Below are 57671 nucleotides of genomic sequence, written 5' to 3' on the forward strand. Positions count from 1 at the left end.
ATTCCCAACTACGTCTTAATAACAAGCGTATAGGAGAAGCTAGAATACCATAGCGACTGAATGGGCAAGGAGAGTATAGGATGCAAATTAGAATGCTGGCTTACCGAGAGCCTCCGCCGATGGAACTGCTGCTGATGGCCGATCCTTCGGAGAAGCTGGTGAACGAATATTTGAACCGGGGTCAATGTATGGTTGCCGAAGACGGCGGTTTGATTATAGGGGTGTATGTGTTGCTGCCTACTCGGCCGGAGACCATCGAGATCGTGAATGTGGCAGTCGCCGAGAGCGAGCAGGGGCAGGGAATCGGCAAGCAGCTGGTCAAACATGCGATTGACACCGCGAAGCAGCTTGGCTACAAGACAATCGAGATTGGAACGGGCAATTCGGGAGTCGGTCAACTGGCGCTTTATCAGAAATGCGGCTTCAGAATGGTCGGCATCGATAGAGACTTTTTCATCCGCCACTATCATGAGCCGATCTACGAGAACGGTATCCAAGTTATCGATATGGTTCGGCTGTCTCAGGATTTGTAATAATATTAAAGTAAGAAGCTGACTCCAGTGCAGGAGTCAGCTTCTTTTGTATGTGTAATCGTTATTAGAAGTCTAGCTTCATTCGCGAGAAGTAGCCGTTGCTTGAGCCGATATACAGCTCATCGCCATTACGATTGATTAAGCCATTCAAAATGTCCTTTAAGCGCAAGTCGGGATACCCTAATATGACGTCTTGTAATCGGTTCAATTGCTTGCCGGTTTGCTTGTCAAGGAGCAATAGATCTTCGCCGTAAGAAAGCAGTAGCTTGTTATCCAGCACGATGAACTTGTTTGCTCCGTAGTAGGATACCGAACCTGTGAAAGAGGACTCTTTTGTTTTCCAGAGAATCTTGCCATCTGATTGGCTAACAGCCGTTGGAATGCCATCCACGGTCATATAGACATTATCGCCATCGAAGACCGCTCCTGCTGCTTTGCCTGGAATCGACCATAACGTCTTGGCGTTTACCGCGTCGTATAACGCTGTCTTATACGGTGTCGGCTCGACCTCCGTCTTGTCATCTGCAGGCTGTTGAATGAGCAGGTATTGACCCTCGAGCGCAAACACGAATTCATGGTCGCCTATCGTATACCTCGCTTTTACCTGCTTTGTTTTCGTGCTCGTATTTACTAATAGGATCTCATTGCCAAGCATAATCCATTGATCGGTTTTCTCCGGCTCGAAGGGGTTAATTGGCGACTCGATGAACGGGCGCGAATAATAGCTTGCCGACTCGGCTTGTGTGCCCTGCGATGCTTCTTCCCACATGAGTTCGCCCGTAAGCGGATCGAATGCCTGCAATGTATTATATTGAACAATCATTATGGCAGCATAACGATCACTATCGTTTATAATCTCATAGCTGTCATTTGTTGACTTGGTCCATCTTTCTTTACCGGTTGCAGCATCAAGGGCGATAATCTTGCCTTCCGCATTCGGCACGGATGATCCTTGATGGATAACAACGGTGTTTTTCGCCCTTGCCACTCTGAAGTCTTCGAGCTTACTCCCGTCGAACGTCCATACAGGCTTGCCGTCGGACAGCCTCACGCGGCTTATCCGCTGTACATATTGTTGCGAAGCGGGGTCATAGTCAATGAATACGGTAGCATACTCGTTGTTGTTGTCTAAGTAAGCTGAGAAACCGCCAAACCCCGCATCGATCCTCCACAACGTCTCGCCGGTTTCCCGATCGACCGCGTATAGACCTCCGTTATTATGCATGCCGCTATAACCGCCGTCATCCCCTTTGAGCAGCAGGATGCGATCCGTAACAGCTTGCAAGTACGTATAACCTAGATTGTATTCGTTGCGCCATGTCCAATTCACAGCTTTGGTAGAGCTTGGCGGAAGTTCCCGATATTCGTGCATGTATTCCGCAGGATACGTATAACTGCTTAATTTCTTATGTTCAGCTAAGGTTGCTGTCTGAATCAGACGCCATTCCTCAACCTTCTTCTCCTTATTAAACGTAATCGTAAAATGGACTTCTCCCAGCTCATAGCGCCATGTAACGCCAAGGCGCATCGCTTCATCCGTCGTGCTCATATTGCGCGACGTCTCGATTATATTCGATTCGCCCAGCAACTGTCTCACCGCTTCTGCATCCGTTCCTTTGGATATAACAGCCTCGATAATGGAGATCGCTTCGGTGATCGGGAGCGAACTATTCGCATCAAGGATGCCGCCTTGCACGCCTTCGCTCGATTCAATCTGTGCAGAAGGGATCCAGAGCAGCACAGGCCGATTGGGCTGATATTCACCATAGGGGATAACCGGCGATTTAAGAATGCCGTACCAGTCGTTCCAGCGGATAGCGCTGTAGATCGACTCGCCAAGATGGCTGGCGTCCGTTGTCAGCGTGCTGCCGGGGAATAAAGAATACTTTGCACCAGGCTTTACATTCAGCTTTACCGGTTGACTCACCCGAATCTCCTTAGCGGCGTCTGTACCGTACCAGATCGGTAGCCGGATGAGCCCAACTTCATCGGTAGTGAAGGCAATCCATTCGCCTCGCTGCTCGGACACTTTGAATGTATCGCCAGCTTTGCCGTAATGACTGGCTTCAAGCGGGATTGACGCAGTGTCTGCTTTTCCTGCGAAGAACGGTGCTAGGGAGCTGAGTGTCACTTGGCCATCTACCGTAAGCAATTGAAGCGGCGTAACCGTCGGCGCAAGAGTAGGCTTGGGTGTCGCGGCAGTGGACGGGGAAGCAACAGGCAGATCTTCTGATTTGCACCCGATCGTCAGAAGAAGAGCGGAGATAAGCGTGACTACGAGAATGATACGTAACCGTTGTGGCTGGCGTTGAGGACTATCCATATGAACTCTCCCTTGAAATTGGATATTTTTCCATTTAGACGTGAAGTTGCGGAAAAAAGTTTCTGTGCGCGGCTGTTTTAGTTAGATTCATAGATTCAAGTAGTAGCGGGCAGGATGATATGGTATATTAATTCCAAAATATACCTTGGTACTAATGGAGATGAGCGATCCTATGAGCTTTGAGGTTATCGAAGCGACGATTACGTCTATGCAGGCTGCACTGACATCAGGTGAGACTACCTCTAGAGAACTTACGCTTATCTATCTAGACCGAATAGCAGCTCATGACAAAAATGGGCTAACGATCAATTCGGTTCTGTGTGTTAATCCGGAGGCGTTATTTATTGCTTCGGCGCTTGATGCCGAGCGAGCTTCCCGAGGAGTTCGAGGGCCGTTGCACGGTATTCCTATTCTACTTAAGGACAACATCAATACAATGGATCAGATGAGCACAAGCGCAGGTTCGCTGGCGCTGGCGGGCTCCTATGCGGGAGAAGACGCAACGGTTGTGAAGAAATTGCGGGAAGCGGGCGCCATTATACTCGGCAAAGCTAATATGACGGAGTTCGCGAACTTTATGACAGATGGCATGCCTTCGGGATACAGCTCGCGCGGCGGTCAGACGCTCAATCCGTATAACATCTCCAAGCCGACTGGCGGCTCGAGCGCAGGCTCCGGCGTTGCCGTTGCGTGCAACTTCTGTATGGTCTCTATTGGAACGGAGACGTCGGGCTCGATACTTAATCCTGCGAATCTGAGCTCGACGGTCGGGATCAAGCCTACTGTGGGGCTCGTTAGCCGTTCCGGCGTTCTCCCGTTATCGACGAGCCAAGATACGGTTGGACCAATCGCTCGGACGGTGACGGATGCGGCTATCGTGTTGAGCGCCATAACCGGCTATGATGAATCGGATGCGGCGACAGGGGCGATGCAGTGGAAGGGGCATGGCGATTACACGCAGTATTTGGCGCGAGGCGGTTTGAGAGGTGCTAGAATCGGTATTCCAAGAGATTATTATTTCGAGGAGCTGACGGAGGAGCAGCTTGCGATATTCGATGCTGCCGTCCAAGTGATGAGGGGGCAGGGGGCAATTATCATTGATGCCGCCAATATTAAGACAGCTCGTCAAATCGTTTATTCCTCGGTCGTGCTTAATGAATTCAAGTCGGCGCTTAATGCTTACTTAAGCAAGCTGCCGGCAGGTGCGAAGCTGCGATCGCTCAAGGATATTATCGCCTTCAATAATGAGCATCCCATTGAAGCGCTGCGTTACGGTCAGACGACGCTGCTTGCGGCAGAGACGACGACAACGGGTATGTTGACCGAAACGCCGTACTTGCGGGATCGCGCCGCCGATCTGCGGCTCTGCAAGGACGAGGGCATCGATGCGACGTTTGCTGAGCATCAGCTCGACGCCTTGCTCTTCCCGGCCGACTTCGGCGCTAGAATTACGTCTCGCGCCGGATATCCGAGTATCATCGTACCTGCAGGCTACACATCCGAAGGCGTACCGTTCGGCGTGACGTTCGCCGGAGCGGCATACAGCGAGCCGATGCTTATTAAGCTAGCTTACGATTACGAGCAAAACTCGCTCGTCCGCAAGCCGCCGTCGCTTAAGAGTTACGTCTAAGGCCCGCTGCAATGCAGGCTAACGCTTAACTTTAAAGTGTACGACGGCGCTGTATACCATTTTCTCCATCTTCGGATGGAACGTCACCTGATGGCTAATGGAATGGACATCAAGCATAAGCGCCTTGTTCATATCGATCTGACTATTGACCATACGCTCCAGCGACTTCAAATCCGTCGCTTCAAAAAACTCGATTTTCGTATCCAATAAATCCAAACGGAAATCCATTTTGTAATCCCCAATCTTTAAGTTTCTATTAATCGTCGTTAATACACATTATACCTATTCATAAGGAAGAGAGCGAGGGAGCACCCGAATTGATGGATCGTATTTGGAAGTACAAGTTTCATTACCTTATCGTATTGCCGGCATTACTGCTTATTGTTATCTTCAAGCTAATTCCGCTCATTCAAACGATGTATTACTCCTTTATTGACTATAGTCCGTTTCGAGGAATGTTTGGCAGTCCTTGGGTGGGTTTCGACAACTACTCGGCTTTGTTCGAGGATGAACTTTTTATGAAGGCTTTGGGCAACACGATTGTGATGAATATTGGTTTCGTACTCATAAGCGGTACAATCGCTTTGGGGCTGGCGCTTTCATTAGGTTCAATCCGTTCCAAATGGATCAGAGGTTCGTTCCAAACGTTATTTCTGATTCCTTATGTTGTGCCGTCGGTGTTTATTGCTGGGGTAGTGATCAATTTATTGTCACCTGGCCATCTAGCGCTATTCCATACAAATAAGTACTTTCTTGCAGATCCTTCTTTGACGAAACTAATCATTATAGCAGTCGAAGCATTCCGCAGCTTGGGCATTCCGGTTATGCTTGGTCTGGCAGCAATCTTGGCCAATCAGTCAGCTCAAGCTGCCGGTGGGCAGTTCAGATCAATTATGGCGGCTGCAGCAAGAGCGATTGCGGCGTATATGATTGTGCATCTCTCCTTTTTACTCTCAAGTAATATGGAATTATCATCAAATATGATTAATTCATTGACAAGAGATAGCGGAATCACAATCGATAATTACAGATACATGATAGGCTTAATGCAAGCTCAATATAGTTTATCGTCTGCCGCAGGCACATTAGTATTCATCATTCAGCTTGTTCTTGTGCTGCTTTCATACTTGCTTGTGAGAGGCAAACTCCTACGCGATTTGTTTAGCGGAATCCAACATCGGAATGCAACTCAAGAAACTAGAAAAACTAATACGTGGTGGGGAACAGCTGTGTCTGGGATTTATGCGGCTGTCGTATTGCTTTTCTTATATTTACTTTTAATAGATCCGTTTACAAAACAAAACGTTTCGGGAGCAAACGTGTGGGATCATATCTCATTGTGGAATACTACCGGGTTTTCGATAGTTTATTTTGTTGCAGTAGTCATTTTCATGTTCATTACCGTTACGCTTGCGTATCCATTAACCGTAAAGAAGCTGCCAGGCCGGAACCTCTATAAACTACTTCTGCTATTTGTACTGGCTGTTGGTTCGAATGTGATTAACGAGGTTCTCCTGTTCTTGAAGCTGTCCATGTTGAATACAGTGTTTTCTCAACTGATTTTAGGATTTTTCTCACTTGCTTCTATATTTGTGCTGAAGTCGATATTCAATAGCCGGTACAGCGATCTGAAGGAACAGGCAGAGGCAAGCGGCCGTGGTGAGATGCATACATTCTTCACGCTATATATTCCGAAGGTATGGAAGCCGCTGCTGGCGCTTGGCGTGCTGCAATTCATAGCTCTGTGGAATGCCTATCTGCCATCCATCATTTACAATGCTCGAGAGAATGGGTATTCTCCCGTAGCAAATGGATATCGGTTAATCTCGAGCGATCCTGCGAATTTCGGCGATCCGAGCGTCTGGCAGTATTATGCGATCATGAGTTTGCCGTCGATCATCCTGCTGCTCGTATTCCGTAAATGGATTACTTCCGAGGTGCTGACTAGTCAAATTACAAAATGATTATGAAGTACTATAGGTGTGAGCTATTAGCGTCTAACGAATGGTGATAGCGTTAGATGTGGATATATTGGATCAAAGGGCCGGTAACGAATCCTGTAAACGCTATTTGGTCATGAGCCGCATATTTCAAGCTTCTTTTTTAAAAATAACGTTACTGTAGTTCGTTATAACTCTATTTTGAGGTCCATTTCCGGGATAGCGACTTCACGATTCGTTAAAAACCAAGAGTAAAAATCATACATGAGTTTAATGATAGGAAGAGAGCTAGCTTCGCAAGAAGCAAGCTCTCTTTCTTGTTATTGGCTATACCCCAAATCTACCAGTTCATGTATACTGTTGACTGTTGGTATTGTTTATAGAAGGGGTTGCTTAAAGGAATGTATGTAGATCCGTCGTTGGTGCACAAGAAAGAAAAAACGTATTATGTAATAGCGCTCGTATTTAGTATTATAGCTTCGCTCGTATTGTTGATTTCGATTATAGGCATTTATATTTTATTGTTTATTGTCGTCGTGCCGCTCATTGCTCAAGCGATACTGAACGCGAGCATTCGAATAAATGGCGTGCGAATTACGCAAAAGCAATTTCCCGAGATATACGAAATCGTATATCAACAGAGCTTGCGGATGGGGCTTCCATCGTTGCCGGATGTATATATCATGGAATCAAGCGGGGTATTGAACGCCTTCGCAACCCGGTTCTTTGGCCGAAATATGGTCGTGCTTTATTCGGATTTATTCGAGCTGATGAACAGAGGCGGGAGCAAGGAGCTGACGTTCGTCATCAGTCACGAGCTTGCGCACTTGCAGCGGAGGCATCTAACGAAGCACCTGTTCATCATTCCAGCCATGTGGCTGCCGTTCCTTGGCGACGCCTACTCGCGGGCATGTGAGTACACATGCGACCGAATGGCTACTCATTTCACAGAGGACGCTGAAGCGGCAATGAACGGACTAACGGTACTGGCAGTGGGCAAGAGCTTATACAAACAGGTGGACCGTGAAGATTATTTGCTTCAGAGCAGCAGTGAGCGCGGACTTTTCGTATGGCTCGCGGAGAAGTTGTCAACTCATCCTCCGCTTCCTAAGCGGATCGATGCGATTCAGCGGTATGTCGACCCGCATCTGTCTCCGCGCTACCGGTCGTCGAGGATGACTTATATTATAATTGGCTCCGTCTGTGTTGCGATCTTAGTAATGTTTATTACCGGAATTGTTTTATCCGCTTCGCTTTTCAAAGTGGCAACTGGCGCGTTTGAGGACAGTACGCAAAACGAGGAACTGCTGGATGCTGCATTGAACGGGGAAACTCTTCGCGTTACGGAGCTGCTGCAGGCAGGCGCTGATCCTAATACTACCGATTATGATGGATGGACCGTGCTGATGAGTGCCGCTGATCAGAATAACTTAGAAATGGCAAAAGCGCTGCTTGAGTCAGGTGCATCGATTGATTTGATCGAGGAAGAATATGAGAATACAGCATTGACGGTAGCAATAACAGGCGGCTATGTTGAAATGGCTAGATTGCTGCTTGACCATCAGGCAGACCCGAATCTGCAGGACAGCTATGGATGGACGCCTCTGATGACTGCCGCATCACACGGTGATGAGAGTGCGGTTATGCTGCTGCTCGAATATGGTGCTGAACCGTCTACGATAGACGATTCGGGCTGGAGTGCTTCTGACTATGCGTTAGAATCAGGTTACGAGGAGCTGGCTGAGAAGTTGAAGCCGGGAATAGGGGAAGCAGCTTAGCTGCTTCTCCCGCTTCATCATAACAAAGAAAGAGAAGCTTGATTGCTCAAGCTTCTCTTTCTTTGTTAAAGCTATGTATGATTGCTGTACCTTCATAGTTTCACTATGGTCGGGACGACACGATTTGAACATGCGACCCCCTGGTCCCAAACCAGGTGCTCTACCAAGCTGAGCTACGTCCCGTGAAAGAGATGGTGCCGTCGAGAGGACTTGAACCCCCAACCTACTGATTACAAGTCAGTTGCTCTACCAATTGAGCTACAACGGCGCGTTATTCTCTTTGACACAAGATGTATTATTACACACAACTCGTCCTTTATGCAAGCTTTTTTTAAAAAAAATTTGATCTACTTCTCAAGCTAGCTTTTTCCGCCGAACCATGCCTCGCTTAAGAGCCGAATACCTTCTGTAAGCTGGGCTTCCTCCATGCCTCCAAATCCAATCATCATATAGCCCCCCGGACAATCTGCAGCATGATTCCAATGACGGGAAGGGGAATAGGCACGGCAGCCCGCAAGTTCTCCAAGCCGAAGCAGATCCTCGCTTTGCCGGCCCTTCACATGCAGCAATAGATGAAGACCGGAACGGTCGCCGATTACTTCGACGTGTTCTCCCATCCAGCGCTGAATAGCGGCCGTAACTGCTTTATGTTTCCCTTGATAGATGCGCCTCATCTTACGGATATGTCTGGCGAAATGTCCCCGACTCATGAATAGCGTAACCGCCTTCTGAATAATAGGGGAGACGGGGTGACTGTAATTTGCAAGCTTGTCCTGAACGGTTGCCATTAAGGTTGGGGGAAGGACAAGATAGCTTAAACGTGCAGCAGGCAGGAAGGATTTGGAGAACGTACCCATATAAATAACCTTGTCCGCTGTATCAAGCGCTTTGAGCGCAGGAACAGGTTGACCGTAATAGCGGAATTCGCTATCGTAATCGTCTTCCAATATAAGCCCGTCACAATCAATCGCCCATTGCAGCAGCCTTGTTCGCTTATGAATAGGAAGTACCATACCGATCGGGAATTGATGGGAAGGAGTCACATAAGCGACCTGCACGCCAGCCGTATAAAGACGCTCAATCTGAATACCGTCATGCTCCAAAGGAATAGGGCTTAAGGAGCAGCCGTGATTGCGCAGCACCGTCTTAACACCCGCATAGCCGGGTTCTTCCATGCCAATACGCTGCTCTCGCAGCGACAGGAGCTGGCACAGCATGCTCACAGAATGTTGTGTACCCGCGCATACGATAATTTGGTTGGGATGACAATGGACTCCGCGTGATTCGAAAGCGTAGCGGGCAATCTCTGCACGTAACTCAGCATCCCCTTGATAGTGTCCGTACCCAAGAACCTCGCTTGACCTGCTCGAGACGGCTTCGACGAGACAGCTTTTCCATACTTCATGAGGAAACCGTTCGATCTCCATATCTCCATACTGGAAGTCGTAATCGACTTTGCGCGGCAAAATAGGCTCGTCAGCCATGTTCACAATCTCCGATTCCATCTCCGTCTTATCTGTCTTTAAAGGCCATACGAGCTCCTCCAGCGGTAATACGCGGTAACCACCTCGTTCCTTGCTGTCCACATAGCCTTCCGACAGAAGCTGCTGGTAAGCCGCTTCTATCGTATTTTTGCTGAGGCCAAGATGAAGCGCAAGCTGCCGGATAGCCGGTAATTGGACCCCTTCGGCAAGCGACCCCGCTTCAACCTGGGATCTAATATATTTGTACAGCTGCATGTAGACCGGCTGGCTGCTTTGTTTATCGAGTATGGGAGAGATGGCGATCATCGTCATGATTTATCTGACCCCTTTAGAATTATAGTTTTTGTCACTTTTCGTAGTGACAACGATTGTATAACATGACAGTAACACATATCTATTCCATTTGGGAAGGTGAAGAACATGTTTACCGTACGTTTGGATGTAAGAGCATGCAGCGATCAAACAAAGATCGATTTTTTTCTGAATCAGGCACAGACCGGATTTCTTGGTCTATCGGACGGCAAGCTGCCGTATGTTGTACCTCTTAATTTCGTTTGGTGGAATGGAGCGATCTATTTTCACGGGGCTGAAGAGGGTAGGAAGGTAAGGATCATTGCGGACAATAACGAAGCATGCTTTACGGTTAGTGAAAATTATGGGACGATTACGCATCCAGTACCTGCGCATACCGACACCGCATATATGAGCGTTATGATCTTCGGTAAAGCGGAGCAGGTTACGGAGCGGGAGGAGGCGCACGCGGCGATGCGGGCGCTCCTTGACAAGTATGTGCCCGGCTTTTATAAGGACCCGCTGGCGAGAACGCATCTGGAGCGCTATCGCTCCTCCAAAGGCAGCGCAACGCATGTGTACAAAGTAAGCTGTGAGACGTTGACCGCGAAGGAAAATGCGACCGCCGAGAGTAGGATGTACAAGCCGGGATTAACAGTCGACCAGGCTTAGAGCTAGCCGGAAGCAATAGCAAACCCAGCCTGTCAAAAAAAAGAGGATGCTGCTCTGCGAATCCATTGGATTCACGGAGAAAGCATCCTCTTGCTGATTAGGATAAGATTAGGCCAGCTCGCCCTCGACAACGGGCTCGTTTTGTTGAATAAGCATCTCTACTTTACGAATGCGGTTTTTGCTCGTCTCGCGGATAATGAACATCAGGTTCTCGTAATGATGCTCCTTGCCCGGCTTCGGATCTTGCACTTGACTGTACAGCCAGCCGCCCACCGTATCGACATCCTCGTCCTCGAAGATCGTTCCTGTAAGGTCCGCTAGTTCATCAAGCGATACTTTTCCGTCCAGCAAGTAGCAATTATCTGCTAGCTGTTCTACGTCCTTGCGTTCATCAGCATCGAATTCATCGCGAATCTCGCCGACGATCTCTTCTAATATATCTTCAATCGTAATGAGTCCCGATGTTCCGCCGTATTCATCAACCAAGATAGCGATATGGACGCGTTCCTGTTGCATTCTCTTCAGCAGCGACTTAACTGGCGTTACCTCAGATACGCTAAGTACCGGATGAACAAGCTTCTTGAATTCAAAGTTGCTGTTCGATTCATATTCTAGGAAAAGCTGCTTCGTGTTGATCATACCTACAATATTATCTTTGCTCTCCAGTGCGACCGGGAAGCGGGTATATTGTTCTTTGCGAATGATTTCCATATTTTCTTGCAACGATTTGTTCGTAAATAAGCAGATCATATCTGTGCGGGGAACCATAATTTCCTTGGCTAGCAGCTCGTCGAATGCGAAGATTCGGCTCACATAGCCGTATTCGGTATTGTTGATCTTCCCGCTCTGATAACTCTCATTAAGAATAATCTGAATTTCTTCCTCGGAATGAGCTTCTTCATGCTCCTTGGCCGGCTTAAGGCCGAACAATCGTACGATTCCGTTAGCTGAGCCGTTAAGCAACCAGATGAACGGGTACATAATTGTATGGAAGAAAATGATTGGTTTAGCCGTTAGGAAGCTGATAAACTCGGCTTTCTGGATGGCCCAAGTTTTCGGTGCAAGTTCACCGACAACGACGTGTAGAAACGTTACTGAAACGAAAGCGATAATAAAGGATAAGATATGGCTAATATCACTATTGAGTTCAAATCGTTCAAATAAGGGTAAAAGCATTTTTTCAACGGTCGGTTCTCCCAACCAGCCCAGCCCGAGCGCAGTAATTGTTATACCTAGTTGGCAGGCTGACAAGTAGGCATCCAGATTGCTCGTAACCCGTTGAACGGCAAGAGCGTTCTTCCGGCCCTCAAGCACTAACTGATCGATTCTACTGGAGCGAAGCCGGATAATCGCGAACTCCGTTGCCACGAAAAAAGCAGTTAATAAAATAAGAAGAGCAACCATGAATAAATTGAATCCTATACCCATTTTCGTTTCTCACTACCCTTTGTTTTTTGAATTTTTTAGTTAACCAACCTGTACATCTCCTAACGTTAGGAGTGTGGTAATTAAACTATACCGAATGATTACAACATATGACAACCGTCGTATGCAACGTTAAGCGCCGTTTTTGCACGATAAACGGTATTTTGGAAAGCACGATGGCTTGTTTTCATTGAATATCGTCCCTTTACAACCCTCTAATGCGAGCATATGATAAGTTCATAAGAACTTGTAAGCAAATTTGACGAAGTCGTGAATGCGAGGAGGAAGGAATATGGAGTCCTTTACGCTTACTCGAAAAGAGATGGCGGAGCTGTTACTCTCCTTACGCGGCAGCAGCAGTCAGAAGCCGATTCAAGTGCTGCAGAGCGCTTGGGCGAAGTCGCATCGGTACGATCTGGAGAAGGGGACGACATTGCCTGCCTTTCTCGCCACGCTTCTGCCGCCTATAATAGAGAAGTTAATTAAGGGCAGTGAGGTGAAAGGCTTCTCGCTGCAGGAAATATCGGCGCTGGGTCAGCTTATTGAATATTCGAACCTTTCCATTACTTCTATGCAAAATTGGGTCAAAAGAGACTTTAAGTCGTATTTTGACTGTCCGAAGGCCGGGAAGAAATATTCCCTTAATCAAGCTGCGCTGTTGTTCATTATCGATGATCTGAAGTCGAATCTCGACTTCGAGTCGATACGTAAGCTGTTCGAGATTGTGCTCGGTAAGCCGGAAGACGAGTCCGATGATCTTGTCGGTCCGATCGAACTGTACGCCACTTATACGAAGATGTTCGAGGAGCTCGACGCGAATAACGACCAATTACTCGATATTACCGGCCATCTGAAGGGGCAGCCACACCAGGACCTGCTTACAGAGGAGGTCATTCGAGGAGCGGCCAATCGGTTTGCGGACAGGCTGTCGGGATTGACGGACAAGCAGCGGGAAGCGATACGCAATATTTTGCTGGTAGCCGTCATATCGATTCAAACGTCCTATTTTCATACTCTCGCAAGAAGGTATTGCAATGCGACCCTGTTCCTGAATTCGCCATGAAAAAATAGGAAAAAAGGATGTACATGAGAGGAAATCTGTCCTATAATGTAAGCTGATGTAAAAAACAGACAAACTGAAAAAGGCAAACTTGTCGAAAGGCAAGGACGCAAAGTTATGGGCCTAAGGGGCAAGACGCTATGGCTGCCAGACCGCCAGTTGGTTAGATTAGCTTTATTTAGCTATCCGCCGACTGGGGCCTGGATAGCTTTTTTGCTATTTTTCGAGTAGACAGAGGGAGCGGGAGAATCAGCATGAAGGCAGCATCGTGGGCAACAACAGGAAAAGCATGGCTTGGCAAAGCACTGCAAACAGTAAGGCAAGTAAGCTTGAAAAAGTTGAACGGGAAGAAGATTACGACGAAGTTGTTTATTATCTCCGCCATTATTACCCTATTTAACTTAGGTGCTGGGGCATTCATCTATACCCAGAACTTATCGGTAGCAAACGCGGTAGATGAGTCCGAGAAGCTGTCCGAAGCTGAACGTAATTACCAAGCGGTGTCGGGCAAGCTGCTGAAGACGATGCTGAAAATGATCGATGCGATCGAGAACGGTACCGAGGAAGAGAACGCTGTTGCGATTAAGACGGAGTTAGCGACAATCCCGACTAGCTTAGAGCAATTAAGTAAACAATTCGAGGCTATGGATATTAAATATCCGGCCGAAGAGAATGCTCAAAAATATGTGAATCAGATCAAGGTGCTGGATCTTGCCTATACGAATTTGAGCACGACTTCTATTGATGTCAATGCATTAACGGCTGAAGAAAAGTCGCTGCGCGTGTCGGATCTGATCAGTGTCTACACGATCATAATTGATTTTTCCAAAGAAGCGATGGAGAAAAAGTTGTCTGAAGATACGCAGTCTATGCAGAAGTCGCTTAACAAAAGCGTTGATAGCGCGAATATAATCATTCTCGTGAATGTCATCCTATTGGCGGTATTGCCTGCCTTTATGATATTTGGCATTACACGTTCGATTAAGACCGGCTTGTCCGGCATTATGAAACGGATCGAAGCGTACCGGAACAATCAATTCACGGAGCAGTCGAAGCTGCAGCGCGCCGATGAATTCGGAGATATCGACGCATCGCTCGCCGACATGGGCAGCAACCTGCGCGAGACGATCAAAGCGACGATTGATGTGAGCGGTACGGTGTTAGGCGTATCGAACCAGATGACGGAGAAGATCGGCAGCAACCGTGACGCTTCCGAGCAGGTCAAAGGCCAGATCGAATATGGCAAGACGTCATTGCAAGCCCAGTATGACGACGCATCATCGATTTCGGCGGTAACCGAACAAATCTCGGCAAGCTCGGAAGAGATCGCGGCGTCCAGTGAGTACATAAATGGCGATATGCAGAAGATGAAGCAAGCATCGCTTAACGGCTCGCAACAGATGGCGGGCGTTGTGCTGAAAGTGAATGAGACGGCGGAGCAGTTCGATAAACTGACGGCCGCATTCGAATCGATGAATGAACGCTACGGTAATGTTGCGAAGTTCCTGGCAGGCATTCAAGATATTAATACGCAGACGAATCTATTATCGCTTAACGCATCGATCGAATCGGCACGCGCAGGCGAGCACGGTCGCGGCTTCGCGGTCGTTGCAGAAGAAATTCGCAAGATGTCGGGTCAGACCGACGCAATCTCGAAGCAGATTACGAAGGAGCTGGCGCTTATTCAAGCGGATGTCGCAGCCAGCGGCCGTACGATAAGCCAATTCTCGGATGTCATCAAGTCTACTCGCGAGACGTCGGAAACGGCTAGCGAGACGTTCCAGGCAATTGAAGCGCAGAGCGGAGTGTTATCTGATCAAGTGAGTGAAATATCGACTGCGATTAACGAGATTACGCAAGGCATGACGCATATCGTTACGGCCGTCGATAAGCTGCTGGAGAAATCGACGGAAGTGAACGGCCAGATGGAAGGAATAAGCGGTCTGTCCGACATGCAGAACGGCATTTCCGACGAGCTGGGCGAATTGTCGAAGCGGTTGACGGAATCATCGGAGGCGCTCAAGGAACGCGCTTCGGTATTCAAAATATAGGACAGGGCAATCAGGACAGGGAGTGCAGAGCGATAGCCGCTCTGCACTCTTTTTATTTATAAACGGCAAAGAGTGTCGGACATCGATCAATATGTCGATAAAGAAGGATAACGTTCAAGAACAGCGAATGATGAACGTATACAGACGGCATTGCCTTTGAACTAAGTTTAACTTACATATTGGAGACAGGTGATACGATGAGCGAAATGAACTTTCAAGTAAATTTACAGGGCATGATTGAACTGCTCTCCAAGCATCTATATTCGAATCCGGGCGTGTTCGTAAGAGAGCTGCTGCAAAATGGCGTCGACGCTATCACAGCTCGCAGGAAGCTTGGGCATCAATTTGAGCCGAAAATATTATTTGAGCTATACGCATCGAAAACAATTGCGATTCATGACAACGGCATCGGCCTTACGGAGCCCGAAATTCACCGCTTCCTCTCGCAGATCGGAAGCACGTCTAAACGCGAGGAGTTGGATGGGGATGACGACTATATCGGCCAGTTCGGGGTCGGCATGCTGTCCTGCTTCGTCGTAAGCGCTGAGATCGTGCTGATCACGCGTTCTGCGCTGGAGGGCGACACGCTGGAATGGCGCGGCCGACAAGACGGCACGTATACGATCCGCAAGCTGAAGCGCGAAGCGCCGATCGGGACAACGATTTATTTGACGTGCAAGGAAGACTATGAGGAATATTATGAATGGTTTAAATTAGAGCAGCTTATGTCGCATTACGGCGAGTTTCTGCCGGTGCCGATTCGTTTGTCCGAGGATCGCTTTGAGCGAAATATTAACGGTGCGCTGCCGCCTTGGCAATTGGACCCTCAGCATGCGCTGGAATATGGCGAGGCTCAGCTCGGCCACCGGTTTCTAGAGGCCGTTCCGATCAAGTCGCTGATTGGTGAAGCGGAAGGCACGGCCTATATTTTGCCCTATGCGGTAAGTCTGCAAGCAGAGAAGAAGCATAAAGTATATGTGAAACGGATGCTGCTCTCCGATCAGATGAGTCAAATATTGCCCGAATGGGCTTTTTTCGTCACATGCATCGTGAATGTGGGAGGGCTGAAGCCTACCGCATCGCGGGAGTCGTTTATTGAGAACGAGCTGTTCTATACCGTCCGAGATGAGCTGGGACAATGTCTGAAGCGCCATCTGATGATGCTGGCTCTGACTGATCCCGATTTGTTCGAGAAAATCGTGAAGATTCATTACGTTTCGCTGAAGGCTTTGGCTGTAGAGGATAACGAGTTGTACCAGCTGTTCATTCGCCATCTCTCGTTCGAGACGCCTTACGGCATGATGCGCATGGGAGATATTTTGCAACACAGCTCCAATATCGTTGTTTCGTCGACTTTAGACGAGTTCCGTCAAGTGGTTCGCGTGGCGAAGGCGCAGAACGTAATGGTCATTAATGGCGGCTACGTGCATGACTTTGAACTTGTGCGCAAGCTGGAGGAGTATGACGAGAAGATCCAGGTAGGGGTCCTTGATCCGATTAACTTCTCTAATCTGTTCCAAGATTTAACGGCGCTTGAGCTTCGCTTAGCTTCGCCCTTCCTAGCGCTTGCGGACAAGCTTCTAGAGCGATTCCAATGCCGCAGCGCGGTGAAGCGGTTCGAGCCCAAAGAGCTTGCCGTTCTATATAATACGAATGAAGAATTCAACTTCTTGCGCATGGCGGAGCAGACGAGAGCCGAGTCGAATGAGCTGTTCGACAGTGTTCTAGATGTTGTCATTCATCAAATCCACGATGTGCCTTATGCAAGGCTTTGCTTTAATTACAATAATCCGATCGTGCAGCAGGCCATTACATGCGGCAACCCGGAGATGCAGAAGCTAAGTATCGAGACGTTGTATACCCAGTCGCTGCTGCTAGGGCATTATCCAATGAGCTCGGAGGAGATGCAGCTGATGAACGAGTCATTCATGCGTTCTCTCTCGATCGGACTTGGTCAGGCAGGTGGCCATCAGGGATGAAGCAACGATACGATGAGCTGCGCAATGAGGCTTGGAGCCTGCCGGACGGCAAGCAGAAGGTGACGGTGCTGGAAGAGGCTGTTCGCATCGCCGATCTGTACATGTCGAAGGAAGAAGCTTATCACGCTAGAATGACGTATTCGGAGGCGGCGTTAGTGTCTGGCTTCGAGGAACGCTTCATCGTCTCCTTCGCCTGGTGCTTATCGCAATTCGAGAAACAGCCGGATCTATACGACAGCCACCAAATCATTTGGCATTACAAGTGGCTGGTCGGCATCATATGGCGGTTTCCGCAATTTGGAGCTGCTCAGATCGAAGACATCTTTGATGATTTTAAACGAAAATGCCTACAATACGGACACAGTCTGCGGCCTTATTATTCGAAAGTTCATCTTTATGCGCTAGCGGGCGGGCATGCCGAGCTTGCCCAAACGTATTATGAGCAGTGGAAAAAAGCGCCATATGATCAAATGTCCGATTGCCGGGCTTGCGAGCAAAATTTATTCGGCTACTTCCACTTAACATCTGGTCGTTATAAGCGGGGGCTTCAGACATTGAAGCCGATATTAAGCGGCAAGATGTCCTGCCGTTCGATCCCGCAAAATACGTACAGCCATGTCCTCATGCCGCTGCTTGAGACCGATCAGCAGGAAGAGGCGGCCAAGCTTGCACGCAAAGGCGCGGGGATGCTGAAAGGCCCCGGCTACTTAGAAGAATACGGCAGACTGATCGGTTATTATTCTGCAACGGACTTGAACAAAGCGGCTAAACTGTTGGAGAGCACAGCCGAATATGTATTGAGCAACAAAACAGACTGGAATCGATTCCAATATTTGATCGGGGCCAGTGCGTTCTTTACGCTGTGGAATGAGAAGAAGCGGAGAAGGAAGCTGGTTGTTCACAATTCTTTCACAAGCGAATGGGTAGAAGCCGAAAGTGAAAGGCTGGCAAGGGCTTTCGATGCTCGCAACGGCAATGATTATTGTCAGGGCCAGCTTGCACAAAAGATAAATCAAGTTTGGAAGCGTCGTACTCATTGATCGGACTGTTGACGACAATCGAATGGTAGTGGTTCAATTGTAATAACGACAGCAGAGAGGGTAATGATTCGATATGTTGAAACAATTTTTGAAAGCTTCACGAATTCGCGTAATTCCGGTCATGCTCATACCAATCGTTATGGGATCGTTGGCTGCTTATGTATGGGATGGCGTGTTCGATGTATGGCTCTTCTTATTGACCTTGATTGGCGCGGCATGCGCGCATCTGTTCTCCAATATGATCAATGATCTATGGGATTACTACAATGGGACGGATGAGGCTGCTCATGCTAACAAGGATGCCATCTCGACGAACTCGGGTTATTTGACCAACGGTACATGGAGCGTCAAAAAGTTCGCTTTCGTCACTTGGCTGCTGTTCTTTATTGCAGCGGTGTGCGGTATCGTTCTTAGTATTTACAGCGGCTGGGAAGTTATGGTGTTCGCCGTTCTTGGCGCGCTGCTGGCCTACTTCTATGTAGCGCCGCCGATTCGCTTCGGTTATCGCGGCAAAGGCTACAGCGAACTTGCTATTCTTTTTTCATTCGGTATTTTGCCGGTAGTCGGCTCGTACTATGTACAGACGCTGCTGCTCGATACGCGGGCGTTGCTGCTGTCGCTGCCGATCGGCTTCTTGACGACGCTCATCTTGTTCAACCATCACTTCCTGCATTGGCAGGCTGATCGCGAAGCCGGCAAACGGACGCTAGTTGTCGTTTGGGGCGAGCGCAAAGCGCTGCTTTTCTCGCAGGTGCTTATGTATTTGGCTTATTGTGCACTCGCAATATGCGTCATTCAAGAAGCGCTTCCTGTTTATGCTCTGCTGGGCATTCTAACGGCTATTCCGCTTTATTTCGTATACGGTAAGCTGGGAACTCGCAATGAATCGAAGGCGTATTTGCCATTAATGGGCGGCTCTTTGAAGGCAACTATGCAATGCGGCGTTATTATGATCGTTTCGTTATTCATTCAAGGCATCATCCAATAATATCATTACACAACGAAGAAAGAGGTACACATCATGGACAAGCAATGGGTATTAGGCGACTTTCATACGATTCTAAACGAAGGCGAAGTTTGGAAAATGGGCGGTTTTCCATTGCCTGACGGCAGCTTTTGGCAATATCGCGAGCCTGACGCGGTAGTTATCGTCCGCAATGGACTGCTCTATGTACGGGCACCGCTCAGCCGAAGCCATGACCGTATCCAAATTCTGGACAACGCCAAGCATATGTATTACTCGGCAGAACCGGTTATCGTGCCGGAGGGCGGAGAGATCAGCTTCGAGCTTCAAATACGAGCACGCGCGCAAAATACGGCTAAGGACGATCTGTACGACGGCTTCGTATCCTTGAACCTGCTCGATTTCACAACAGGCGGGGCGCTTGATTTCTTCGCATCGCCGGACAAGTATGCAAGCGTGTATGCCGTATTGCCGTTTCCAGGTGTGAAGGTGCCCGAGACCGATCAGACGCGGTATTTCTGCGTATTTAAAGAAGATACCGACTTCGATGCCGGACAGTTCAATACGTATAAGATCGTATACAACCAAGCCAAGGACGAAGTCGTGTTTTATGTAAACGGCAGAGAAGTGCGCCGCGAGCAGAACGTTCCGGTTAAGTTCAATCAATTCGTAGTCGCGCTCGGGATTATGACCGAGAAAGATCTCACGCCTGAAGGCAGTGTCTCCGTGCACGGCCAGACGGTTATCGGAGAATGGTCGCCGGTAACGATCGAGATCAGTTCATAGTATCAGATACGCAAAGGAGCTAACGCATGCTGTTCGTTCTAATCGCATTATGGGCCATAGCGGCCATCTTATGGTTATCCGATCGCCGCTCGGACATTAATCGTCGATTAGGCGCCGTTGCATTCAGCGGCGGCGCAGGTGCGCTGGCGGCCGTTCTTGATTTAAGCTGGATTCCGGCAGCGACAGAGGCTGGAATGAGCATCAGCGGCCAGCAGATGCTCTATTACGTGCAGGCCGTATCGTCCTTGACGTCTTATTACGGTCTGCCGTATTTTTTCCTATTATTCGCACTAGCCTATCATCACATTCGTATGCCTCTCGCTTTATATAAGCTGGTGCAATGGCTCCTTGCACTCCCCATTTTGTGCTGTATCCTATTCACGCCATTTTACAACGAAATGTATCCGATTACGTTCAAGCTAGTTGTATGGTGGGCCGTTCCGTATATCTTGTTCGGAACAGTGCTCATATTGCTGAAGCGTCAGCCTTACGCGGCTTTGTCCAGAAAGCACTGGATCGTATGTTCGGCTGTATTGCCGCCCGTCTTGTTCAGCATGGTGATGAATTATGTGCTTCCAAGTATGGGGATGCTTCGAATGTGGGTATATAATACATGGTTCGTAGGATTAGGCGCGACCGTATTTGTCGTAGGTTTGTTCACTTACGGCTTTATGGGAGTGAGAGTGCTGATTGACCGGCGAAGATTCGATACGACGTATCGTGCAGTCACTTCAGGCACGGCGATCTTGAACCATGCAATCAAGAACGATGCTGCAAAGATGCGATTGTTCTCCGAGAAAATGAAGGCGTATGCAATCGAGACGAATCAAGCGGAGCTGCTGGCAGATATTGAGACGGTGCTGTCAGCATCGAAGCATATGCAGGATATGGTAGGAAGAGTGCATCGGCGTACGGAGGACTTGACGTTAAAGCCTCAGCGGGAGCTGATCGCGGATGTTGTGATCCGAACGGTGAAGCCCATTGAGGCGCTCTATCCCCGTGCGAGCTTCCAGCTTGCGCTTGCGGAAGGTTGGAACGCAATGATCGATTCGGCTCAGATTGGCGAAGCGCTTGGCAACCTTGTTGTAAATGGGGTGGAGGCAATGAAGGGCGAGGGTGAACTGCGCATTACATTAAGCGAGCAGAAGCGCGAGCTTGTCATTGAAGTCCGTGATTCAGGTGCGGGAATGGACAAAAGCCAAATAGCCAAAGCGTTTGAACCTTTCTATACAACGAAAGCCGGCAGCGGTTCGAACTTCGGATTAGGTTTGCCATATGCGTTCCAAGTGATGCGAAAGCATAGGGGAGCGCTTCATGTGATGAGCAGACCGGGGCAAGGCACATCGGTGCTTATGGCGTTTCCTAAGAAAGCGATTCAGGCAGCGAAGACAGAATCGCTCATGAAGAAGGGGGCGGAAGCTCATGCCGTCGATTAAAGTATGGATAATAGAAGATGATCTGGATTGGCTTCGAGGTTTGACGGCCTTCTTGAACAAAGAGCAGGATATCGAGGTCGTATGGACCGAATCCGATCCGCAGCAAGCTCGTCAAATGATTCAGTCACAGACGATGGATGCCGCAGATGTGATCTTGATGGATATTATGATGGAAGGGCGGCCTGAAGGAATTGAGCTTGCCGACGAGGCTAGCAGGCGAACAGGGGCCCGCGTCATCATGCTGACATCCATGGAAGAGAAGGAGCTCATCTTTCGATCATTCCAAGCTGGCGCGATCGATTATCAGATCAAATCGGACTTTGAGACGTTGCCGGCAGCTGTTAGGGCAGCTTACGCGAAGCAGTCGACGATTAGCGCAGCGGCAGCCGAGCAGATGCGGGAGGAATTCCGAAGGCTGAAGCTTGTCGAGCGTGAGTTCGAGGTGAAGAAGGTCGAAGATTTGATTACTCCTTCGGAGCTGCAGCTCCTGAATTTGATCGACCAAGGTTATTCGCAGACACAGATTGCCGATAAGCTCTTCGTGTCGCTGCGAACAGTAAAAAATCACGTCAACCATATATTAAAGAAGCTGCACCTGCCCGGATCGAAGGAAGCGGCCAAGAAAGTAAAGGATTTAGGGCTGTTAAATAAGGAGGATGGTACCAAATAAACTTGGTACTATTTTTTTTGTCCTAATATTGCAAAAATAAGGAAAGAAGTACAAAGTTGAGATCCGTAAAGGGAAGGATCGTGTGCCATGTCGTTCGAAATGTTTACCACCGCGCACTACGCTGCGTTGCTGTCGGCGATTATTGTCTTCGCAAGCATCTTCTTGATGCGCAAGAAGCTTCGCGTGCCTGCTGTTAACCGATATTTCCGCATCGCGTTGGCAGCGGTGCTTATAAGCTGTGAAGTCGCGCTCCAGGTTTCTTACATCATCGAAGACGAGTGGTCATTCGGATCGCTTCCGCTTCAGCTGTGCAGTATTACGCTTCTTATTTCGGCCGTGCTGCTCTTGACCGGCAGCAAACGGTTGTATGACATTGTCATTTTCCTTGGGATCCTGGGAGCGATGCAAGCGTTAATAACGCCGAATCTCGATTGGGGTTTCCCGCACTTTAGATACTTCCATTTCTTCATTGCGCATATTGGCATCATTGCCGCTGGATTGTTTATCCTTGTCATTGAACGATACAAGCCGACATATAAGTCCGTCTTGCGCGCATGGTTCTGGCTGCACGTATTGGCGATTCCGGCGGCGTTAACGAATTATTTGACGGGCTATACGAACTTTATGTTTTTGGCGCGTAAGCCTGGAACGGCATCATTGCTGGATATGCTTGCGCCATGGCCTTGGTATATTTTGCAGCTGGAGGTCGTTGTTGCAATGCTGTGTGTATTGCTCTTATGGAGTGTGGCACTGGTTCGCAGGATTTATAGATTGAAAGGCATTAAAGACCGGATCTAATCCTGTGAGGAATGCCTATCCTTTCTAGACTAATGGCGAAGAGGCTGGGGAAAATAAATTGTCGCCCTAAACCATTCAACCGAAAGGCAGGAGAGGCAATGACAGCTAACACCGCAATGAATGAGACGGGGACATCGGCTGCTTTCATGGAAGCCGTAAAGCACCGTCGCAGTATTTACGGCATAAGCAAGCAATCCGATATTTCAGACGAGAAGATCGCTCAGATCGTGCATGATGCCATTAAGCATACGCCATCTGCCTTCAACTCGCAGAGTGCGCGAATTGTTCTGCTGCTCGGGGCAAACCATGATAAGCTCTGGGATCTTACGACGAGTACGCTGCAAGGCGTCGTTCCTGCCGATAATTTCGAGCCAACCCAGCAGAAGATGGATAGCTTCAAGAACGGTTATGGCACCGTATTGTTTTTTGAGGATCAGACAGTCATTGACGGTCTTATGAACAGCTTTCCCGCTTATGCGGAGAACTTTCCGCTATGGTCTCAGCAATCATCCGGCATGCATCAATTTGTCGTGTGGACAGCGCTCGAGAATGAAGGATTCGGAGCATCTCTCCAGCATTATAATCCGCTCATTGACGATCAGGTAAAGGCGGCATGGTCCATTGCAGATTCTTGGAAGCTGGTTGCACAGCTGCCATTCGGCAAACCAACCTCACCTGCAGGAGAGAAGGAATACAAGCCGATCGAAGAGCGTGTCAAAATCTTCAAGTAATCTAGTCGCCGTTCGAAGCGTGATCGCTTTGAGCGGCGATTTTTATTTGCAACTGGCGGTCCGCTCTAAAAAGCGATACAATAAAAACCGATATAACAGACATACGTAAATATCCTTTAACATATGAAGGTACATAGCTAGGGAGGTAATTATGAGCATTGACCCACGACAGATGAAAGCTTTACTGCAGCTTCAGCTTGCTCCGAGCGTTGACTTTAAAGCGAATTCCAATCCGCTTACGAAGACGGAGACGGACGGCACACCTTCCTTATTCGATACGTTATTATCGCAATATATGAGCGGCGCGACGGAGACAGGCACAGATGTTGCTTCGACGCTTCCGACCGATCTGTTATCGCAGCTATCGTCGCTTGGCAGCCTTAGCGGTCTAAGCAGCTTATCCGAGCTTGGCCTTTCCGACAGCTTTCCGGATGCAGAATGGACGGGCTCTGGACAATATGATTCGCTAATCCAGCAAGCCTCGGCTAGATTCGGCGTCGATCCATCCTTGATCGAAGCGGTAATTAAGACCGAGTCCGGCTTCCAAAGCGATGCGGTATCTTCCTCAGGAGCGAAAGGGCTTATGCAGCTGATGGATGGAACAGCTAGAGGACTTGGCGTCGGCGACGTGTTCGACCCGGAGCAGAACATTAACGGGGGAACGAAGTATTTGTCGCTGCTTTTGGGCAAGTATAACGGCAATGAGCAAGTCGCGCTTGCCGCGTATAATGCCGGACCGGGCAGAATCGACCGTTTGGGCATCGGAACGAACGAAGAGCTTCAATTAGCTATCGACAGCTTGCCGGAAGAAACCCAACGTTATGTTGTAAAAGTGCTTCAAGCTATGCAATAATTTAATTAATTTATCCGTGGAACGATTGTGCATGCCGCAGCTTGGAGGCGGAGTCGCTCCTGCTTGAGATCACGATAGTTGCCGCATCGCTAGCTGCGAGCGGCTGTCGCTGATCTTTTTGTTTTTATTGTAGGAAGAGCGTGAGAAGGAGGGAATAACGATGCTGTATTTTGACCATTGCGCGTCTACACCGCCCTATGATGAGGTCATTCAGACGATGATGGAAGTAATGAAGGCGCATTATGCGAACCCGTCATCATTGCATCAGAGAGGCACGGCAGCGGGCAAGCTGATCGAGCGGGCACGCTCGCTTGTGTCGGAGCAATTCGGCACGCGCGGCGGCGAGTGGATATTTACTTCAGGCGGTACCGAATCGAATAATATGGCGATCAAAGGCATCTCCAAACAATATAGCGGGCGAGGCAAACATCTGATCACGACCGCAATCGAGCATGCTTCTGTGTCCGAAACCTTTGCGCAGCTTGAGCAAGAGGGCTTTAACGTTACGTACTTGCCGGTCAGCGCCAGCGGTCATGTGAGCGTGGAACAGGTCGCAGAGGCATTGACAGATGAAACGGTTCTGGTCAGTGTTATGCATGTGAATAATGAAATCGGTACAATTCAGCCAATCGAGCAGATCGGACAATGGCTGAAGCAATATCCGAAAGTATTCTTCCATGTTGATGCGGTGCAAAGCATAGGCAAGCTGCCAATTGATATTGAACAGTGGGGTATCGATCTTGTCAGCGGATCGGCGCATAAGTTCCGCGGGCCGAGAGGCGTCGGCTTGCTCTATGTAAGAAACGGAATAACGCTGTACCCGCTGCTGACAGGCGGCTCTCAGGAGGAGGGCATGCGTTCAGGAACGCAAAATGTACCGGCGATTGTCGCTGCAGCGAAAGCTCTTCGGATGACTCGTGAGACCGAATCCGTAAGACGAGCAAGCATGTCGGAATTAAGAGAGCAGCTTGTATCTATCGTGGCTTCCATTCCAGAACTGAAGCTGAATGGCGGCGCGCCGCTTGCGCCGAACATCGTCCATTTCTCTTATCCCGGCATGAAGCCGGAGGTCGTCATCCATAAGCTGGAGCAGCATGGTATAATGGCTTCAACGAAGTCGGCTTGTTCGTCGAAGGACAATAAGCCAAGCCAGGTATTGCTTGCGCTTGGAGCGAGCACGGAGCATGCTTCTAGCGGCATTCGGCTCAGCTTCGGCGATGAACACCGTACCCAGGACATCGATAGTGTAGGCAAGGCGCTGCGGCAGATTGTCGCGGAGCTTAAGCCGCTCGAGAGGAGATTGACTTAAGTTTGTTATACGATCAAATTATTGTGCGCTACGGCGACTTGACGATGAAGGGGCGCAACCGCAATCAGTTCGAGAAGCGGATGCTTCAGCAGGTGAAGCAGGCATTGACGCCGTTCGAGCGCGTCTCGTACTTCAAGTCGTTCGGACGCTTGTACGTCTTGTTGAACGGCCAGCCCTATGAGCCCGTTGCAGATCGCTTGAAGGATCTGTTCGGCATTACGACGATCAGCCCGGTCGTCAGTGTACAGTCGGAGCTGGAAGCGATTCGGGCTGCTGCCTTGACGCTTATGCAATCTATAGAAAAGCCGCCAGCAACCTTCAAAGTAAGCGTGAAGCGTGCGTGGAAAGGGTTTCCCCATAGCTCCCAAGAGATGAATCATCTCGTAGGGGGCCATGTGCTGCGGGCCATTGAAGATCTGAAAGTCGACGTCCGCAAGCCTGAGGTCGAATTGAAGGTGGATATTCAGGAGGAAGGCACCTACGTCTTCTGGGAAGTGATTCAAGCAGGCGGAGGCTTCCCGTTCGCAACGAACGGAAAGGCCATGCTGCTGCTGTCAGGCGGCATCGATAGTCCCGTTGCAGGGTGGATGGCGCTGCGCAAAGGGCTGGAGATCGAAGCGGTTCACTTCCACAGCTATCCGTTCACAAGCGAGAAGGCGAAGGATAAGGTCGTTGATTTAGCAACGCGGTTGTCTTATTACAGCGGCGCGCCGCTCAAGCTTCATCTCGTTCCGTTTACCGACATTCAGACGAGGATGGCACAGCAGAAGAGCGATAATATCATTATTACCCTTATGCGCCGCGCAATGCTTCGGATTACGGATAAGTTGGCTGAGCGGAATGGGGCCGGCGGTATCGTAACGGGTGAAAGCCTCGGTCAAGTCGCCAGCCAGACGCTTGCTAGCATGAACGTCATTGGGCGGGCAACGGAGCTGCCGCTTCTCAAGCCGCTCGTGATGATGGACAAGCAAGAAATTATTCGCGAGGCGGAGAAGATCGGCACCTTCGAGACATCGATCTTGCCTTATGAGGATTGCTGTACGCTGTTCCTGCCGAAGTCGCCAAGCACGAATCCGAATTTGCGCATCGTAGAAAAAGTCGAATCGCTCATTCCGGAGCTTGGGGACATGATTGATGCTGCCGTTGAAGGGACAGAGGTGCTCGTTCTTACCCCGAGCGGCGTACAGACGGTCCATACCGAAGGCGAGGACGACTGGTTCTAACTAGCATGGCTTCTTGCACTCGGTATCTATAAGAGCGTATTGCACTTACAGATACCGAAACAAACTTCATTACGCGCTGTAAGATCAAATACGCCGTTACACACAAGCGCAGGCGTAACGATAAAGTCAAAGAGCCCCGCCTAATGGCGGGGCTCTTTGACTTTATTCGGGATTATTTATCGCTTTGTAGGTTTTGGATCTTTTTCCTCTGACTGCGATTCGTAAGCCAGCCTGCTCCTATAACGATTACGATAATAGCGATGATGAAAGCCCAATTAACAAGCGGATATCGCTCGAAATATTCGGCGAATGATTTCTCGTGCGTAATCATTTTGGCTGCCGTATAGGCGAGGACGCCTGAGCCAATATACACGATCCACTCGAAGCGATTAATAAGCTTAATGAACAACGTACTGCCCCATACGACGACTGGCACGCTAATGAGCAGGCCGATTACGACGAGCAGCGTATCGCCATGCGCCGCGCCGGCAACGGCGATAACATTATCGATGCCCATTGCCGCATCGGCAATAATAATTGTGCGAATCGACTGCCACAGCGTATTGCCTGCCTGAATATTCTCGTGCGCATCCTCCTGAACAAGCAGCTTGTAAGCAATCCATATAAGCAGAAGCCCGCCAAGTAAATTCAACCATGGAACAGCCAGTAATTGTACGACAAGCAATGTCGCAATAACTCGAATGCCGACTGCGCCAACTGTCCCCCAAATGACCGCCCTTCGCTGCTGCTCCTTAGGCAAATTTCTTGCTGCAAGTCCGATGACGATCGCATTATCGCCAGCGAGGATCAGGTCAATGAAAATGATCGTGGCGAGCGCCGACCAGAAATCGACCGAGAACAGATCCATTTGACCGCCCCCTCCAACTTGATATCTTACTGCGGCGTCTGCCGCCTGAATTCAGCCCTGTGGAAAGTATATTCATCAATCATGGACATATTCGCCATAGCTTGTTCATACCACTGATAAGAGGGGGAATGAGCATTGGACAGCGTACTTATTTTTTTGCAGATCGTCTTGATAAATGTGTTGTTGAGCGGAGATAACGCGATTGTAATTGCGATGGCGAGCGGACAGCTGCCGCCTCATCAGCGGAAGCGGGCGATATGGTGGGGAACGCTTGCAGCCGTTGGACTGCGGATTATAATTACGCTCGTGGCCATCAAGCTGTTGCAAATTCCGTATTTGCAAGCTGCCGGAGCGATATTGCTTCTATATATTGCCGTGAAGCTGCTTGCGGACGCGGGGAGCGGGCATGACGGACATGCTGTCAAAAAGGCGGGGAATCTCGGACAAGCCGTCTGGACCATTGTCACTGCTGACTTCATTATGAGCCTTGATAATGTGCTCGCGATCGCAGCGATTGCGAATGGCGATCTCATTCTCATTCTGCTTGGCATTGCAATCAGCATCCCGATGATCATATGGGGCAGCCAAATGCTGGGCGTGCTGCTGCAGAAGTTTCCGGCACTTTCATACATTGGCGCAGCGCTGCTCGGATATGCGGCAGGCGACATGCTTATGCATGATCCGGGACTGAATAACCTGCTATTCCACGGCTCGAAGGTGCTTGCTGAGGCGATTCCGCTGCTGTGTATCCCGCTCGTAATTGCACTCGCAACCGTCAGCAGAAAGCAGTGGTAACAGGCTTTGTTGTCATTACCGTTCGGAGCCAAAGACGGCTTGAACGGTTTTTTTTGTGAACAGGTATTGTTCACACTGGTATTTTCGTCGCCGTTCCATTAAACTAGTATAGATAAAAACTGTCGTCTTTCGTCAACATCTGCGAATGACTCGTAAGGAGCGGAACGAGAATGCCTAATAACAAATATTCCGCTGGAATTATTTTGCTGTTAGCCGGGGTCGTTATTTTGTTGGGCAAATTAGGAGTATTCAGCTTTATGGGGGCTATCTTTTGGCCGCTGCTCGTCTTAATTCCGGGAGTTCTGCTGCATGTGCTTTATTTCGGCAGACTTCTACCAGCAGCTGCTCTTGTCCCAGGCGGGATGCTTGTCGTCTATGCCCTGTTGTTCGTCGTTTGCAATTTATTTGGATGGGATAATCTGAAATATTTGTGGCCGCTGTTCATTTTCGGCGTAGCAGCAGGCCTTTACGAATATTATTTGTTCGGTTCATCCAGGCAACAGGTTGTGTTCAGGGCGGCTATTGCGCTTGCAGCCGCTTCGGCCGTATTTATGGTTCTTGTATTGATGTGGAGCTGGGGAATCTATGCAATTGCTGTCGTATTGATCGGGGCAGGCGCATGGATGACGATCGGCAGAGGAAGTCGCAGGCGTTGGTAAGGTAATAAATAAAAACAAAATGGAGTGGATTACAAGTTATGCAAGCAAGAGAGAATTTACGGAATATCGCCATTATTGCCCACGTTGACCATGGTAAAACAACATTGGTCGACAAACTGCTTCAACAATCGGGTACTTTCCGCGAGCATGAAGCGGTACAAGAAAGAGCAATGGATTCCAACGATCTGGAACGTGAACGCGGTATTACGATTCTAGCGAAGAACACGGCAATCAATTACAAAGACTACCTGATCAACATCGTGGATACACCTGGACATGCCGACTTTGGCGGCGAGGTTGAGCGGATTATGAAAATGGTTGACGGCGTATTGCTCGTAGTCGACGCTTTCGAAGGCTGCATGCCGCAAACGAAGTTCGTATTGCGCAAAGCGCTTGAATCGAAGCTGACTCCGATCGTTGTCGTGAACAAGATCGACCGTCCGAATGCAAGACCTTCTGAAGTGGTTGATGAAGTGCTTGACCTGTTCATCGAGCTTGGCGCGAATGACGAGCAGCTTGAATTCCCTGTCGTATACGCATCGGCGTTGATGGGTACGTCCAGTCTTGATCCTGAGAAACAAGATGAGAACATGGAAGCGATGTACGAAACGATCGTCAGCCATATCCCATCGCCTACGGAAGACGTAGAACAACCGCTTCAATTTCTGGTAACTCTGCTCGACTACAACGAATACTTGGGACGTATTGCGATTGGCCGCGTAAACCGCGGTATTATTCGTCAAGGTCAACCGGTTGCCGTTATGACGCGCGAAGGCGGCACGAAGCAAGCAAGAATCGAGAAGCTGTTCGGCTTCCAAGGCTTGAAGCGTGTTGAGATTGCTGAAGCAGGCGCTGGCGACATCGTCGCTATCGCAGGTATCCGTGAGATCAATATCGGCGAGACGATCGCTGATCCAACGAACCCTGAGGCGCTTCCTGTTCTGAAGATCGATGAGCCAACACTCCAAATGACGTTCCTTGTTAACAACAGCCCGTTCGCGGGACGTGAAGGCAAATGGGTTACATCCCGTAAGCTTCGCGAGCGTCTGTTCAAGGAGCTTGAGACGGACGTAGCGCTTCGCGTTGAAGAAACAGACAGCCCGGACGCGTTCATCGTATCCGGTCGCGGCGAGCTTCACCTCGGCATCTTGATCGAGAATATGCGTCGTGAAGGTTATGAGCTTCAAGTATCCAAGCCGGAAGTTATTATTAAGGAAATTGACGGTCAGAAGAGAGAGCCTTACGAGCGCTTGCTAATTGACGTGCCTGAGGAAAGCATGGGCGCGGTTATGGAGAGCCTTGGAACCCGCAAAGCCGAGATGGTCAACATGATCAACAACGGCAATGGCCAAGTTCGTCTGGAGTTCATTATTCCAGCACGCGGCTTGATCGGCTACCGTACACAATTCCTAACAATGACTCGCGGTTACGGCATTATGAACAGCGCATTCGACAGCTATGGTCCGCTTGCGGGCTCTAATGTCGGCGGACGTCACCAAGGCGTGCTCGTGGCAAGCGAGAACGGCGTATCGACATTCTACGGCATGATGGGCGTAGAGGATCGCGGTATCCAGTTCTTGGAGCCGGGTGCAGAAATCTACGAAGGTATGATCGTAGGCGAACACACGCGCGAGAACGACATTATCGTCAACATCTGTAAAGTGAAGCAGCTTAACAACATTCGTTCCGCAGGTAAGGACGATACCGTTACGCTGAAAACTCCGCGCCTATTCTCTCTAGAGCAAGCGCTTGAGTATTTGAACGATGACGAGTATTGCGAAATTACGCCGAAGTCGATTCGTCTTCGTAAGAAGATCTTGAATAAGAGCGAGCGCGAGCGTGCGGAGAAACACCGCAAAACAGCTCAAGCAGGCGTTTAATAATGAAGATGGAGCTAAGGTTTTGCATCATGCAAAACCTTAGCTGTACTTAAGGAGGAAGTTCGAATTATGCAGGAATGGCTAAGCGACCATAAACTCGTTTCTTATCTGCTTATACTCGGATTTACAATTTATATTTTCAACAAGGTGTTCCGGGCACAGCAGAAGCTGCCGTTGTTTAAGGAAATACTCGTTTATGCGCTCATTGCATTTGGTTCTTTCGTCTTGATGATCTTGCAGGTGGATAAGCTGCCGATTATTCAATGCATGGGTATTGCCGTTCTTATGATGCTTATGCTTCGGGGCCGCCAACTCTACGACAAATGGAAAGGCAATAGGCCGGATGATGCATCCTCGCAGAAGGCGGAGCCTGGCAAATGAAGCTTGAGGACGCTCTATTCAATTGGCTGCAAATTCAGATCGTATCAGCGGCTAGACCCGAAGATGGAGCGGCCGCCGATACGCTTGCCTTTTTTGCGCAAATATTGGTAGAGGATCATCAGCTCGACCGTTTCGAGATCATGAAGACGGACGATACGATGATTCATCTGAGGTACGAGAAGGATGGACGCTCGAAGCTGCAGCTCTTTCCGCGTGAAGCGGCTGAGCAACTGCTGTCGGACATCGAATCCAATCCCAAATACAACTAAGCTTGAAGGTGGATACTATGAGTCAAGGATCGACTTCATTGCCTCCAAGATCGAGCTCGCGTCAAACGCCGTCCAATCAACCTAAAAAGCAGAAACCGAAGAAGAAACGTTCGATTCTAAAAACGTTTTTCGTTCTGCTGTTCGGGCTGCTGCTTCTCGTTGCGGCGGCTCTTGTTTATTTAGTGTTCAAGACGGATGACGCGATCAAACAGATTGGGGCAGACAACAACACTGTAGTCATACCTAAAGGTGAATCGGTTAAGGTGAAGCCTGTCGGCCTCGTGATCATGGGGCTTGATTCGCGCTCTCACGGCGGAGGTTTGAACACGGATGTCATGATGGTTGCGGCATTCAATCCAACGTCCAAGACGGCGACAGTTGTGTCGATCCCGCGCGATTCGAGAATCGATGTGGACGGCTACAAGACGCGCAAGGCTAACGGCTATTATGCGGCATTTTATAATACGGCAATTAAGGAAGGCATGGAGAAGGAAGCTGCTCACGCGGAGGCGAAACGCCATTCGCGCGAGATGATGAGCGAATTCTTCGGCATTGACGTCAAATATTCGGCAGTCATCAACTTCCAAGGTTTCGTCGATGTCGTCGATGCGCTTGGCGGCGTAGAGGTAGATGTTGATATGCGAATGAAATACAAGAGCAACGCGGACGGCACGGACATTGACCTACAGAAAGGTCTGCAGGAGCTGAATGGCGATAATGCGCTTGATTTCGTAAGGTATCGTCAATCGAATGACGGCAAGAACATGTCGAGCGACTTTGACCGCAATAGACGACAATCGGAAGTGTTAGGGGCACTTGCCGACAAGATGAAGTCGTTAAGCGGGATTTCGAAGATCGACAAAGTCATTGAGGCGGTTGGCGACAACATGACGATGGATATGCCTTCCAAAGAGATTAAAGCAATGATTGCAAGTTATTTCGGCATGGGTGGCGGGGATATTACGTTCATTCCGCTTGAGGGTAATTGGAAAAGTCCTTACGTATATTTGGATGAGCAAAAGCTGGATGAAGCGCGTACCGCTCTGCAAGCAAAAATGGCTGAATAACCGTAGACTCGGCTTAATAAACTGGGTATAATAATGCTACGCAAACCAATTTCCTATCTAAGGGAGGCTATGCGATGGTGATACCTATTCCAGTACGATTCGGACGAGAGAACGAGGTTAGAAGCAGCCTTTCCTTCTTAGCGAACGCTGATCCTTCTTGGTATTTAGCGAATGAGAAGGACCGTGATGCTATGCGTTGCGGCTTGCGCTTGTCCGCAGGCAAAGAGTTCCATATCATTGCAGACGATAAATTTGCAGCGGATAGAATGGAAGTACAAGTATCCGCCGCCATAGAGAAAGCCTAGTGAGCATTCACTAGGCTTTTTGCGTCTTTTGGACCGTATTTGCAAAATCTTCATAAGTTGTTTCAAAGAACTTTATTGCTTTTTATTATTTTTCAACTTCGGCTCTTGCTGACCATCGCCAGAATCTGGCATGAGATCTCTTGGCATCTGCGGGACGATACGTCCGATAATATCGGCCATCTCTTCAGCAAAGCCGGCAATTGGCCTTCCTCTTCGAATGTCGTCGCCGATCTCATTAATGCGTTGGTTAAGATCAATGTCTGCCGTCACGAGCGCATCGATTCCGTAAGGGTCCTTGCGGAAAGCTTCGGCAACCGAATATTTTAAGGTGCCTACCCGAGAGCGTTCGAGATTGGCGTCCACGTCAATGCCGACGATTGCCGTATTTCCGAATACGACGCAACGGGCATTTTTGACACCGTCGACGCCCTCAGCAAGCTGCTCCAAATGCTTCGCAACCTGTTCGGAGCTTTTTATTTCTTTTTTGCGCGGATCGGTTTGCTGGGCCTCCACGCGGCCATTATTTTGTGGAGAGGGTGATGTTTCATTACGTGCGACGGTGCTGCAGCCTGTCGCTACAATCGCAATAATGAACGCAGAAGCGAGCCATTTGAACATGAATTCCACCTCTTTTTAAGCGTGCTTAGTGTAATGACACTTGTCTGCCCTAGTGTAACCGATCGCTGCTCACACTATGTACAACGCAAACCATTAGCAAGGCTCGCTAAGCTTCTAATGAATTTCCTACGCCGGGAGGGTTCTCATGAAAAAAATATTCGTGCTTGATACTAATGTGTTGCTTCATGATCCGCAAGCGATCTTCGCTTTCGATGATAATGAAGTCATTATTCCCGCGGTTGTACTAGAGGAAATTGATTCGAAGAAGAGGCTGGCCGACGAGCTTGGCCGCAACGCCCGGACGATATCCCGCTTGCTCGACAAGATGCGCGAGAACGGTCATTTGCATGAAGGCATCGTGCTTCCTGGAGGAGGCTTGCTGAAGGTAGAGCTGAACCATCGCAGCTTCATTCGCGTACAGGAAATGTTCGGAGAAATGTCCAATGACAACCGAATATTGGCCGTAGCGCTTAATTATCATAATGAACAAGACAATGAAACGGAGAAGCGCAGTATTGTACTCGTCAGCAAAGACGTGCTTGTCCGTATTAAAGCGGATGTGCTTGGCCTGCAGGCGCAAGATTATTTGTCCGACAGAGTGGTCGTCTCGTCAGACTTCTATGCAGGCTATATGACATTGTACGTTCATCCCGCGGTCATTGACGAATTCTACTCCTACCGTTTCTTGACGATTAACAATATGCATCTGAATATTAGATTGAATCCGAATGAATTCGTTATTTTGCGGGACGAGATGGGCACATCCAAATCCGCACTTCTCAAGGTGAGCCAGGATGGGGTGAAGCTTGAACCGCTCTTCCTTAGCAACGATCCCGTATGGGGCATTACGGCGCGCAATGCTCAGCAAAGAATGGCGCTTGAGCTGCTCCTTAATGACGATATTCCGCTCGTCACGTTAACGGGTAAGGCAGGGACGGGCAAGACGTTGCTCGCGCTTGCAGCCGGGCTGCTCAAGGTAGAGGATGAGCATAAGTATAAGAAGCTGCTCATTGCGCGTCCCGTCGTTCCGATGGGCAAAGATATCGGTTATTTGCCAGGGGAGAAGGAGGAGAAGCTTCGTCCTTGGATGCAGCCGATCTACGATAACCTCGAATATCTATTCGATACGAAGAAGTCCGGAGACATCGACAAAATTTTAATGGGACTCGGAAGTATTCAAGTCGAAGCGTTAACGTATATTCGCGGAAGATCGATACCAGGGCAGTTCATTATTATTGACGAAGCGCAAAACTTAACGAAACACGAGGTGAAGACGATCGTCTCGCGTGTCGGTGAGGGCAGCAAGATCGTCCTTATGGGCGATCCGGAGCAGATTGACCATCCTTATCTCGATTCTATAAGCAACGGCCTTACACACATCGTTGAGCGCTTTAGAAGCGAAGGCATTAGCGGCCATATGACGCTGGAGAAAGGCGAACGTTCGAAGCTTGCGCAGCTCGCTGCCGACTTGCTGTAGACGACTGCAGATGGAGCTGGTGTTTGTGAAGTGGAGGAGTGCAGGGTTTGCCCTGCTCCTCCACTTTTCTCATTTTATAGCAGAAAGAGGCAATGGCATCTTCTCCTAGTGGCAAAAAAGGGCTTTGGACAAATTATGGATTTATTGCTATCCTATGTGTGGAGATCAAATAGCCGGAGAGGAAGAAAGCTGTGTCCCTGAGAAGATGGATGCCCCTTGTGATCGGAGCTATCCTCATCATTGCTTTGCTAGACATTCCGTTATCCCCTGGCGTCGATCCGACAAGCACGGGCAAACCGGACGGCAAGTCAGTCGATCAGCCCCCGGGCGGAGAACAGACGATTGATACTTCTATTGAACTAATTGTAAACGTTTCCGTTAACGCTGAGCAATTCATGACGCTTAGTCAATTGAATCGAACTTTTATGATGAAATATCCACATATTAAGGTTAAATTGTTGAATCAAGCGAATGAGAGTGAAGCTTATTCATCATGGTTAGAGCAGAGCCGACAAGGAACACCGGCGGATGTGATGCTGCTTCCGAGCCCTTGGATTAGGCCGTTCGCGATGCAAGGGTATCTAAAGCCTGTCGACAGCCTGCTGACCGGGGACGCGCTCTCTGACCAAATGTCCGGCCTGCTGGAGCCTCTTAAGTGGAATGGCTATGTCTGGGGCGTGCCGAAGGACTATAATCCGTATCTCGTCTTCTGGAACTCTCAGCTGCTAGCGGAAGCGGGCTTATCCGTCCCTCCTAGCACTTGGCAAAGCTTCGAGGAAACAGCGCTTAAGCTGAACGAGCTGAAGCCGGAGGCGAAGCTTGTTAACCTCGTGCCGGGCAATCTGCAGCAGCTGCTCGTCTGGCTGCATACCTTCGATCCGAAGGGCAGGGCAAATAGCGAGTTCCTGTTGAAGTCGGATGCGTCGCTCGTCGGGCAATTGAACTGGCTTCAGCTTGCAGAATCGCGAATTAGTAAGATTGGCGCGCAAGGGAGCAGTTATTTGATCGGCGATGCGGTTAATAAAAATGAGCTGCTTGCCGCGATCCTCCCGTGGTCCGACTACTTGGAGTTAACCGAGTCCGTTCAGAGCCGCTTGAAGATTGACCGTGATGCGATCGTCAGTCCTTGGCTTAATGCGCGCAGCTTCGCAGTCTCTTCTCGGACTGAGGCGGAAGACGAGGCGCTGTTATGGATAGAGGAGATGACGGATTCATACGCGCAACAACAGTTCTATGAGGATTCGGGTGTATTGCCGTCCCGGTCATCGCTATTCGGTCTAAGCAACACCTACCAATCGGAGCAAGCTATCGTTCCGCCTTCTTGGTGGGTTGGGATTATGAATGATTTGACTAATGCGGAAAGCTCCGCAGCCATCGATACGAACTGGCCTGATCAATGGCTGGATTGGCAATCGCAATGGGAAGCTCATATCGACGGTTCGCCGCAGTTTTTCTCATTCGGCGACTATATCGCCAAGTATAAATAAAACAGCGGCTGTTCCGTACATACGGAGAGCCGCTGTTTTTTTTGTTAAAGGTAAGGGTCAGAGATTGATGCTCAGCTTGACGATGAGTTCGCCGTCTTTAATTTCGACGGATTTGGCTTTTAGGAACGAAATAATAAGTCCGGGGTAGAAGCCAAGATCGAATTCTTCTTCTAGAGACGACCGTGTCGTATCGGGCAACGCGAATCCGTTGAAGAGCAGTTCCTCAACATGAAAGATAATGCCGTTCTTAGGTTTGTCCTGTACGGTATAAGTGCCGGTAATACTTAATTCCATGTTGTCGCGCTTGCCGGTAGCCGTCACCTTGTTATCTGCGAAAGTGAAAGCGAATCGTTCGAACATTTCATTCTGTTCGCGCAGGAAGGCGTTTAGATCGTCCTGCGGCACGCGGAGCGTATAGTTGAAACCTTCGATTTCCAAATACGATTTGTTTTCCTGTACCCAGGAAGGCAGCTTCTGCATCGCTTTCGACAGCTCGCGGAAATATTGTCTTACTTCCTTAAGCCCGGCCGTCTCCCAAAACGAGGTCAGCTCGTTCATCATCAGACGAAGCCGTTCGGCGTCGGACCTTCCTGCAAGCTGCTCGTCTAACTGCGCCTCAAGCGCAAGCACTCGGCTTCGCTGCGTCTGAAGCCGATCCTCCAGATCGCTGAGTGCGGCCTGCCGATCCTTAAGCTGCTCATACCCTGCCTTTACCTTCTCGTATTGCTCCGCGTAGCTGTTCAAGGTATGCTTGTCATGTGTAAGCAGGATGTCTACATAATCGATAATTTGAAAGAGATCAGGCAGCGAATTAGCCGACAGTAAAGCCGTAAATAGAAAATCCCGTTCTCCCATATAGTAGGCACGCAGAACACTTCCTGCCTGCTCGCGCTTGCTCTCAATCTTCTCCTGCTGAGCAGCCAATTGCTGCTCGGTGTCGGTTATCGTCGCCAGCAATGTCTGTTTCTCCTCTTGAATGCGGCCGATATCTTTATCAATCTCGACAACGGATAAGCTTTTCTCAAGAACAGAGTGGACGTCGTCATCCAGCTCTAGCTGAGGCTCGGCCGAAACGGGGAGTCGGATTAACAGCAGCGCCGCGATCAGCGCGGCAACGCCTGTCAAGGCGATACGTCTTCGAATGGCGGGTTGTCTCACCGGCATCCTCCTTCCTCAGCATTCATTTTATGCGGCAATCAATTCTATTATATCTTACATCTGGAAAAGGATGAAACATACAATGAGCGATAACGAACTGAAACGGCGAATTGAGCAGAACATATACCAATCAGCCTTACAAGGCTGGATTACGGATGAAGGCGGTATACGACGAACGATGCCTTGCATAAGCTTCCGCGAGTATATGAATAGCTGCCTCTATGACGAGATGTATGGCTACTATCGAAGCGGGGCTGTTCGGATCGGCAAGGAAGGGGACTTTTATACAAGCTCAGCAGTTGGAAGCGTTATGGCAAGGTCACTGGCGGCCTATGCGGTGAACTACAGGCGCGAGCTTGGAGACCCGCCGTTTCAGCTTGTGGAATGGGGAGCTGGGACCGGGCGGTTGTCAACTCAACTAGTGAGCGCATGCAGATCCTTCGATGCGGAATGGGCTCATCAGGTGAGTCACGTACTCGTGGATGATAATCCAGTACACCGGGAAGCGGCGGCAGCTGCAGCAGAGCTGCAATTGGTGGAAGCTGGCGCACGGCAAATAAGCATTCTCTCCTCTCCTCAGGCATGGGCTGTGGATGAATGGAGCGGATGGAGCATGGTTCTGGCTAATGAGCTGCTGGACGCGTTTCCCGTTCATCGCGTGCAGCTATATGGAGGAGAGCTCGTTGAGCTTGGTGTTGCTTGTAACGAGGTGAATGGCTTTCGTTATGTTCGAATGTCGCTTACGGACCAACGTATTGAGCAGTCGCTCGCTGGGTGCGGCATAAAGCTTCGCGAGGGACAGATAACAGAGGTAAATTTGAACGCCGAGGCTTGGCTGGGCAAGCTGGGAAGACAACTTAAGCGAGGAAGGCTTGTCGTGATCGATTATGGTCATGAGGCGCAGGAGTATGCGTCAGAGCACCGCATGAACGGAACGCTGCTCTGTTACCGGAAACATCAAGCCAGCGATAATCCGCTTCTCTTTCCCGGCGAGCAGGACATCACTTCGCATGTTAATTACACGCAAATACGGGATGCTGCTGAACGTCAAGGGTGGCGGACGGTCTATTATGCGACTCAAAAACAATTTCTGATCGATAACGGAATTATGGAGGTTCTGCAGCAGCATGACGGACGCGATCCGTTCAGCGCCGAGGCTCGAATGAATAGAGCGGTGAGGCAATTGCTGCTTAGCGATCAGATGAGTGAAGCGTTCAAGGTGCTGGTGCTTGAAAAATAATAAAAGAACGACGCCTGTCCATATGGAAGGCGTCGTTCTTCGTTCAAATATAAGAAAGTATAAGATTGTACTCTTATACTAAGCTTATATTTCATCCGCGAAACGGCAGCTTACGCTGCCAGAGGGCAGCGTAAGCTGCCGTTTACGCTTGTGTTCTCTTTTGTTGGTTAGAAAGGTAGATCCATCTTGAATACGGACCAATACGTGAAGCCTACAAAAGCAATGACCATATATCCCCAGAACATCACTATGTAAGTTTTCTCGGAGAAATTCAAGTACCCCAAAAAGACAAAAGCGACGGCTTGAGCGAAAAACAGTAACGCAAACTCCGTCATGTGGCCTGCGAAAGCCATTAGTCCGATTACCAAGGTCCAAAAACCAAGTACTCGATACATGCGCGCCATGATAACATCCCCCTTCCGCTAAGACCCGATTTTCTAGAATCATTATAACGTTTGCCCAAAGGAGTGTAAACCTTCAAGCGTGACGAAATCGCAAACTTTTTATCCGAAGCCTTCGGTCTGTCTTTAGTTTGCACCAATATGGCGGCAAACATGTATGATTGTTTGAAAAAATGGTTATACAAATTAGTATCCAATAGATTCTATGAACTCTACCAAGGGCATAGAGATAAGTAAGCGCCTTTACGTTAGGAGGTTATGGTTGCATGACAGCAGTCAGACAAGATGCGTGGAGTCCGGACGATGATTTAATTCTCGCCGAGGTTACACTACGCCATATTCGAGAGGGTAGTACCCAGCTCGCAGCATTTGAAGAAGTAGGCGAGCGTATCGGGCGCACTTCCGCAGCATGCGGATTCCGCTGGAACAGCTGTGTTCGCAAGAAATACGAGGAAGCGATTCAAATTGCGAAACAGCAGCGCCAGAAGCGCAATTATTTGAAGAAACAAACGATAGTGGCAACGCCGCATGTATCATCGCTAGCGGTATATGAGACGGAGGAGCGCAGTCTAGGTCTTGGACGCGATACCGTTTCTATGGAAGAAGGTTTGTCGGTAGACGCAGTTATTCGTTTTTTGCGCGGCTGGAAGACGACCTATCAGGATTTATCGCGTCAAATCAAGCTGTTTGAGAAAGAACTGAAAGACAGGGACGAAGAGTTATATCGACTACGGGACGAGAATGAGAGATTGTCTCGCGAGGTTAATAACGTCCAACATGATTACCGTGCGGTCAATGACGATTACAAGACATTGATTCAAATTATGGACCGCGCTAGGCGATTGACTGTATTGACGAATGAAGAAGAAGCTAAACCGCGTTTCAAGATGGACGCGAACGGCAATTTGGAACGTATTGAATAAGTTTATAGGATGGACCTGGGAAAGAGGCTTGCCGAGCGAATAGCGGCAAGCCTCTTGCTCGTTGCCGGGACGTTTGTTACCATGTAACGGAAGCGGTAGAGGGGAATTTTGGAATTTCGGAAGGGGCATTAACGTGCATATACATGTCGTCGGAGCAGGCTCCATTGGACTATTAATAAGCGCGATGCTCGCCGCAGCGGGCGCCAAAGTGACGATATGGACAAGGTCGGGGGAACAAGCAGATCGGATAGCAAAGCAGGGTCTGCTGCTACATCGGCTAGATGGTGCGGAGCAGGTCGTAAATATAGAGAGCAACTGGATTGAGAATACCGATGCAGACACTTCCACGGACGACGGGCACGCTTCGAGATGGATCATTGTCACAGTGAAGCAAACGCATCTGAACGATGTGCTGCTCTCACATATTGCATCACTTGCCGGAGCGGCTCGCGAACGACAAGGTTTCACAGCCGTACTTGCTCTGCAGAACGGAATTGGGCATATGCAGAAGCTTTATCAGACGCTCCCTGAGGTGCCGCTCTATGCCGCAGTCATATCGGCAGGCGCCAGACGATTGGACTTGCGTGCCGTAAGCCATACGGGCGAAGGAGAGCTCTGGTTCGGGGCCGTAGATGAGAACAGGAGCAAATGGGATAATAGTCGCGTAAATGAGCAAAAAATGTTGCTGAATGCGCTTCAAACGGCAGGATTTACCGCTTTTCTGTCGAATGATTCCGAAGAGATGCTGGATCGGATCTATAATAAACTGCTGGTAAATGCCGTCATTAATCCGCTCACATCCATATTCGACGTTAAGAATGGCGACTTGCCGCTCCAGCCGCAGCGTGAATTGCTCATGCGGGCACTTTATGAGGAATCGGAGCAGGTTCTGATGAAAGCGGGAATGAAGCCAATAAAAGAAGGCTGGCAACGTGTGCTTGATGTGTGCAGCCGGACTAGCGGGAATGTATCTTCCATGTTAAGCGACGTGAGAGCAGGGCGGGCGACGGAGATCGATGCCATTAACGGCGGCATCGTGGAGCTTGCAAAGCGGCAAGGAGTAGATGCGCCGCTGAACCTAGCCGTCATTGCGATGATTGGAGCGATGCAGGCAAGGACGATTCCGAAAGGAGAGAGCTAGGATGGATACGATATGGAATAGTATTGTACATATATACGGTTATTTAGCGATACTCCCGGTCATTCCTTTCATCATCGTCTTTTTCGCGTATAAGATTTATGCGAAGGATACAAAGAAGGCGGTACGGCTCGCTATGGACGTAACGACGGTTTTTCTAATCGGCATCGTTGCCGTATTGTTCGACAAGCAGTTCGGGAGCAGCTTCGGGCTTTACGGAATTCTTCTCGTCATGGTTCTTGGAGCGGGTTTGCTTGGAAATGCGCAATTCCGCAAGCGCGGAGTTGTTGACGCGAAAAAAATTTTTCGCACCATCTGGAGGCTTGGCTTCTTCTCTATGGCACTAGTGTATATCCTGCTCATGTTCATTGGACTGGGGCAAGCTTTTTTCAAAATATAAATGCGTAAGTTGCCTCGCTGGCGCGCGAGGCGTTTTTGTTTTGACGGGCGGCTTATCCTTTGTGTACAATTGGAGCACGGACGACAAGCAATTAGGAGGGTTTTGGCTGCGCTATGAATAACGAAACGTATAAGCTGACGAGTGCTCAGCCTTTGACAGAAGCATTCATATATCGGACAGATGAACGTGTTCATGATTTGTACGGCTATCATCCCGGAAATGAGCAGGACTGGGCCTCGAGGCTCGATAGACTTGCTGCAAGCGCCAATGTAAGAGCGAATGCGACGGATGTTGCCAACGTATTAACGGCTTATCAGGCGGGGTTGAAGCCGTCTTCAGAGACCGCTTCGAATATTGCCGCTATTGCGGAAGGGGCGCCGGTCGTCATAGGCGGCCAACAGGCTGGACTTTGGACAGGGCCGCTTCTCGTTATACATAAAGCTGTATCTATTATCGGCGCCGCCAAGTCGGCGAGCGCGCAGCTGGGAAGAAAGATTGTGCCCGTGTTCTGGATTGCCGGCGAAGATCATGATTGGGATGAAGCGAATCATGCTTATGTGCTGACTGCGGAGCAGGAGCTGCGCAAGCTGAGCTTGGCAAGACCGGAAGGGGCTCGCACCTGTGTAAGCCGGACGACAATCACGGAAGAGGTATGGGAGCAGCTGCTGCAAGAGCTTGAGGCAGCGTTGCCGTATTCCGAGTTCAAGGGACCGATCGTTGAAGAGCTGCGCGAAATGGCGCAACATTCGGGGTCGTTGTCGGATATGTTCGCTGCAATTCTTAGCCGTCTGTTCGGCAACGAGGGACTTGTGCTACTGGATGCCGACGACCCGGCGCTGCGCCAGGTTGAAGCTCCTCTATTCAAGCAAATAATCGAGAGAAACGATGAGCTGGAGCAGGCGTATGCGGCTGCTGCTAATCAAGTAACGGCGCTGGGTTATTCGCTGCAGGCCGATGTTGTAGCGGGCAGTGCGAACCTGTTCCTTTTCCAAGCGGATAAGGGGGATGAGCGTACGCTGCTGCATAAGCATGGCGGCTCGTTCCAAGATCGCAAGCAATCGATATCGCTGACGAAGGATGAGCTGCTGCAGCTTGCAGAGAGCCGTCCAGAGCAATTCAGCAATAACGTATTGACGCGTCCGATTATGCAGGATTTTCTGTTCCCGGTGCTTGCGACGGTACTTGGCCCAGGCGAGATCGCCTATTGGGCGTTGACCGGCGGTGCATTCCGTACGCTCGGCATGGAGATGCCGATTATCGTTCCGCGCATGTCGTTTACTTTAATTGAGGGAACGGTCGCGAAGCATATGCAGAAGTATGAGTTGAGCTTCGCCGATGTGATGGAGCAGTTCGAGGATCGGAAAGCGGAGTGGCTGAAGCAGCAGGACGGTCTCTCGATTGAAGGGCAGTTCGATAGCGCGAAGCAAGCGTTCATTGAACTATATAAGCCGCTGCTTGATCTGGCGACATCAGTAGCTCCATCGCTTGCGAAGCTAGGTGACACGAATATGCAGAAAATCGTAGAGCAGATTGAATATATGGGCTCGAAGACGGTGGATACGTTCAATAAACAGTTCGAAGCGTCTATTAGGCAATTAGACCGGATCGGCTTGTCCATTAAGCCGGCGGGCAAGCCGCAAGAACGCGTGCTTAACATGGTAATCTATTGGAATAGATACGGTCTTAATTGGTTGGATAAATTGCTTGAAGCGCCTTATAGCCGTTCAGGCGGTCATGAAATCGTATATCTATAATACTGGAGGCTGACGAAACGAAATGAGCACTGTAGACAAAAGCATTATTACGGATATATCTTTAGCGCCGGAAGGCCATCTCAAAATCGATTGGGTCAGCGCCCATATGCCGGTGCTAAACCGCATTCGCGAGCAGTTCGAGAAGGACCAACCTTTCAAAGGGCTGAAAGTAACGATCGCGCTTCATCTTGAAGCGAAGACGGCTTACTTGGCCAAAGTCGTTCAAGCCGGCGGTGCGGAAGTTACGATTACGGGCAGCAACCCGCTCTCGACACAGGACGATGTGTGCGCAGCGCTTGTGGAGGACGGAATTACGGTATTCGCTAAATACAATCCGTCTGCTGAGGAGTTCAAGGCGCTCAACATTAAGGCGCTGGAATCAAAACCGGATCTCATTATTGACGACGGCGGCGACTTGGCAACGATTCTTCATTCCGAGCGCAAGGATCTCGCTGTTAATCTGCGCGGCGGCGCGGAAGAAACGACGACAGGCATCATTCGTTTGAAGGCCATGGAGAAGGACGGCTCGCTCGCATTCCCGATGGTGGCGGTTAATGACGCGTATTGCAAGCATTTGTTCGACAATCGTTACGGCACAGGCCAATCGGTGTTTGATGGCATCAATCGTACGACGAACCTCGTTGTTGCTGGCAAGACGGTTGTTGTTGTCGGCTACGGCTGGTGCGGCAAAGGCGTTGCAATGCGTGCAAAGGGACTTGGCGCGAACGTCGTTGTAACGGAAATCGATGCCATTAAGGCGGTCGAGGCTTACATGGACGGTTTCGCTGTTATGCCAATGAGTGAAGCGGCTAAAGTCGGCGAAATATTCGTTACCGTAACAGGCAACCGTGATGTTATTCGCGGCGAGCATTACGAAGTAATGAAGAACGGCGCAATTTTGTCCAATGCCGGACATTTCGACGTAGAAGTGAACAAACCGGAACTTGCGGCGCTATCGAGCAGCATTCGTACCGTTCGTAAAAATATCGAAGAATATAAGTTGAAGGACGGACGCAGCATCTATCTGCTTGCCGAAGGACGACTCGTGAATCTTGCGGCTGGCGACGGCCACCCTGCGGAAATTATGGATATGACATTTGCGCTTCAAGCATTGTCGCTTCGTTATGTGAACGAGCAATACAAGGATCTTGGCAATCATGTGGAAAAGGTTCCTTACGTGCTGGATGAGCAAGTTGCGCGTTTGAAGCTGGAATCGCTAGGCTTCAGCATTGATACGCTGAGCGAACAGCAGAAGGCGTATCTGGACAGCTGGAAAGAAGAATAGATGATAGGGAAAGACGGCCGTCGGGGCAACCCGGCGGCTTTTTTGCGTTTCAAGCGGTTAACGTGCCAGCGTGGAAACCTTTTGCCGCCATTACACGTCAGTATGGAAAAATAAGCAAGGGGGAGTTTCAATGGTACTGAGAATAAGAAAGGGTTGGCGCTGGTTCACACCTTTGGCGGTCATTATGCTAATGCTGCTCACGGCTTGCGCTTCTGCCGATATGAACAGCAGCAGTCAGAAGTCTGATGGCAACGGAGCATCCGAAGAAGGGACCGCCGCCAGTGGGGATATGATCTTCTCAGATGAAGTTGCAAAAGCTCCTATGGAAGATGGTGGAGATAGCGATGGTGAAGTTTCACAGTCCGGAACAGGCTTTGCTAGTGGGGCGGCATCTCAAGAGGAGGGGTACAGCCAGAAAATTATATATTCGGCGGCGCTGACGATGGAGGTAGAAGAGATAGAGACGGCGAAAACTGCGCTCAAGAACGCCATTCATCAGAGCGGTTCGTATATCTTGCAGTTCCAGGACACGAAGCAAAGCGGAGAGGTTGGTTCGACGTATACGATTAAAGTGCCCGCGGACGGCTTCATGCCGTTCATTGATCGGATCGGTGAGATTAAGCATAGCCACTTCGAAACGAATGTGAACGGCAAGGATGTCTCGGAGCAGTATGTCGATACGGAATCAAGACTGAAGGCGAAGCAATTGGTGGAGTCTAGGCTGCTTGTCATGATGGAGCAGGCAACGAAAGCCGATGATCTGCTTAAGTTCTCGGATCAGCTGTCCGCCGTGCAGGAAGAAATCGAAGTATTGAAAGGCCGGCTTCGTTATCTGGATCATAATGTGGCATATTCCACTATAGAGCTCCGTCTCTACCAAACGGATCAAAGCTTATACACAGCCAGCGGGGAGAAAAAGGGGCTTGGCGCCAAAATGTCGGATGCGCTGACGGGCAGTGCCGAAACGGTAATTGACGGATTGAAGCTGCTGCTTGTATTCATCGCAGGAGCGATCCCCGTACTTCTTCTTCTCGCCATTATTGCCGCTCCGATCATATGGTTCATGAAGAAGAAACGGGGACGGGCGAGCGGCGGCAGCAACAATCCGCCGGCAGATGACGACCATTTGCCTCCTGCCTTGTAGACGATCAAGGGAGTAAGGGCGCGAATTTATCGGGATGTCGAAAATATTCCTTTCTTGACGAATATGGGATATAGGTACTAGTTCCTAAGTTAATTTAGTCCTATTCGTGACTCTATAACTAAAACTGAACAATTTAGCAAAAATCCTGCTCACAGAGCAGGATTTTTATTTTAGGTGGCGAACTAGTTTATCTTAGTGGGGAAAAGTGGGGGAAAGTGGAGAGTTTGTGGGGAGGGGTGGAGCGGACTTATGTTTATGGGGGAGTTTCAACATAGCATCGATGAAAAAGGCCGCATTATTATCCCAGCAAAGTTCCGCGATTCACTCGGTTCCACCTTTATCGCTACCCGCGGTCTCGATAACTGCTTGTTCGTCTACCCGATGAGCGAGTGGGCCGTACTGGAAGAGAAACTTAAATCATTGCCGCTAATGAAAGCGGATGCTCGTGCGTTCACCCGGTTTTTCTTCTCCGGTGCAACGGAATGCGAGCTGGACAAACAGGGAAGGGTAAACCTACCCAGTCATCTGCGCGATTACGCGAAGCTGGACAAGGAATGTATGGTATTGGGCGTGTCCGGCCGCGTGGAAATATGGAGCAAACAAACATGGGACGGCTACTATGAGCAATCAGAGCAAGCGTTCAACGAAATTGCGGAGAAGCTCGTCGATTTCGATTTCAACTTCTAGAGATGACAACAAGATGAGGAGGGCGGATACGTGTTTCAGCATATTACCGTGTTATTGGAAGAAGCAGTTGATGGCCTCGATATTAAGCCGGACGGCATTTATGTCGATTGTACGCTTGGAGGAGCGGGCCATAGCGAGTTAATTGCGTCACGGCTAGGTGACGGAGGACGTTTGATCGCATTCGATCAAGACGATCTGGCGTTGGATAACGCTCGCGTAAGGCTTGCGCCATATATGGATAAAGTAACGCTCGTCAGAAGCAACTTTCGGGAGCTTGAGCAGCAGCTGCTTGGCTGCGGAGTGCCAGTGAAGGACGGGATACCTCAGGTCGACGGCATCCTATTCGATCTTGGCGTCTCAAGTCCACAGCTTGACGAAGCGGAGAGAGGTTTCAGCTACAATCACGATGCGCCGCTTGATATGCGGATGGATCGCGAAGAAGATTTGACTGCTCATGAGATTGTGAATACGTGGGAGGAGCGGGACATATCCCGTATACTCGATCGTTACGGCGAAGAGAAGTTCGCGCGCAATATTGCCAGATCGATCGTGAAGGCAAGAGAAAAGGCTCCGATCGAGAAGACCGGAGAGTTAGCCGAGCTGATTAAGATGGCAATTCCGGCAGCGACCAGAAGGACCGGCGGTCATCCGGCGAAACGTTCCTTCCAAGCGCTGAGGATAGCGGTTAACGATGAGCTGGGCGCAGAGGAAGAAGCGCTTGAGCAGGCGGTCAGATGCTTAAGTCCGGGCGGCCGGGCATCGGTCATTACGTTCCATTCGCTGGAGGATCGTATCTGCAAGCAGATTTTCGCGAAATATGTTGAGAAATGCACATGTCCGCCAGACTTTCCTTTATGTGTATGCGGGAATGAAGGCGTTCTGAAATTAGTGAATCGCAAGCCGATTGTACCAAGCGATAGAGAGCTTGAGATGAATCCGCGGGCAAGGTCGGCGAAGCTTAGAGTCGCTCAAAAATTGTAAGCTAGAGGGGGAATTGAGATGGCGTACGTGAATGGCAATTTGGCACTACAACCGAAGCGCAAGTCGGAGCAGCAGCAACAGGCTATCCGAGAAACGAAACGTGTAGTGGTTAAGAAAAAAACGATACCGATGCAAGAAAAACTGCTCTATTTGTTCACTGTCCTGATGTGCGTTGTTGTGGCCTTTGTCATTATTTCCAGATACGCGCAAATCTACGATATGAACCTTCAAATCAAGCAACTGAACAACGAATACAAAACGCTGAATATCGAGATGGAAGAACTGAAGAAGCAAGTCGAGATATTAAGCGCTCCTGAGCGCATTCGCAAGATGGCCGAGACGCAAGGCATGGTAAGCATAACCGACAGCGGTATTACGGTGAAGACCGGCGTGAACGAAAACGGCGTACAATCCGCTATGCGTGAATAGGGTGGTTGAACGATGAAGAAAAGAATTAAATTGCGGACTTTGGCATTTGGAGGGATAATGACCCTCCTTTTTCTCGTTTTAATAAGCCGAATCTATTGGGTGCAAGTCGTAGAGGGAGCAGATTGGTATGAGAGGGCCAAGCAACGTTGGTCGGCTCAGGAGACACTTGTAGCGAAGCGCGGGACGGTTACAGACCGCGACGGCAACGTGATCGCGATGGATGCGCGGGCATACACGGTTGCTGTTAACCCGCAGGCGATCAATGATGCCGGAATTACAGAAGAAGTGATAGCGGGTCTACATAAAATATTGAATAAGCCGGAGTCCGAGCTGCGTAAGCTCGTGACGGCAAAACGTGAGGACGGTACATTTTACAGTCAGCGGGAAGTGCGGCAGGAGGGCTATAAGATCGATAAAGCGCTGGCGGATCAAGTCAAGGCGTTGCGCGACGAACTGAAAGAGCAACTGGCAAAGGATAAGAAAAAAGGAGTGAATGATGTTGGCATTTATTTGATGGATGAGCTGAAACGGTATTATCCTAGTCAATTGCTAGCCTCGCAATTAATAGGTTTCGTAGATAGGGAAGGCAAGGCGAAATCTGGCGTAGAGGCTTATTTCAACGATCAGTTGGAAGGCGTAAACGGCGAGATTAAGTTCCTGAAGGATGGCAAGCGTGTCCAACTGTCTGACGGGGAAGTGGAGTACCAAGCGCCGAAGGATGGCCAGAATATTGCCCTGACGATTGATAGCAACATTCAGAATTATGTGGAGGAAGCTCTGCGCGAAATAGTTGCAAAATACAATCCAAAGAGCATTACGGCTATCGCCGCGGATCCGAATACGATGGAGATACTGGCGATGGCGAATATGCCGGAGTTCAATCCGAACTCGTACTGGGACAGCAATTATGCCAATTACAATAATCATGGCGTCGTATCGTTGTACGAACCGGGCTCGACGTTCAAGATCATGACGCTTGCAGCCGCGGTGGAAGAAGGGGTTTTCAATCCGAACGAAACGTATAAGTCGGGCAGCGTAACGATCTACGGCGATACGATTCGCGATATTCAACGCGGCGGCTGGGGGACGATTTCTTATCTAGACGGCCTTAAGCATTCCAGTAACGTCGCCTTCGTCAATCTAGGCTATCAGAAGCTGGGTGCGGAGAAGCTGCGCGATTATTTGACTAAGTTCGGTTTCGCCCAGAAAACGGGTATCCAGCTTAACGGCGAGCGAACGGGCGTTATAAACATGCAGTATCCGATTGAGGTAGCGACTGCGGCGATCGGGCAAGGGGTTGCGGTAACGCCGATCCAACAGGTGGCTGCCGTAGCGGCTGTTGCGAATGGCGGCAAGCTGATGCAGCCGCAAATCATTAAGAGCATAACCGATCCGACGACGAATAAAACGACCGTATTTGAACCAAAGGTCGTTCGCCAGGTCATCTCGAAGGAGACCTCGCGCAAGGTTGGCGAATATTTGGAGCAGGTCGTATCCGACCAAGTGATTGGTACGGGCAGAAGAGCGTTTATCGAAGGCTATCGGATAGCGGGGAAGACGGGCACGGCGGAGAAGTCGATCGACGGCAAATATTCGGAGGACAAGTTCGTCGTTTCTTTTGTCGGCTACGCGCCGGTAGAGAATCCGAAGATCGTTTTGTATATTGTGGTCGACGAGCCAGATGACAGCACGGTCGGCGGCGGTTTTGTTGCAGCGCCGGCATTCCGCGAAATTATGCTGAAGAGCTTGCGTCATATGGGCATCATGCCGGATACAAGTTTAATTAAGGAAGAAGCTAAGAAGGAAGCTGCGATCGTCGTGCCTAAGGTGACGGATCTGCTGCTTGCACAAGCGAAAGCGACATTGGCACCGAAAAACCTTACGTTCGAAATTATTGGCAATGGCAAATCCGTTCTGCAGCAAATTCCGGCAGCCGGCAGCGTCGTTAACCCGAGTCAGCGCGTCTACTTGCTAACGGAACAGCGAGACAAGCTTAAAGTGCCGGATATGACAGGACTCTCCTTGCGCGATGCGCTAGAGATTACGACGTTGCTTGGCATTCAGCTTATCCCTGAGGGGCAAGGCTACGTCGTTTCGCAGAAGGAAGAGACGAAGAACGGCAAGCGGTCGCTTAAGATTGTATTGGCGCCTCAGACAGGGGCGGATGCGATCGTAGAAGAAAATGGAACTGCTGAATCGGATACAGGCGATCAATCAAAAGGTGACGAGCCTTCTTCGGGCGAGCAGAGCAGTTCGAATTCAACCAACGATGGCGAAGCTGAGGGTGAAGGTACATCCGAGAGCAACGATAGCGCAAACGATAATGGAAGCAGTAATAGTGGCAACAGCGGTAACGAAAGCGGCGGCGAACAGCCGAACTCGATTACCTCGGAGTAGCTTGCAAGCTTGCTGCATGTGGCTTTGCGGCACAAAAGCTTGTTCTATAACCCCCTTGTCCCGAATAGGTTGGGAATGAGCGTTAGCGTACGCTCGTCTTAATCAGCGGGGCTTAAGGGGGAACATGTAATGAAGGTATCAAATGTAACGGTGAGAAGACGCTTATTTATCGTGCTCCTGTGTGCCGGAGTATTGTTCATTGCATTATGTGTCCGTCTTGGCTATGTTCAGCTGTGGATGGGCGAGAAGCTGGCCAGTAAAGCCGAAGACTCTTGGAGGCGCAACATTCCTTATGCGTCCAAGCGCGGAGAGATATGGGACCGAAACGGCGTTCAGCTTGCGTATAATATAAGCTCGCCAACCGTTTTTGCCATTCCGGCTCAAATTAAGGACAGGCAAGCAGCCGCAACGGCGCTTGCGCCGCTTCTGGATATGTCCGAAGAAACGTTGTATAACAAAATGAAGCCGGGAACGATGATTGTAAGCTTGAAGCCGGGCGGCCGCAAGATGACGCTGGACAAGGCACAGCAAATTCGCGATTTGAGTATTCCCGGCATCGTCGTAGCCGAAGACAACAAACGATATTATCCTTTCGGAAGCTTGGCGGCGCATGTGCTTGGCTTCACCGGTATCGACAACCAAGGGCTTACTGGCGTTGAGTCTAAGTTCAACGAGGAGCTGAGCGGTGTCGCGGGCAATGTATCGTTTCTTGCTGATGCGGCCGGTCGGCAGATGCCTAATTCCTCAGATACGTACATACCGCCTAAAGACGGCTTGACGCTTCAATTGACGATTGACAAGGCCATTCAATCGGTGATGGAGCGGGAGCTCGATCAAGCGATGACCGGGCTGCAAGCCAACAGCGTCATTGCAATCGCAATGGATCCGAAAAACGGTGAAATTCTAGGCATGGCAAGCCGGCCGACCTATGAGCCGGCGAATTATAAGCAAGTTGCATCCGAAGTGTATAACCGGAATTTGCCGATCTGGATGACGTACGAGCCAGGCTCGACGTTCAAGATCATAACTCTTGCGGCGGCATTGGAAGAGAAGAAGGTTAATCTGACGAATGAGCGCTTCTTCGATCCTGGCGCGATCGAGATCGGCGGCGCTAGACTTCGCTGCTGGAAGAAGGGCGGCCATGGCAGTCAGACATTCCTTGAGGTCGTAGAAAACTCTTGCAACCCGGGCTTCGTCACGTTAGGCAATCGTCTTGGCAAAGAGAAGCTGTTCGAGTATATTAAAAACTTCGGCTTCGGGCAAAAGACGGGGATTGATATTGGCGGCGAGGAAAATGGCATTTTGTTCAAGCTGAACCAGGTTGGCCCTGTAGAGCTTGCGACGACCGCATTCGGTCAAGGCGTATCCGTCACGCCGATTCAACAAATCGCAGCCGTGTCGGCGGCAATTAACGGCGGGACACTGTATAAGCCGCATGTGGCAAAATCATGGATCAATCCGAGCACGGGCGAGACCGTTCAGACGATTGAACCCGAAGTTGTGCGCCAGGTCATATCCGAAGATACCTCAAGACAGGTAAGGGAAGCGCTGGAGAGCGTCGTAGCCAAGGGTACGGGCCGCAACGCCTTCATCGACGGTTATCGCGTCGGCGGCAAGACAGGAACGGCGCAGAAAGTCATTAACGGACGTTATTCGCCGAATGAGCATATTGTATCGTTTATCGGCTTCGCTCCGGCTGACGATCCGCAAATCGTTATCTATGTTGCGGTCGACAATCCTCAAGGGATTCAGTTCGGCGGGCTTGTAGCGGCTCCGATCGTGAGAAACATGATGGAGGACGCGCTAACGATTCTAGAAGTTCCTCGTAGAGATAAGCAGATCGACAAAACGTATAAGCTTGGAGAGACACCGATTATCGCTGTGCCGAATCTTGTAGGCAAAACGGTATCGGACATTTACGAGGATATGAACATGAACTTCAACCTGACGTCGGCCGGATCTGGCAGAACGGTCATTCGCCAAGCGCCTGCAGCAGGAACGAGAGTAGAGCGCGGATCGACGATTCGAATCTATTTGGGCGACGAGGATGATATAAACCATTCGCATTGATTATACTATACGGATCGTTAACGAGTAATTAACGAACGTTTGCTCTATTCTGCCGATCAATTAACGATTGGGCGCGCGCCTGCATATATTGAATCCTGTCGAGTTACATCGAGGGAGGAGACTTTTGCGGATGCGTATTATCGAACTAGCTGAGCTGCTCATTACCGCAAGGCTTATAGGAGACGGAGAAATAGCGCCAACCGGCATTGCTTCCGATTCACGCAAGGTGGAGAACGGTCAATTGTTCATTTGCTTATCGGGGAGCAAGACGGACGGACATCTGCACGCGCCAGAGGCAGTACGCCGCGGCGCATGCGCAATCGTGGCAGAGAGAGAACTGGATATCGATATTCCTCAACTGATCGTGAAGGATAGCAGACATGCGGCAGCCGTCATCGCTGATCATTATTACGGCTATCCAAGCCGAGCAATGAAGCTGATCGGCGTTACAGGTACGAACGGCAAGACGACGACAACGTATTTGATTGAACAAATATTGCAGGACCAGCAGCAAGCGACGGGCGTGATCGGTACGATAGAGTGGAGATATGGCGGCCGCGCCTTCGAGGTGTCAGGCACGACACCCCATTCGATAGAGCTGCATCGTTATCTCGCAGAGATGAGAGATGCAGGCACTGCTTATTGTGCGATGGAAGTATCCTCGCACGCGCTAGCCCAAGGCAGGGTGAAGGGCTGCCGTTTTCGCACAGCGGTATTCACGAACCTGACGCAGGACCACCTCGATTACCATCAGACGATGGAGAGTTACGCGGCGGCCAAAGGGCTGTTCTTCTCCAGGCTGGGCAATACATTCACGGCTGATGCATCTGAACGAACGTATGCGGTGCTTAATGCCGATGATGAAGCTTCCGCGTATTTCACGAGGCTGACTTCGGTGGATGTCGTGACCTACGGTATTGATCATGAAGCGGATGTGCGCGCTTCGAATGTTCGCATTACAGCAAGCAGAACAACGTTTCATGTCGCGACGTTCCGGGGCGAGATCGACATTTCGCTCCAGATGGCGGGCCGCTTCAACGTATATAACGCGCTTGCCGCCATATCGGCCGCTCTTATCGAGGGTGTTGAGCTGTCGCGCATTAAAGCTAGTCTTGAATCTATTCCGGGCGTGCCCGGACGAATCGAATCCGTTCATGCGGGTCAGGACTTCGCCGTCATCGTGGATTACGCCCATACGCCCGATGGACTTGAGAATGTGCTGCTTGCTATCCGCCAGTTCGCGGAGAAGCGAGTACTGTGCGTGTTCGGGTGCGGAGGAGCTAGAGATCGCAAGAAGCGGCCGATAATGGGGGCGATTGCGGCGGCTTACTCGGATTATGTGCTAGTTACATCAGATAATCCTCGCACAGAGGATCGTTTTATGATATTAAAGGATATAGAGGTTGGTTTGCGAGAGGCCATGATTGGCTCGAATAAGTACGAACTAATTGCTGATCGCAAAGCCGCTATTGAAAAAGCGGTTGAAATGGCAAGCCCAGGCGATGTAGTATTGATTGCGGGGAAAGGTCATGAAAACTATCAAGAGATTGAAGGCGTCAAGCATCCATTCGATGATCGCAGTGTAGCGAGAGACGCGATAAGGAGATTATTACATTGATTAGAAGAACGATTGAACAGATAGCGCAGATGGCTGGAGCAAGATACGCCGGAAGCAGCAAGGATATGATCATACATGGCGTGACGAAAGACTCACGCCTTCCTTCGGCTGGCAAGCTGTACGTGCCGATTATCGGAGAGAAGTTCGACGGTCACGGCTTTGCCGCGCAAGCGGTGGAGAACGGGGCGGTCGCCTCGCTGTGGAAAAAAGGACATGAAGTGCCGGAAGCGCTGGCAGATGTACCGTTGCTTATCGTGGGCGATACGCTTGTCGCGCTTCAGCGTCTTGCGGCTGCGTACCGCAGCGAGCTGCCCGTGCGCGTTGTTGGTATTACCGGCAGCAACGGCAAGACAACAACGAAGGATATGACAGCTGCAATCTTAGGTACGACCTACCATGTCCATAAGACGGAAGGCAACTTGAATAATGAGATCGGTCTTCCCATGACGGTTCTCGAGTTCGAAGAAGAGATTGAAGCTGCGGTGCTGGAGATGGGAATGAGCGGCTTCGGTGAAATCGATCTGCTGACGAAGATCGCTCAGCCCGATGCAGCGATCATTACGAATGTCGGCGACGCACATATGCAGCAGCTTGGTTCAAGAGAGGGCATTGCCAAGGCCAAGCTGGAAATTACGGCCGGACTCGGCGACACGAGCGTCTTATTCTTCAATGGCGATGAGCCCCTGCTCAAGGCAGAGCTTAGCGGCATGACGTTGCCGGATGGGCTGCGCTGCCGTACGTTCGGTCTTGGCAGCGGGAACGAGTGGTCGGCGACCGATATCGTGCTGGAACCGGAAGCTTCTACGTTCACTGTTCTATATAATGGGGAACCAAGCGAGCTGCAGCACATTCGCGTACCTGTTCCGGGCGTGCATAACGTCAGTAACGCGCTAGCCGCAATTGCGGTTGGCAGGTTATTCGGGGTTCCGACTGCAAGCATTGTAGAAGGCTTAAGCGCGATTAAGCTGACAGGGATGCGTATTCAGCCGGTACGAGCGTTCAACGGCGCTATTATGCTGAATGATGCGTACAATGCGAATCCGACCGCTGCTCGCGCAGCAATCGATTTGATTGCGGAGCTGGACGGCTTCCGCCGTAAATGGATCGTGCTTGGCGATATGCTGGAGTTAGGTCCTGACGAGAATCAGTTCCATTATGATCTAGGCGCGTATATAACGCCTGACAAGGCGGATGCGGTACTTACGTTCGGAACGTTGTCGGAGCATACGTCAGCCGGTGCAAGAACACAGTTTGCGAAAAGCGGCGCCGATGCGTCGGTCATTCATTTTGAAGATAAGGAAAAGCTTGCAGGTTGGCTCGCGGAGCAGCTTGCGCCGGAAGACATCGTGCTCGTCAAAGGCTCTCGCGGCATGAAGATGGAACAGATTGTCCAAGCTTTAGAAACGAGGTGAGGAAATGGATATGATGGTCATCTTATTCTCTATAGGCGCTTCCTTTCTGCTAGCTGTTCTGCTAGGACCATTGTTCATTCCCGTGCTTCGCCGCATGAAGTTCGGCCAGCAAATTCGGACGGACGGCCCGCAAAGCCATCTGAAGAAAAGCGGGACGCCGACGATGGGCGGCATCATTATTATGGTGGCGCTCATGATCGCCTTCCTGAAGTTCGCGGATAAGACGAATGAGTTCTGGGTGCTGCTTGTCGCATCGCTCGGTTTCGGTCTCGTCGGCTTCCTTGATGATTATATTAAAATCGTATTCAAACGCTCGCTCGGCTTGACGGCTCGGCAGAAGCTGCTCGGTCAGCTGCTGTTCTCGATTATCGTCTGCGCGCTGCTCTACAATATGGGTCATAGTACCGAGGTGTCCATTCCCGGTACAGGCTGGGGCGTCGATCTCGGATGGTTTTATTACCCGCTAGTCGTCATTATGATGTTCGCGGCAAGCAATTCCGTGAACTTCACGGATGGACTTGACGGCTTGCTTGCGGGGACAAGCGCAATCGCATTCGGCGCGTTCACCATTGTTGCTCTGCAGACATCGTCGCATGAATCGGCTGTATTCTCCGCGGCTATGGTAGGAGCGGTGCTCGGTTTCCTAGTCTTCAATAAACATCCGGCTAAAGTGTTCATGGGCGATATGGGCTCGCTTGGCATCGGCGGAGGTATCGCAGCAGTGGCGATTCTGACGAAGACGGAGCTGCTGCTTATTATAATCGGCGGCGTATTCGTACTTGAGATGCTGTCCGTGATCCTGCAGGTCGCTTCTTTCAAGCTTCGCGGCAAACGGATATTCAAGATGAGCCCGATCCATCATCACTTCGAGCTGGTCGGTTGGTCCGAGTGGAAGGTCGTTACGGTGTTCTGGCTTGTCGGACTAGTTTTCGCAGCGCTTGGCTTGCTGTTCGTTATTTAAACATAGAAGATTCAGCGGCGCCCTAGTCACAAGGCGTCGCTATGATCCATAGAAGGGACTGTCTGTTATGAATCATCCGTCAGCTTACGAGGGTAAACGGGTCGTCGTACTCGGTTTGGCCAGAAGCGGCGTTAGCGTCGCCAAAGTATTTCATAGCCTCGGCGCCGAGGTTGTCGTTAACGATATGAAAAAACGTGAATTATGCCCCGAAGCGGACGAATTGGCTGCTTTGGGCATTTCTGTGCTATGCGGTTATCATCCGAACGATCTCGTAACGGCTGAAACCGCGCTGTTAGTCAAAAATCCAGGCATTCCATATACGGCAGCACCTGTTCAGCAGGCTTTGGAGCATAACGTAGAGATTATTACTGAAGTTGAGGCTGCCTATTGGCTTTCACCCGCGCCGATCATCGGCATTACCGGCAGCAACGGCAAGACGACGACGACGACATGGCTTGGCGAGCTGCTGTCAGCAGCAGGCCTTTCGCCGATTATCGCCGGCAACATCGGCCGTCCGCTCTGCGAGGCTGCGCTTGAGGCATCGCCAGAGCATTGGCTTGTGGCTGAGCTTAGCAGCTTCCAGCTTAAGGGGACAATCGCTTTCCGGCCGCATATAGGCCTATTGCTCAATCTGGCGGAGACGCACCTTGACTACCATGGCGGGATGGACGATTATATTGCATCGAAAGCGAAGTTATTCGCGAATCAGACGGCCAAGGACGTCGCTGTCCTTAATTGGGATGATCCCGTTTGCCGCAAAATTTCAGAAGGACTTGCAGCGAAGCTGCTGCCATTCTCGTTATATGAACGACTGGAGACAGGCGTATATGTGGAGCCTCCGTTCAGCCGGGAAGAAGAGAAAGCGGCGTCCTCGAGCGAGGCCGTGGCTAG

51 protein-coding genes, 2 tRNA genes and 1 riboswitch (1 of these 54 only partly in view) are annotated in these 57671 nt (G+C 50.0%); of the genes, 43 read left to right on the plus strand and 10 right to left on the minus strand.

What is annotated here, in order from left to right; all coding sequences use genetic code 11:
- Window positions 1–80 precede the first annotated feature (80 nt).
- Window positions 81–533 (plus strand): GNAT family N-acetyltransferase, encoded by a 453-nt coding sequence (locus tag AC1DF0_RS08485; protein ID WP_475820354.1) that lies wholly within the window; start codon window positions 81–83, stop codon window positions 531–533.
- Between the two features lie 64 nt (window positions 534–597).
- Here AC1DF0_RS08485 and AC1DF0_RS08490 read toward each other — a convergent pair whose 3' ends face one another.
- Complete coding sequence (locus tag AC1DF0_RS08490; RefSeq protein WP_477573656.1) at window positions 598–2856, minus strand: outer membrane protein assembly factor BamB family protein; 2259 nt, start codon at window positions 2854–2856, stop codon at window positions 598–600.
- A gap of 172 nt (window positions 2857–3028) precedes the next feature.
- On the opposite strand from AC1DF0_RS08490, the gene AC1DF0_RS08495 reads away from it, so the two are divergent.
- On the plus strand, window positions 3029–4486 hold the full coding sequence (locus tag AC1DF0_RS08495; protein WP_477573657.1) for an amidase family protein: 1458 nt from the start codon (window positions 3029–3031) through the stop codon (window positions 4484–4486).
- A gap of 18 nt (window positions 4487–4504) precedes the next feature.
- On the opposite strand, the gene AC1DF0_RS08500 is transcribed toward AC1DF0_RS08495, so the two are convergent.
- Entirely contained in the window at window positions 4505–4714 is a 210-nt protein-coding gene (locus AC1DF0_RS08500; protein WP_337098573.1) for a YrzA family protein, read from the minus strand.
- Window positions 4715–5004: 290 nt separating this feature from the next.
- Between AC1DF0_RS08500 and AC1DF0_RS08505 the strand changes: the two genes are divergently transcribed.
- Both AC1DF0_RS08505 and AC1DF0_RS08510 read left to right on the plus strand, forming a co-directional pair.
- On the plus strand, window positions 5005–6450 hold the full coding sequence (locus AC1DF0_RS08505; RefSeq protein WP_477573658.1) for a hypothetical protein: 1446 nt from the start codon (window positions 5005–5007) through the stop codon (window positions 6448–6450).
- Between the two features lie 377 nt (window positions 6451–6827).
- Entirely contained in the window at window positions 6828–8204 is a 1377-nt protein-coding gene (locus AC1DF0_RS08510; RefSeq protein WP_477573659.1) for a M48 family metallopeptidase, read from the plus strand.
- Between the two features lie 106 nt (window positions 8205–8310).
- Here the strand turns inward: AC1DF0_RS08510 and AC1DF0_RS08515 are convergent.
- The 3 genes from AC1DF0_RS08515 to pdxR all read right to left on the minus strand — a co-directional run bounded on the left by AC1DF0_RS08515 (window position 8311) and on the right by pdxR (window position 10000).
- Window positions 8311–8387: transfer RNA gene (locus AC1DF0_RS08515), tRNA-Pro, on the minus strand.
- Between the two features lie 9 nt (window positions 8388–8396).
- Window positions 8397–8472 (minus strand) — tRNA-Thr (locus tag AC1DF0_RS08520).
- 91 nt (window positions 8473–8563) lie between these two features.
- Window positions 8564–10000 carry a MocR-like pyridoxine biosynthesis transcription factor PdxR gene (pdxR, locus tag AC1DF0_RS08525; RefSeq protein WP_477573660.1) on the minus strand — a complete coding sequence of 479 codons (1437 nt, stop codon included), beginning with the start codon at window positions 9998–10000 and terminating at the stop codon, window positions 8564–8566.
- 108 nt (window positions 10001–10108) lie between these two features.
- Between pdxR and AC1DF0_RS08530 the strand changes: the two genes are divergently transcribed.
- Complete coding sequence (locus tag AC1DF0_RS08530; protein ID WP_477573661.1) at window positions 10109–10651, plus strand: pyridoxamine 5'-phosphate oxidase family protein; 543 nt, start codon at window positions 10109–10111, stop codon at window positions 10649–10651.
- A 108-nt stretch (window positions 10652–10759) separates the two neighbouring features.
- Here the strand turns inward: AC1DF0_RS08530 and AC1DF0_RS08535 are convergent, their stop codons facing one another.
- The gene (locus AC1DF0_RS08535; RefSeq protein WP_477573662.1) at window positions 10760–12079 is read right to left on the minus strand and encodes a hemolysin family protein; all 1320 of its coding nucleotides are present in this window, start codon (window positions 12077–12079) and stop codon (window positions 10760–10762) included.
- A 289-nt stretch (window positions 12080–12368) separates the two neighbouring features.
- Between AC1DF0_RS08535 and AC1DF0_RS08540 the strand changes: the two genes are divergently transcribed.
- From AC1DF0_RS08540 to thiI, 13 genes are all read left to right on the plus strand, one after another.
- Complete coding sequence (locus AC1DF0_RS08540; RefSeq protein WP_477573663.1) at window positions 12369–13139, plus strand: DUF1836 domain-containing protein; 771 nt, start codon at window positions 12369–12371, stop codon at window positions 13137–13139.
- Window positions 13140–13210: 71 nt separating this feature from the next.
- A riboswitch (cyclic di-GMP riboswitch) is annotated at window positions 13211–13296 on the plus strand.
- A gap of 94 nt (window positions 13297–13390) precedes the next feature.
- Window positions 13391–15187, plus strand: a complete 1797-nt coding sequence (locus AC1DF0_RS08545; RefSeq protein ID WP_442053475.1) for a methyl-accepting chemotaxis protein — start codon at window positions 13391–13393, stop codon at window positions 15185–15187.
- 197 nt (window positions 15188–15384) lie between these two features.
- Window positions 15385–17166 (plus strand): HSP90 family protein, encoded by a 1782-nt coding sequence (locus AC1DF0_RS08550; protein WP_477573664.1) that lies wholly within the window; start codon window positions 15385–15387, stop codon window positions 17164–17166.
- Window positions 17163–18206: a hypothetical protein gene (locus tag AC1DF0_RS08555; protein WP_477573665.1), complete on the plus strand. Its 1044-nt coding sequence runs from the start codon at window positions 17163–17165 to the stop codon at window positions 18204–18206. The genes AC1DF0_RS08550 and AC1DF0_RS08555 overlap by 4 nt, the downstream gene beginning before the upstream one ends.
- A gap of 73 nt (window positions 18207–18279) precedes the next feature.
- A complete protein-coding gene (locus AC1DF0_RS08560; protein WP_477573666.1) occupies window positions 18280–19194 on the plus strand; it encodes a UbiA family prenyltransferase in 915 nt (304 codons plus the stop codon).
- 33 nt (window positions 19195–19227) lie between these two features.
- On the plus strand, window positions 19228–19956 hold the full coding sequence (locus tag AC1DF0_RS08565; RefSeq protein WP_442051891.1) for a DUF6081 family protein: 729 nt from the start codon (window positions 19228–19230) through the stop codon (window positions 19954–19956).
- A gap of 26 nt (window positions 19957–19982) precedes the next feature.
- A complete protein-coding gene (locus AC1DF0_RS08570; RefSeq protein ID WP_477573667.1) occupies window positions 19983–21392 on the plus strand; it encodes an ATP-binding protein in 1410 nt (469 codons plus the stop codon).
- Window positions 21379–22062, plus strand: coding sequence for a response regulator transcription factor (locus AC1DF0_RS08575; protein WP_477573668.1), 684 nt, complete (start codon window positions 21379–21381; stop codon window positions 22060–22062). Before AC1DF0_RS08570 ends, AC1DF0_RS08575 begins: the two co-directional genes overlap by 14 nt.
- An 87-nt stretch (window positions 22063–22149) precedes the next feature.
- Window positions 22150–22860 (plus strand): YwaF family protein, encoded by a 711-nt coding sequence (locus tag AC1DF0_RS08580; protein ID WP_477573669.1) that lies wholly within the window; start codon window positions 22150–22152, stop codon window positions 22858–22860.
- Window positions 22861–22958: 98 nt separating this feature from the next.
- On the plus strand, window positions 22959–23591 hold the full coding sequence (locus AC1DF0_RS08585) for a nitroreductase family protein (RefSeq protein WP_477573670.1): 633 nt from the start codon (window positions 22959–22961) through the stop codon (window positions 23589–23591).
- 151 nt (window positions 23592–23742) lie between these two features.
- Window positions 23743–24444: a lytic transglycosylase domain-containing protein gene (locus AC1DF0_RS08590; RefSeq protein ID WP_442051896.1), complete on the plus strand. Its 702-nt coding sequence runs from the start codon at window positions 23743–23745 to the stop codon at window positions 24442–24444.
- Between the two features lie 160 nt (window positions 24445–24604).
- On the plus strand, window positions 24605–25753 hold the full coding sequence (locus tag AC1DF0_RS08595) for a cysteine desulfurase family protein (RefSeq protein WP_477573671.1): 1149 nt from the start codon (window positions 24605–24607) through the stop codon (window positions 25751–25753).
- Window positions 25754–25755: 2 nt separating this feature from the next.
- Entirely contained in the window at window positions 25756–26976 is a 1221-nt protein-coding gene (gene thiI / locus AC1DF0_RS08600; protein WP_477573672.1) for a tRNA uracil 4-sulfurtransferase ThiI, read from the plus strand.
- Between the two features lie 172 nt (window positions 26977–27148).
- Here thiI and AC1DF0_RS08605 read toward each other — a convergent pair whose 3' ends face one another.
- Complete coding sequence (locus AC1DF0_RS08605) at window positions 27149–27844, minus strand: TerC family protein (RefSeq protein WP_477573673.1); 696 nt, start codon at window positions 27842–27844, stop codon at window positions 27149–27151.
- A 135-nt stretch (window positions 27845–27979) separates the two neighbouring features.
- Here AC1DF0_RS08605 and AC1DF0_RS08610 point away from each other — a divergent pair, with 135 nt between their 5' ends.
- The 7 genes from AC1DF0_RS08610 (at window position 27980) to AC1DF0_RS08640 (ending at window position 33200) form a co-directional block, all read left to right on the plus strand.
- Window positions 27980–28639: a TerC family protein gene (locus AC1DF0_RS08610; protein WP_442051900.1), complete on the plus strand. Its 660-nt coding sequence runs from the start codon at window positions 27980–27982 to the stop codon at window positions 28637–28639.
- Window positions 28640–28809: 170 nt separating this feature from the next.
- Window positions 28810–29298 carry a hypothetical protein gene (locus AC1DF0_RS08615; RefSeq protein WP_337098594.1) on the plus strand — a complete coding sequence of 163 codons (489 nt, stop codon included), beginning with the start codon at window positions 28810–28812 and terminating at the stop codon, window positions 29296–29298.
- 38 nt (window positions 29299–29336) lie between these two features.
- The gene (typA, locus tag AC1DF0_RS08620) at window positions 29337–31178 is read left to right on the plus strand and encodes a translational GTPase TypA (protein ID WP_475820376.1); all 1842 of its coding nucleotides are present in this window, start codon (window positions 29337–29339) and stop codon (window positions 31176–31178) included.
- A gap of 69 nt (window positions 31179–31247) precedes the next feature.
- Entirely contained in the window at window positions 31248–31559 is a 312-nt protein-coding gene (locus tag AC1DF0_RS08625; RefSeq protein ID WP_442051902.1) for a YlaH-like family protein, read from the plus strand.
- Window positions 31556–31828, plus strand: coding sequence for a hypothetical protein (locus AC1DF0_RS08630; protein WP_442051903.1), 273 nt, complete (start codon window positions 31556–31558; stop codon window positions 31826–31828). Before AC1DF0_RS08625 ends, AC1DF0_RS08630 begins: the two co-directional genes overlap by 4 nt.
- Window positions 31829–31845: 17 nt before the next feature.
- Window positions 31846–32895, plus strand: coding sequence for an LCP family protein (locus AC1DF0_RS08635; protein ID WP_442051904.1), 1050 nt, complete (start codon window positions 31846–31848; stop codon window positions 32893–32895).
- Between the two features lie 74 nt (window positions 32896–32969).
- A complete protein-coding gene (locus tag AC1DF0_RS08640; RefSeq protein WP_442051905.1) occupies window positions 32970–33200 on the plus strand; it encodes a hypothetical protein in 231 nt (76 codons plus the stop codon).
- A 72-nt stretch (window positions 33201–33272) separates the two neighbouring features.
- Here the strand turns inward: AC1DF0_RS08640 and AC1DF0_RS08645 are convergent, their stop codons facing one another.
- Window positions 33273–33818 (minus strand): YhcN/YlaJ family sporulation lipoprotein, encoded by a 546-nt coding sequence (locus AC1DF0_RS08645; protein WP_477573674.1) that lies wholly within the window; start codon window positions 33816–33818, stop codon window positions 33273–33275.
- A gap of 145 nt (window positions 33819–33963) precedes the next feature.
- On the opposite strand from AC1DF0_RS08645, the gene AC1DF0_RS08650 reads away from it, so the two are divergent.
- Entirely contained in the window at window positions 33964–35295 is a 1332-nt protein-coding gene (locus tag AC1DF0_RS08650; RefSeq protein ID WP_337098601.1) for a PhoH family protein, read from the plus strand.
- A gap of 218 nt (window positions 35296–35513) precedes the next feature.
- Window positions 35514–36782 (plus strand): ABC transporter substrate-binding protein, encoded by a 1269-nt coding sequence (locus tag AC1DF0_RS08655; protein WP_477573675.1) that lies wholly within the window; start codon window positions 35514–35516, stop codon window positions 36780–36782.
- Between the two features lie 57 nt (window positions 36783–36839).
- Here AC1DF0_RS08655 and AC1DF0_RS08660 read toward each other — a convergent pair whose 3' ends face one another.
- On the minus strand, window positions 36840–37940 hold the full coding sequence (locus AC1DF0_RS08660; protein ID WP_477573676.1) for a coiled-coil domain-containing protein: 1101 nt from the start codon (window positions 37938–37940) through the stop codon (window positions 36840–36842).
- An 82-nt stretch (window positions 37941–38022) separates the two neighbouring features.
- Between AC1DF0_RS08660 and AC1DF0_RS08665 the strand changes: the two genes are divergently transcribed.
- Complete coding sequence (locus AC1DF0_RS08665) at window positions 38023–39180, plus strand: class I SAM-dependent methyltransferase (RefSeq protein ID WP_477573677.1); 1158 nt, start codon at window positions 38023–38025, stop codon at window positions 39178–39180.
- A 167-nt stretch (window positions 39181–39347) separates the two neighbouring features.
- Here AC1DF0_RS08665 and AC1DF0_RS08670 read toward each other — a convergent pair whose 3' ends face one another.
- Window positions 39348–39584 (minus strand): DUF2626 domain-containing protein, encoded by a 237-nt coding sequence (locus AC1DF0_RS08670; RefSeq protein WP_337098605.1) that lies wholly within the window; start codon window positions 39582–39584, stop codon window positions 39348–39350.
- Between the two features lie 263 nt (window positions 39585–39847).
- On the opposite strand from AC1DF0_RS08670, the gene AC1DF0_RS08675 reads away from it, so the two are divergent.
- The 15 genes from AC1DF0_RS08675 to murD all read left to right on the plus strand — a co-directional run.
- A complete protein-coding gene (locus AC1DF0_RS08675; protein ID WP_442051910.1) occupies window positions 39848–40504 on the plus strand; it encodes an RsfA family transcriptional regulator in 657 nt (218 codons plus the stop codon).
- 133 nt (window positions 40505–40637) lie between these two features.
- Window positions 40638–41645, plus strand: a complete 1008-nt coding sequence (locus AC1DF0_RS08680) for a ketopantoate reductase family protein (protein WP_477573678.1) — start codon at window positions 40638–40640, stop codon at window positions 41643–41645.
- Between the two features lies 1 nt (window position 41646).
- On the plus strand, window positions 41647–42042 hold the full coding sequence (locus AC1DF0_RS08685; protein ID WP_477573679.1) for a DUF3397 domain-containing protein: 396 nt from the start codon (window positions 41647–41649) through the stop codon (window positions 42040–42042).
- 113 nt (window positions 42043–42155) lie between these two features.
- On the plus strand, window positions 42156–43796 hold the full coding sequence (gene bshC / locus AC1DF0_RS08690) for a bacillithiol biosynthesis cysteine-adding enzyme BshC (protein WP_477573680.1): 1641 nt from the start codon (window positions 42156–42158) through the stop codon (window positions 43794–43796).
- Between the two features lie 22 nt (window positions 43797–43818).
- The gene (locus AC1DF0_RS08695) at window positions 43819–45081 is read left to right on the plus strand and encodes an adenosylhomocysteinase (RefSeq protein WP_442051914.1); all 1263 of its coding nucleotides are present in this window, start codon (window positions 43819–43821) and stop codon (window positions 45079–45081) included.
- Window positions 45082–45211: 130 nt separating this feature from the next.
- Window positions 45212–46225: a DUF4349 domain-containing protein gene (locus AC1DF0_RS08700; RefSeq protein ID WP_477573681.1), complete on the plus strand. Its 1014-nt coding sequence runs from the start codon at window positions 45212–45214 to the stop codon at window positions 46223–46225.
- Between the two features lie 249 nt (window positions 46226–46474).
- Entirely contained in the window at window positions 46475–46912 is a 438-nt protein-coding gene (gene mraZ, locus AC1DF0_RS08705) for a division/cell wall cluster transcriptional repressor MraZ (protein WP_442051916.1), read from the plus strand.
- A 30-nt stretch (window positions 46913–46942) separates the two neighbouring features.
- Window positions 46943–47893 (plus strand): 16S rRNA (cytosine(1402)-N(4))-methyltransferase RsmH, encoded by a 951-nt coding sequence (gene rsmH, locus AC1DF0_RS08710; RefSeq protein WP_442051917.1) that lies wholly within the window; start codon window positions 46943–46945, stop codon window positions 47891–47893.
- Between the two features lie 18 nt (window positions 47894–47911).
- Window positions 47912–48322, plus strand: a complete 411-nt coding sequence (gene ftsL, locus AC1DF0_RS08715; RefSeq protein ID WP_477573682.1) for a cell division protein FtsL — start codon at window positions 47912–47914, stop codon at window positions 48320–48322.
- A gap of 12 nt (window positions 48323–48334) precedes the next feature.
- Complete coding sequence (locus AC1DF0_RS08720) at window positions 48335–50719, plus strand: penicillin-binding protein (RefSeq protein WP_477573683.1); 2385 nt, start codon at window positions 48335–48337, stop codon at window positions 50717–50719.
- A gap of 129 nt (window positions 50720–50848) precedes the next feature.
- On the plus strand, window positions 50849–52789 hold the full coding sequence (locus tag AC1DF0_RS08725) for a stage V sporulation protein D (protein WP_442051920.1): 1941 nt from the start codon (window positions 50849–50851) through the stop codon (window positions 52787–52789).
- A gap of 130 nt (window positions 52790–52919) precedes the next feature.
- Window positions 52920–54407: a UDP-N-acetylmuramoyl-L-alanyl-D-glutamate--2,6-diaminopimelate ligase gene (locus AC1DF0_RS08730; protein ID WP_442051921.1), complete on the plus strand. Its 1488-nt coding sequence runs from the start codon at window positions 52920–52922 to the stop codon at window positions 54405–54407.
- Complete coding sequence (locus AC1DF0_RS08735) at window positions 54404–55819, plus strand: UDP-N-acetylmuramoyl-tripeptide--D-alanyl-D-alanine ligase (RefSeq protein ID WP_477573684.1); 1416 nt, start codon at window positions 54404–54406, stop codon at window positions 55817–55819. The genes AC1DF0_RS08730 and AC1DF0_RS08735 overlap by 4 nt, the downstream gene beginning before the upstream one ends.
- 4 nt (window positions 55820–55823) lie before the next feature.
- On the plus strand, window positions 55824–56780 hold the full coding sequence (mraY, locus tag AC1DF0_RS08740) for a phospho-N-acetylmuramoyl-pentapeptide-transferase (protein ID WP_477573685.1): 957 nt from the start codon (window positions 55824–55826) through the stop codon (window positions 56778–56780).
- Window positions 56781–56847: 67 nt separating this feature from the next.
- Window positions 56848–57671 carry the 5' portion of a UDP-N-acetylmuramoyl-L-alanine--D-glutamate ligase gene (murD, locus tag AC1DF0_RS08745; protein ID WP_442051924.1) on the plus strand. It continues 625 nt past the right edge of the window, so the window shows 824 of its 1449 coding nt (coding positions 1–824); it begins with the start codon at window positions 56848–56850; its stop codon lies beyond the right edge, outside the window.

This window comes from Paenibacillus sp. 05T425 (assembly GCF_056396205.1).

Bases quoted from the DNA above. Each gene is read 5' to 3' on its own strand.
- AC1DF0_RS08485 (WP_475820354.1), top strand. From the start codon at position 81: ATGCAAATTAGAATGCTGGCTTACCGAGAGCCTCCGCCGATGGAACTG.
- AC1DF0_RS08490 (WP_477573656.1), bottom strand. From the start codon at position 2,856: ATGGATAGTCCTCAACGCCAGCCACAACGGTTACGTATCATTCTCGTA.
- AC1DF0_RS08495 (WP_477573657.1), top strand. From the start codon at position 3,029: ATGAGCTTTGAGGTTATCGAAGCGACGATTACGTCTATGCAGGCTGCA.
- AC1DF0_RS08500 (WP_337098573.1), bottom strand. From the start codon at position 4,714: ATGGATTTCCGTTTGGATTTATTGGATACGAAAATCGAGTTTTTTGAA.
- AC1DF0_RS08505 (WP_477573658.1), top strand. From the start codon at position 5,005: ATGAAGGCTTTGGGCAACACGATTGTGATGAATATTGGTTTCGTACTC.
- AC1DF0_RS08510 (WP_477573659.1), top strand. From the start codon at position 6,828: ATGTATGTAGATCCGTCGTTGGTGCACAAGAAAGAAAAAACGTATTAT.
- pdxR (WP_477573660.1), bottom strand. From the start codon at position 10,000: ATGACGATGATCGCCATCTCTCCCATACTCGATAAACAAAGCAGCCAG.
- AC1DF0_RS08530 (WP_477573661.1), top strand. From the start codon at position 10,109: ATGTTTACCGTACGTTTGGATGTAAGAGCATGCAGCGATCAAACAAAG.
- AC1DF0_RS08535 (WP_477573662.1), bottom strand. From the start codon at position 12,079: ATGGGTATAGGATTCAATTTATTCATGGTTGCTCTTCTTATTTTATTA.
- AC1DF0_RS08540 (WP_477573663.1), top strand. From the start codon at position 12,369: ATGGAGTCCTTTACGCTTACTCGAAAAGAGATGGCGGAGCTGTTACTC.
- AC1DF0_RS08545 (WP_442053475.1), top strand. From the start codon at position 13,391: ATGAAGGCAGCATCGTGGGCAACAACAGGAAAAGCATGGCTTGGCAAA.
- AC1DF0_RS08550 (WP_477573664.1), top strand. From the start codon at position 15,385: ATGAGCGAAATGAACTTTCAAGTAAATTTACAGGGCATGATTGAACTG.
- AC1DF0_RS08555 (WP_477573665.1), top strand. From the start codon at position 17,163: ATGAAGCAACGATACGATGAGCTGCGCAATGAGGCTTGGAGCCTGCCG.
- AC1DF0_RS08560 (WP_477573666.1), top strand. From the start codon at position 18,280: ATGTTGAAACAATTTTTGAAAGCTTCACGAATTCGCGTAATTCCGGTC.
- AC1DF0_RS08565 (WP_442051891.1), top strand. From the start codon at position 19,228: ATGGACAAGCAATGGGTATTAGGCGACTTTCATACGATTCTAAACGAA.
- AC1DF0_RS08570 (WP_477573667.1), top strand. From the start codon at position 19,983: ATGCTGTTCGTTCTAATCGCATTATGGGCCATAGCGGCCATCTTATGG.
- AC1DF0_RS08575 (WP_477573668.1), top strand. From the start codon at position 21,379: ATGCCGTCGATTAAAGTATGGATAATAGAAGATGATCTGGATTGGCTT.
- AC1DF0_RS08580 (WP_477573669.1), top strand. From the start codon at position 22,150: ATGTCGTTCGAAATGTTTACCACCGCGCACTACGCTGCGTTGCTGTCG.
- AC1DF0_RS08585 (WP_477573670.1), top strand. From the start codon at position 22,959: ATGACAGCTAACACCGCAATGAATGAGACGGGGACATCGGCTGCTTTC.
- AC1DF0_RS08590 (WP_442051896.1), top strand. From the start codon at position 23,743: ATGAGCATTGACCCACGACAGATGAAAGCTTTACTGCAGCTTCAGCTT.
- AC1DF0_RS08595 (WP_477573671.1), top strand. From the start codon at position 24,605: ATGCTGTATTTTGACCATTGCGCGTCTACACCGCCCTATGATGAGGTC.
- AC1DF0_RS08605 (WP_477573673.1), bottom strand. From the start codon at position 27,844: ATGGATCTGTTCTCGGTCGATTTCTGGTCGGCGCTCGCCACGATCATT.
- AC1DF0_RS08615 (WP_337098594.1), top strand. From the start codon at position 28,810: ATGCCTAATAACAAATATTCCGCTGGAATTATTTTGCTGTTAGCCGGG.
- typA (WP_475820376.1), top strand. From the start codon at position 29,337: ATGCAAGCAAGAGAGAATTTACGGAATATCGCCATTATTGCCCACGTT.
- AC1DF0_RS08625 (WP_442051902.1), top strand. From the start codon at position 31,248: ATGCAGGAATGGCTAAGCGACCATAAACTCGTTTCTTATCTGCTTATA.
- AC1DF0_RS08630 (WP_442051903.1), top strand. From the start codon at position 31,556: ATGAAGCTTGAGGACGCTCTATTCAATTGGCTGCAAATTCAGATCGTA.
- AC1DF0_RS08635 (WP_442051904.1), top strand. From the start codon at position 31,846: ATGAGTCAAGGATCGACTTCATTGCCTCCAAGATCGAGCTCGCGTCAA.
- AC1DF0_RS08640 (WP_442051905.1), top strand. From the start codon at position 32,970: ATGGTGATACCTATTCCAGTACGATTCGGACGAGAGAACGAGGTTAGA.
- AC1DF0_RS08645 (WP_477573674.1), bottom strand. From the start codon at position 33,818: ATGTTCAAATGGCTCGCTTCTGCGTTCATTATTGCGATTGTAGCGACA.
- AC1DF0_RS08650 (WP_337098601.1), top strand. From the start codon at position 33,964: ATGAAAAAAATATTCGTGCTTGATACTAATGTGTTGCTTCATGATCCG.
- AC1DF0_RS08665 (WP_477573677.1), top strand. From the start codon at position 38,023: ATGAGCGATAACGAACTGAAACGGCGAATTGAGCAGAACATATACCAA.
- AC1DF0_RS08670 (WP_337098605.1), bottom strand. From the start codon at position 39,584: ATGGCGCGCATGTATCGAGTACTTGGTTTTTGGACCTTGGTAATCGGA.
- AC1DF0_RS08675 (WP_442051910.1), top strand. From the start codon at position 39,848: ATGACAGCAGTCAGACAAGATGCGTGGAGTCCGGACGATGATTTAATT.
- AC1DF0_RS08685 (WP_477573679.1), top strand. From the start codon at position 41,647: ATGGATACGATATGGAATAGTATTGTACATATATACGGTTATTTAGCG.
- bshC (WP_477573680.1), top strand. From the start codon at position 42,156: ATGAATAACGAAACGTATAAGCTGACGAGTGCTCAGCCTTTGACAGAA.
- AC1DF0_RS08695 (WP_442051914.1), top strand. From the start codon at position 43,819: ATGAGCACTGTAGACAAAAGCATTATTACGGATATATCTTTAGCGCCG.
- AC1DF0_RS08700 (WP_477573681.1), top strand. From the start codon at position 45,212: ATGGTACTGAGAATAAGAAAGGGTTGGCGCTGGTTCACACCTTTGGCG.
- mraZ (WP_442051916.1), top strand. From the start codon at position 46,475: ATGTTTATGGGGGAGTTTCAACATAGCATCGATGAAAAAGGCCGCATT.
- ftsL (WP_477573682.1), top strand. From the start codon at position 47,912: ATGGCGTACGTGAATGGCAATTTGGCACTACAACCGAAGCGCAAGTCG.
- AC1DF0_RS08720 (WP_477573683.1), top strand. From the start codon at position 48,335: ATGAAGAAAAGAATTAAATTGCGGACTTTGGCATTTGGAGGGATAATG.
- AC1DF0_RS08725 (WP_442051920.1), top strand. From the start codon at position 50,849: ATGAAGGTATCAAATGTAACGGTGAGAAGACGCTTATTTATCGTGCTC.
- AC1DF0_RS08730 (WP_442051921.1), top strand. From the start codon at position 52,920: ATGCGTATTATCGAACTAGCTGAGCTGCTCATTACCGCAAGGCTTATA.
- mraY (WP_477573685.1), top strand. From the start codon at position 55,824: ATGGATATGATGGTCATCTTATTCTCTATAGGCGCTTCCTTTCTGCTA.